Source organism: Nonomuraea sp. NPDC049419 (assembly GCF_040676995.1).
In the GTDB taxonomy this organism is placed as follows: domain Bacteria; phylum Actinomycetota; class Actinomycetes; order Streptosporangiales; family Streptosporangiaceae; genus Nonomuraea; species Nonomuraea salmonea.
Genome location: NZ_JBFAQB010000014.1, coordinates 115,344 through 171,298, shown reverse-complemented (window position 1 = coordinate 171,298; position 55,955 = coordinate 115,344). Strand labels below are relative to the sequence as shown.

Genomic DNA, 55,955 nt, shown 5'->3' with positions numbered 1-55,955 from the left:
TGATCTTCGGCGTCGGCGAGGTGCTGTCGCTGATCAGCCGCACGCTCACGCTCAACCCCGGCGACGTCATCGCCACCGGCACTCCCGACGGCGTCGGCTACGTGCGCACCCCGCCGTGGTTGCTGCAGCCCGGTGACGTGGTGGAGGTCGAGATCGACCGGCTCGGCGTGCTTCGTACCCCCATCACGGCCACCCTTCCCTAACCCCCGCGCCCGGTGTGCGAGGCCGGGCGCGCGGCGGCCGTTTAACCGGTGGGAAACTGTCGGACCCCGGTGATACACATCAGGTCCGCGTACGCTCACCACCGGCCGGGGAGACCATGTCCGTGACCACCAGCTCCGAGTTCGTCGTGACCGGTCCGCGCTTCGACCGGCGCGGGCCGGTGCGCTGGCTCTGGTCCCACCTGCGCCGACATCCGGTGCAGCTCGCCGGGTTCCTCGGCGGCTCGCTCGTGATGATCGTGCTCAACTCCGCCGTCCCGCAGCTCACCGGAGCCGCGTTCGACGCCGTGCTGGGCGGTGGTGGCGGTGCGGCCCGCACGCTGGGGCTGATCGTGGTGGCGCTGCTCGCCATCGTGGTCGCGCGCGGGCTGTTCGACCTGGTGGCCCGCATGTCCAGCGAAATGCTGGCCAAGCGGCTCGAACGCGACGCGCGCGACGAGCTCTACGCCAGCCTGCTCGGCAAGAGCCAGACCTTCCACAACCGGCAGCGGGTCGGCGACCTGATGGCCCGCGCCGCCAACGACATCAGGCAGCTGTCCTTCATGATCTCGCCCGGGGTCGATCTGATCGTCGACTCCGGGCTGCAGGGGCTGGTGCCGCTGTTCTTCATCGCCGCCATCGACCCTCGACTGCTGCTGGTGCCCGGGGTGTTCGGGGTGATCTTCGTGTTCGCGCTCTGGCACTACATGCGCCAGCTCAACCCGGTCGCGACGCAGATGCGGGAGCAGTTCGGCGAGGTCAACGCCGGGCTCAACCAGGCGGTGCGCGGCATCGAGGTGATCAAGGTGATGGCGCAGGAGGGGCAGGAACGCGTACGGTTCCGTGCCAACGCGCGCCGCTACCGGGATCTTTTCGTACGCAACGGGCTCGTCCAGGCTCGCTACCTGCCGACGTTGCTGTTCGCCTGCGCGCTCGCCGGGGCCCTGTGGCATGGGCTCTATCTCCAGGGCATGGGTGCGATCACCGTTGGCGACCTGGTGGCGTTCATGGGGCTGATGGTCATGCTGAGCTTTCCCACCCAGATGTCGATCTTCACCTTTTCGCTGGTGCAGATCGGCATCGCGTCCTCCCGGCGCATCCTCGGCATCATCACCGCCGAGACCGAGCTGCACCAGCCCGCCGACGGGCATGCCGGCCGCATCTCCGGCGAGATCGTCTTCGAGGACGTCACGTTCGGCTACGACGACGGGGAGCCGGCGCTGCGCGGGGTCAGCTTCACCGTCAAGCCCGGCGAGACGGTGGCGATCGTGGGGGAGACCGGGTCGGGCAAGAGCACGCTGACCAAGCTGGTGCCGCGCATCTACGACGTCACGTCCGGGCGCATCCTGGTCGACGGCGTTGACGTACGCGCCTGGGATCTCGACTCGCTGCGGTCCCAGATCTCCACCATCGAGCAGGACATCGTGCTGTTCTCGCGGTCCGTGGCCGAGAACATCGCGTTCAGCATGGGGCAGCGGGCCGATCGGGAGGCCGTGATCAGGGCGGCTGAGGACGCGCAGGCCGCCGAGTTCGTCAGCGAGCTGGAGGATGGCTACGACACGGTGATCGGTGAGCGTGGGGTCACCCTGTCGGGTGGGCAGCGGCAGCGGCTGGCCATCGCGCGGGCGTTGCTGACCGACCCGGCGATCCTCATCCTCGACGACTCCACCAGTGCCATCGACTCCGCCACCGAGGACAAGATCCAGCAGGCGATCGGGCGGGTGCTCGAAGGGCGTACGACGTTGCTGATCACCCATCGGCTCTCGCAGATCCGCTGGGCCGACAAGGTCGTGCTGTTGCGGCGGGGCGAGCTGGTCGACTGCGGGACCCACGACGAGCTGATCGCGCGCAGCCGCCTCTATCGCCGCATCTTCGCCCATTACGACGAGACCGACTACGCCGGGCCAGGCGACGCCACGCGCGAGGGTGACGGGGTCGGGGGTGGCGCGTCCGGGGGTGGCGCGTCTGGGGGTGGCGCGTCCGGGGATGGCGTGTCCGGTGGCGGGGCGCAGGCGCTCGCGCAGGAGCAGGGGGGTGTGCGCTGATGGGGTTCATCATGGACGGCCTCGACGCCGAGGACTACGACCGCACCTACAACGATCGTGACCTGTTGCGCCGCATCCTGGCCTACTTCCGGCCCAAGCTCGGGTCGATGGTGCTGGTCGCGGTGATGATCGTGCTGTCGTCCACCAGCCAGGCGTTCGTGCCGCTGTTGACCAGCCACGTCGTCGACGCCATCGCCGACGGCTCGATCGGGCGGGTCGGGTGGATGTTCGTGCTGGGGCTGCTGGCGGCGGGGGCGCTCGGGTGGGTGTTCAACTTCGTACGCCAGTCGTTCAGCTCGCGCGTCACCGGCGACGTGGTGCTCAAGCTGCGCGAAGACGCCTTCGACGCGGTTCTCGAGCGTGACATGTCCTTCTACGACGAGACGCCGTCGGGGCGCATCGTCAGCCGGGTCACCTCCGACACCGACGACTTCGCCACCGTCTCCACCCTGACGATGGACCTGATCAGCCAGGTGCTGATGGTCGGCATCGTGACGGCGCTGCTGTTCCTGCGCAGTGTCGAGCTGGCGCTGCTGACGTTGCTGGTCGTGCCCGTGGTGGTGGGGCTGGCGCTGCTGTTCAGGCGGCTCGCGCGGGCCAGCACCCGCCAGGCGCAGCGCTCGCTCAGCCGGGTCAACGCCAACCTGCAGGAGACCATGGGCGGCATCGCCGTCGCGAAGAACTTCCGCCAGGAACAGCAGGTCTACGACGAGTTCCGGCCGATCAACCGGCAGAGCTACCAGGTGACGTTGCGGCAGGGGTTCGTCTTCTCGGGCATCTTCCCGGTGCTGTTCCTGGTGGCGGGGCTGGCGACCGTCGCGCTCGTCCAGCTCGGCGGCTCGGCGGTGCTCAGCCGAGGGTTGTCCGCCGGTGACTGGTACCTGTTCCTCCAGGGGGTCGCGCTCTTCTGGATGCCGCTCACGTCCATCGCGGCGTTCTGGTCGCAGTTCCAGCAGGGGTTGTCGGCGTCGGAACGGGTGTTCGCGCTGATCGACGCGCCGCCCCGGGTCGTGCAGACGGACGCGCAGCCGGTCGGGCGGCTGGCCGGGCGCATCGAGTTCCAGGGCGTGACGTTCGGGTACGACCCCGCGCACCCCGTACTGCGCGACTTCGACCTGACCATCGAGGCAGGCGAGAGCGTGGCCCTCGTCGGGCACACCGGGGCCGGCAAGTCCACGCTCAGCAAGCTCATCACCCGGTTCTACGAGTTCCAGGACGGGAAGCTGCTGATCGACGGGCACGACATCCGTACGCTCGACCTCGGCTCCTACCGGCGGCAGATCGGCGCGGTGCCGCAGGCGCCGTTCCTGTTCAGCGGCACCGTCGCCGACAACATCCGCTACCCGCGGCCCGACGCCACCGATGAGGAGGTGCTGGCCGCCGCCTCGGCCGTGGGCGACGGCGACTGGATCGAGGCGCTGCCCGACGGGCTGCGCACCGACGTCGGCGAGCACGGGCGGGCGCTGTCCATGGGGCAGCGTCAGCTCGTCGCCCTGGCCCGGCTGCTCATCCAGGACCCGGCCATCGTCGTGCTCGACGAGGCCACGGCCAGCGTCGATCCGCTGACCGAGGCGCAGATCCAGGAGGGTCTCGACGTGGTGCTCGCCGGCCGCACCTCCATCGTCATCGCCCACCGGCTGTCCACCATCGAGCACATCGATCGCATCATCGTGCTCGACCACGGGCGGATCGTGGAGGAAGGCGACCACGCCTCGCTGCTGGCGCGCGAGGGCCGCTACTGCCAGGTCTACAACACCTACTTCCGCCACCAGTCCCCGAACTACCGCGCCGGCACGGGCTTCGTCCCGGTCAGCGAGGGCCAATTGACCGGCTCGGCATGACCGGCTCGGCATGACCGGCTCCGCCTGGCGGCGGGTTGGTGCCTCCAGGCAGGCAGTGCCGGGATGGCCGGTACCGGGGGAGGCGGCGACGGGTCTGTGGTGGCGGGTGGGTTATGAGGTCGCCTGCTAGCGGGCCTGGACGCCCAGGTTGGGGACGCCGAGTTGCCTTTTGAGGAGTTCGGCCTCGTGGTCGGGGAGTTGCCGGCGGATGGTCATCGCGTTGTCGAGGAGGGGGTTGTCTGTCAGGCGGATCTGGCGGACTCCCTCGGCGAACGCCTCCGGGTCCCAGCCGGCGGCGGCCTCGGCTTCCGCTGCCATCCGAGTGATCGACTCCGTGCTGGGTGGGGCGGCTATGCCGAGGCGGGTGGTGAGGCGGTCTCCTACCAGGAGGCCCGCGAGGTGGCTGCGGCCTGATACCGGGGTGCGGCGGGGGCGGGGGTCGGTGCCGTGGACCCAGGCCGTGACGATTTCCGCGACCAGGCGGGCGGCGGCGTGGCTGGGGCGGTCGGAGAGGCCGAGATCGCCGAGGTCGTACTGGTTGGTGGAGATGACCAGCGCCACGCGGTCCTTGGTCCAGCCTCTCGTGAAGTGGTTCCAGCCCCACAGGTACTCGCCGCCGTGGCCGATGTAGGGGTGCTCGCCGCTGTCGAAGACGTTGAAGACGAAGCCCACCGAGGCGTCCGTGCTGGGACCCATCAGGGTGCCGCCGGATGCCTGGGCGGTGAGCATCTGCTTGGCGCTCTCCGGGGTGAGGATCGAGCCTGAGTCCAGCTCGCCGCCGTTCAGGAGGGCCAGGATGAAGCGGGTGTGGTCGGACGGCGTGGTCAGCGCCGACCCGGCGGGCCAGTCGCCGGGGTAGAGGGGCGGCAGCGTGAGGCGCAGGCCCGGCAGGGTGGCGTAGCCGGTGGAGCGGCGGGCCAGCAGTTCGGCGGGCACATGGTCGGGGTGCTGGGCGGGTGGGAAGACGGTCGAGGTCATCCCCAGCGGGGCGAACACGTGTCGCGCCACCCACTCCGAGAACGTCACGCCGTCGGGGTTGAGCAGCTCGACCAGGTGGCCGACCAGGGCGATGCCGATGTTGCTGTACGTGTAGCGCTCGCCGACGGGCGCGGCCCAGAAGGGGAGCAGGGTGCCTCCGTACGCGTCCGATCGGGCCTCCGTCAGCACCCTGCGGAGGTGGTCGGCCAGCGGCGGGGGTGGGACGTGGTCCCAGTTGCCCATGTTCGTGCCGAGGCCGCTGCGGTGGGTCAGCAGGTCTCGCAAGGTGATGGAACGTTCCCCGAGCGGGTTGCGTACGTGCTCGTCCAGCGGGTCGTCCAGGCCGATCGCGCCGCGTTCGACGAGCTGGAGGGCGGCGACGGCGGTGTACGCCTTGCAGTCGGAGCCCGTGGGGCCGACCGTGCCGGGAGTCATGGGGCGGCCGGTGGCGACGTCCGCCAGGCCGTACGCCCTGGTCAGCGCCACCTCCGTGCCCACGCCGACGGTGAGTGAGAGGCCGGGGGCGCCGCAGTGGCCGAGGATCTCCGGCGTGAGGACGTCCAGCGCCTCCGCCAGCTTCTTGATGTCCATGCGTCAACGATTGCCTTGACGCCTCAAAACTGTCAAGGATTACGTTGACAGCATAATGGGAGAGTGCCCGAGCTACCCGACCTCACCGTCCTGCTGTCGATCGTCGAAGAGCGCAGTGAGGGCACCGACCCCTTGAGCCGCCTCACCGTCGCCGAAGGCGTGCTGTCCGAACTGGAGGGGGTCGGCGACCGGTTGCTCGGCTACCTCGTCGAGCTGGCCAGGGCCGAGGGCTGCTCGTGGTCCGACATCGGCGACCACCTCGGCATCAGCCGCCAGGCCGCCCAGCAGCGGTATGGTCGCCGCTGGTCCAGCCTGACCATGGCCGACCTCGCGCACTCGGGCGCGTTCGACCGCTACACCGGCCGCGCCAAGCAGACCCTGGAACGGGCAGAGGCCCACGCCCGCCGGCGAGGGGCCACCGCCGTCGGGGTCGATCACCTGCTGCTCGGCATCCTCGACGATCCCCAGACGCTGGCCGTACGGGCGATCGCCGCCCAGGGCGCGGACCCCGCCGCGCTCAGGGCCGACCTGGAACAGCAGCTCGCCGAGGGGCCAGGGTCTCCCGCGACGCTCCCCATCGGCGCCGACGCCCGCCGCGCCCTCCAGGCCGCGCTGGTCGAGACGGCCGAGCTGCGGCACAACTACGTCGGCACCGAGCACATGCTGCTCGGCCTCCTGCGCGAGAAGTCGATCGGCCTGCTGCGCGAGCGCGGGGTCATGCTCGAACCGACACGCGCCGCCGTACGGGCGGCGCTGGAGGCGATCCTGCGCGCCCGGGAAAGCTAGCGACGTACAAGACCCAGCCGCAACGCACCGGGCGGGTGTGGGTTTGTGCGGGGGATGACGAGAGGGGCGGTACAGCTAGCGCTACCTTGTGCTGGCCCGTCTACGGGATCGCGACGGCCTGACAGCGCTCAGTAGCGTTTCCAGCATGATCACTCGACGCACCCTCCGCTGGACCGGCGCCTCCGCCCTCGCCCTCGCCGTCCTGGCCGGCCCCGCCGTGACCGCCGCCCACGCCGCCGCCCCCAAGGCGTCTTTCCAGGACGTCCTCGACGGCCTGGTCACCAAGGACAAGTTCCCCGCCGCCATCGCCACCATCCAGGACAAGGACGGCGAGATGACCGACTACACGGCAGGCAAGGGCGAGCCGCCCGCCGACGGGTACGTCCGCATCGGCAGCAACACCAAGACCTTCACGGCGGTGACGATCCTGCAGCTGGCCGGGGAGGGCAAGGTCAGGCTGGACGGCCCGGTCGAGAAGTACCTGCCGGGCCTGCTGCGCGGCAAGGGCGTCGACGGCCGCCGCATCACCGTACGGCAGCTGCTCCAGCACACCAGCGGCCTGCCCGAGTACACCGACTTCCTGGCGAAGGGCGCGCTGCCGTACCAGCACATCTACTTCCAGCCCCGCGACCTGCTGGACATGGCGCTGAAGAAGAAGGCCCAGTTCGCGCCCGGCACGAAGTGGTCGTACACGAACACCAACTTCCTCGTCGCCGGCCTGATCATCGAGAAGGTCACCGGCCGTCCGGCCGCCGAGGAGATCGAGAAGCGGACCGTGAAGAAGCTGGGCCTCCAGCACACGTACTTCCCGAACGTCGGCGACCAGGGCATCCGCGACCCGCACCCGACCGGCTACCACCGCGACGACCCGGCCAAGCCGATGACCGACGTGTCCACCTATGAGCCGTCCGGCGCCTGGACCGCCGGCCAGATGATCTCGACGCCGAGCGACCTCAACCGCTTCTTCACCGCGCTCCTCGACGGCAAGCTGCTCAAGCCCGCGCAGCTCAAGCAGATGCGCACCACCGTCAAGGCGCCTGAGCTGGGCCCCGGCGGCCGGTACGGGCTCGGCATCAGCGCCGTCAAGCTGTCCTGCGGGGGCACGGCTTGGGGTCACGGCGGGGCGATCCCCGGCTTCTACACGGCGAACGCCGCCACCGAGGACGGCCGCGCCGCCGCCATCGCGGTCACCCACCTGCCGACGACCGCGCCCGCCCAGCAGCACGTCGAGGCCGCCCTGGAGGCGGCCCTGTGCGCGCGGTCCTGACCCGGTCCTGAGCCGGTCAGTCGTTGTCCACGAGGCGGGCGGGGAAGCCGCCCGTCGCGATGGGCCCCCAGCGGTCGATGGTGATGCGGATCAGCGACTTGTCCTGGCGGCGCATGGCCTCGCGGTATTCGTCCCAGTCGGGGTGCTCGCCGGCGATGCACCGGTAGTACTCGACCAGCGGCTCCAGCGCCGCCGGCATGTCGAGCACCTCGGCCTGCCCGTCGACCTGCACGTAAGGGCCGTTCCAGTCGTCGGACAGCACGCACATCGACACGCGGGGGTCGCGCCGGGCGTTCACGGCCTTGGCGCGGTCGGGATAGGTGGACACCACGATCCGGCCTGACTCGTCCACGCCGCACGAGACCGGCGACAGCTGCGGGCGGCCGTCGGCGCGGGTGGTGGAGAGCAGGCCGTGGTGGCGGGGACGGAGGAAGTCGAGCAGCTCGGGGAGCTCGACGCGGCGGGCGGTGGCGATGCTCGGTGCCATCTGCAGATGCCTCTCATCACGCAGTCAGTGCAACAAGCCCGATCCTGCCACCCGCCCGGGAGCGATCTTCACAGGGTGGTCAGTCCGACGCCGGCCAGGACGAGGCTCGCCGCGCATGCCACGTTCCTGATCGTGTTCCAGCGGGTCCAGCGCGGCGCGTACTCCTGGTAGGACATGGTGCCGGCGTCCAGGGCGTTGTTCATCGGTACGTTGATCGCCACCGTGACGAGGAACGACCCGACCGCGTTGACCGCCGCCGCGGCGTAGAACCACGGCGAGCCGCCGACGATCCCGGCCGCCAGCGCGGCCAGCGGCGAGCCCATGAAGACGATGTACAGCCACGGGTTGAGGATCTTCCGGTTGATACCGCGCATCGCCGCCTCGGCCTGGGCGGGGTCGATGGCGTTCAGGCCCGGCATGACGGACATGGAGAAGGCGTAGAACAGGCCCGTGAGGGCGCCGTGCAGCAGGAGGGTGATGAGAGCCAGAACCATCATGCCTTCATGGTGACGGCAGCGAGGTGAGACGGGCCATGGTCGTTCCGCTCATACGCATAAGAGAACGTCTCACGAGGGCTGTGACGGTCATCACGTTCGCTGTGTGCATTCGTCCACAGTTGATCCGCGTGGGGCTCCGTAATGTCCCTGTCAACGGATCACACCGACGACGGGGAGGAACCCGAAATGCGTAAGACTCTGGCGATCGCTGCTCTTGCCGGTTCGATGGCTGTCACCGGTCTGGCGATGACCGCGCCGGCTCAGGCTTCGGCGGGGACGTCGTGGGGGAAGGTGTTCTCCAGTGACCACAAGGCGTACACGTTCGGCAAGACGTGGAAGTCGGGTGGCAAGGTGTTCACGAAGTGGTACGGGGTGGACAAGCGGGGCGGGAAGAAGGGCTGGGTCTGGTTCGAGGTGTACCAGAACGGCCACTGGACCAAGTTCAACAAGGCGTGGGACGGCAAGGTCGTCGGCACGTGGAGCGGGCACGGGATCGAGAAGGTCTACACGTTCACCTGCTGGGCCGGGAAGTTCGACAACTGCGGCAAGAAGTACCGCATCTACTAAAACTTGGGGGAGGCCCCACGCGTGTCTCCCCGCGTCGTGACGGGTGATCGGGCGAGGCTTGCCTGGACAGGTTCCGGCCCGACAGGCAGGCTCTCATGCTCGGACGATCCTTCGCCGCCCTCGCCCTGACCACCGCCGTTCTCACGCATCCGGCTCCGGCGCACGCCGTGACGCTGGAGCAGAAGCTGGCCACGCTCGCCGCGTTCACCCAGCCCACCGACGCCAGCTCAGCAGCCTGGCGGGACGCCTGGTCCGACCGGGGCTCGTGGGCCGCGTACGCCTTCGACTGGACCACCGACCAGTGCTCGGCCAGCCCCGACAAGCCGCTCGGCTTCGACTTCAGGATGCCCTGCACGCGGCACGACTTCGGCTACCGCAACTACAAGGCGGTCAGCCGGTTCACGGAGAACAAGGCGCACGTGGACGACGCCTTCCTGCACGACCTGCGCCAGGTGTGCGCCGGTCACGAAGGGGCGCGCAGGAGGGTGTGCGAGCGGCTCGCCTGGTCGTACTACCAGGCGGTGCGGCGGCTCGGCGCGCTGGTGCCGGGGGACAGGCTCGACGAGTTCGCCTGATACCGGGGAACTCCGGGCGATAGTCTGCTCGCGATCATCGTCGTCGCGGGCGGAGGGGGAAGCGGTGCCAGGCCCGACGCGCGACCCGGAGCAGGTGGGACCGTACCGGATCGTGGGGCGGCTCGGCGCCGGCGGGATGGGGGTCGTGTACGCCGGCGTGGACGCGGCCGGTCTGCGCGCGGCCGTGAAGCTCATCCACGACTCGCACGCCGCCGACCAGGAGTTCAGGGCGCGGTTCCGGCGTGAGGTCGCGATGCTGCGCCGGGTGCGGGGCGCCTACTGCGTACGCATCCTGGCCGACGGCGCCGACGCGGCGCAGCCCTGGCTGGCCACCGAGTACATCGCGGGCCGGACCCTGACCGAGCACGTCGCCGAGCACGGCCCGCTGCGCGGCGACGAGCTGTACGGCCTGGCCGCCGGGCTCGCCGAGGCGCTGACCGCCGTGCACGCGGCCGGGGTCGTGCACCGTGACCTGAAGCCGTCCAACCTGATGCTGTCGCCGGACGGGCCCCGGCTGGTGGACTTCGGCATCGCCCGCGCCCTCGACGGCACCGCCCTGACGGCGACCGGCCACGTGGTGGGCTCGCCGGGGTGGGTGAGCCCCGAGGAGTACGCGGGCGGCCCGACCGGTCCTGCCGCCGACGTGTACGGCTGGGCGCTGGTCGTCGTGTACGCGGCTACGGGGCGGCAGCCGTACGGGAGCGAGCGGCCCGAGGTGCTCGCGCTGCGCGTGCTGCGGAACCCGGTGGACACCGCCGCCTTACCGCCCGCGCTCAGAGCCTTGGCCGATCGAGCCCTGTCGAAGGCGCCCGAGCAGCGGCCGGCGATGGGCGAGGTGCTCGCGGCGGTCGCCACCGCGTGGCGCGGGCAGCCGGTCGCCCCGGTGGACGCGGTCGCCGACATCACCGACCGGGTCAAGCGCACCTGGCCGTCCCGGACGAGCGGCGCGACATCCTGGCCGCCTGCCGCGACCGCCCGGCCCGGCGGCGCCTCCGGGCCCTCAGGGCAGCCGGCGACCGTGTCGCCCCGGCGTCGCGTCAAGGTCGTGCCGGTCGCCGCCGTCGCGACGGCCGCCGTGCTCACGGGCGTGATCCTGCTGAACACCCTCCCTGGCGCGACCACCGCCCAAGGACCGAGCGCGACCGAGACCACCGGGCAACGACCGAACGCCACCGAGCCCAGCGAGCAGGAGCCGACCGGCACCACCGGGCGGGGCGCCACCCCGGCGACCGAACCGGCCGGCCCCACGTCGGCACCCGCGCCCCGTACCCAGGCCGACCTGGCCGCCGCCCTCGACCTCGCGCTCAGCGCGACCCCCGCCGCGTCCTTCTCGTACGAGGGCGGCTTCACCCAGAGCGCCGCCACCGCCGTGGCCTCCGGCCGCCTGCACCACGACGACGCCTCCGACTCCGACGCCTTCACCATGCACGTCAATCCCGCCGACGGCTCAGGAGCCGCGGACTACGTCATCGCGGACGACGAGCTGTACGTGGACCGGCCGGGCGCCCGAGCCCTGACCCTGGAGCAGAAGACGGCCGACAAGCCGTGGTTCGCCCTGCTGGTCGCGGGCACCGCGGGACCGTCCGTCATCAGGGACGTCGTCCAGAACAGCACGACCTTCCAGGCCAAGGGCCGCACCTACTCGGGTGGCCTGCCCACCACCACGGTCGCCGGCCGGCTGCGGACCCTGCTCGCCTCCTGGCTGGGCGGCCAGGTGCCGGACGACGACAAGTCCTTCCTCACGTACGAGCTGACCCTCGGCTCCCAGAACCGCCCTGCGAGGTTCGAGCTGGCGTGGAAGGTGCCGATGGGCGTGAACGGCACGTACGAATCGGTCTTCACCACCAAGTACGCCAAATGGCAGGAGTCCGGCGCGATCACCAAACCCTGAACGGCCCGCCACCAGAGGGACGGGCCGTCGGAGACGAAGGGGTCAGCAGGAGAGGTTGCCGCCCGGCGAGACACCGAGGATCTGGGTGAAGCGCTGGTAGCTGTTGATCCGGCTCTGGACCTGGGCCGGGTTGCCGCCGTTGCACTCCACGCGGCCGTTGATGCTCCGGATGGTCTCCCCGAAGCCGCGGCCGTTGACGATCGCGTTGTGGGCGGTCATGGTGCCGGGGCCGTTCTGGGTCATCCAGTACCAGATGGCCGTCTTCCAGGCGACGGAGGCGTCCTGCTGCACCAGCCACGGGTTGGTGAGCAGGGGCAGGCCGAGCGCGTCACCGGCGGCCTTGTAGTTGTAGTTCCAGCTCAGCTGCATGGGGCCGCGGCCGTAGTAGGCGGACTGGCCGGCCGGGCAGCCGAACGACTGGCCGGGGTCGCAATAGTGGGAGTAGTTCGCGGTGTTCTGCTCCACGATGTGGACGAGGCCGCCGGTCTCGTGGCCGACGTTCGCGAGGAAGGCCGCCGCCTCCTGCTTCCTGACGGTGTCGCTGCCGGTCTTGGCGAAGGCGGGGTACGCGCTCAGGGCCGCGACGAGGCCGCTGTAGGTGTAGAAGGAGTTCCGGCCCGGGAACATCTGGTCGAACTGCGCCTGGCTCACCACGAACCCGGACGGGTCGGGCGGCGGGTCGGTGGGGCCGCCGCCGTTGCAGGTGTACGGGTCCCAGTACCAGTGGCTGATCACCGGGTCGTAGCCGGGGTTCTCGTGGACGGCGATGTAGTGGTTGCCGTCGGTGTAGCGGACGATGCTGCCCACGGCGTACCACTGTCCCGCCACCCAGTTCGGGTAGCTGCAGGACGTTTCGCCGCCGCTGCCGCCGGTGCAGGTGCCCTGGTCGGCCCAGACGGCGGCGCTGCCCGGCGTCTCGCCCTGGGTCCACCACTGAGCCCTCCAGTTGCGCCCGTTGTAGGACGCCGTCGCCCCGCCGGTGTAGACCGCCGAGGAGCTCCAGGCGCCGGCGCAGGCGGCGGCGTTCGCCGCACTCGGCACGAGCACCGCGAGCACGCCCGCGGCCAGGCATAACGCCGCCAGGTGGGCCAGGAGTCTACGCACGTGACCACTCCCTCAATCTCTTAGGAAAGTTTCCTAAGGATTAACGGAAGACCTGCCCCTGCGCAAGGCCCAAAGTCAGGGCGCCTCCTCGGTGGCCGTCCGATCGGCGAGGCGCTCGTACCGCTGCCGGGCCGCCTGCGCGGTGCCGAGCCCCAGCCCGAACGCGATCTCCTGCCACGTCATCCCCCGCCCCCGCGCCATCTCCAGCAATCCGGCCTCCAGCGCATCCATCTCACTCCGCACCAGCGGAACAAGGCTCAGCGCGGCGGTGATGTCCGCCTGATCCACGGCAGGCTCCCCGTCATCGACCGAGGCGGCCCCACTGAGCAGGAACGTCACCAGCCTGACAGCCTCATGAGGCCCGAGCATCGACGGATGAACCTGCCGAAGCCGCTGCTCGTCGGTGGCGGCATGCCGCTCGGCGATCCGAAAAAGGGACGCGTGCACCCGTTCGGCCCGCGCCTGCTCGGGGTGCGGCGCGGTGAAGGGGTCGGACTGCTGGGAGTTCTGCATGGGATCACTGTGGCGGAAGCAACCGATACTTGTCAACATACCGTTTTGAACAACCCGTTCAAAGCGGCGGACGTTTTGCCACCTTCGCGGCTCTTGCTGCTGTTTGTGCAGGGCTACAAGAGACACTGTCATTGTGGATCTGGTCAATCTCGATTGTGTAGTTGCAGGTTTCCAGCAATAATCGCTCTCATGATGGACGGCGAAGCAGATCGACGCTCGATGCTTCTGGCGTTCCGGGCAGCGAACATCTACTCGTTCTATGACGAGTTGGATTTTTCGCTGGAAGCGACGGCTCAAGCCGAGGAGGGCGTGCCGAGGGACGTCCACTGGCATCGCAAGGGTGGCCGGCCCCTTAAGGTTCTCCCCGCGGCGGGCGTGTTCGGCGCCAATGCCTCGGGCAAGACGAACCTGCTCAAGGCATTCCATGACCTGCGGGAACATGTGCTGTTCTCGTTTCGGTCCGCCGACCCGTCCGGTGGTGTTCACCGGCATAACTTCCGGCTCGATCCCGAGGCGGCCCAGCAGCCGACCCGATACGAGGTCGATCTCGTGCTCGACGGCGTGCGTCACGAGTACGGCGTCGTCCTGGACAGCCGGCGCGTTCTCCACGAATGGGCATACCGCTATCCGCACGGCCGCGCGGCGCTGCTCTTCGAGCGCAAAGACGGCGAACAGGTGGACATACCCGCAGGTAAACGGACGATCGGGCGGGCGATCGAGCGCATCGTCAGGCCGAACGCCCTGTTTCTGTCGGCCGCGGCTGCGGGCAGCCATCGTGATCTCCTTCCGCTCTACAACTGGTTCGGACGGAACCTGAAGCTGGCAGAGGCCTCCAGCAGGCAGGCCCGATGGGCGTTCACCGCGCAGCTCCTTCGCGAGGATTCGAGCAGGGAACAGGTCCTAGCTCTCCTCCGCGCAGCGGATCTCGGCATCGCCGACGTCAAGATCCGGCCGCCCGACCCCAAGGTGCTCGATCGAGTCCGCCGCGCCATGCTGATCCTGGCCGGGCACGAGGACGACGCCGAAGGATTCCCGGACATCGACCTCACCGAGCTGGGTTTAGTGCTCACCCACCGTGGCACGCGCGACGACGTCGACTTCAACGTGTCAGAGGAGTCGCTGGGCACCCTCGTGTGGCTGGGGATCGTCGGGCCCGTCTTCGAGGCTCTCCAATCGGGGACCGTGCTGCTGGTCGACGAGCTGGAGTCGAGTCTGCACCCCATCCTCACCGAGCGGATCATCGGTCTGTTCCAGGACCCCGAGGCCAACCCCAAGGGGGCGCAGCTCATCTTCAGCTCTCATGCCCCTTCGCTCCTGGGGAACGCGACGCGTCGGCGCTCTCTGGGGCGGGACCAGATCTGGTTCACCGAGAAGCTCGCGGACGGCCGAAGCCGCCTTTACCCCTTGTCGGACCTGTCACCACGCCAGGAGGAGGCCATCGGCAAGCGGTACCTTTCCGGCCGCTACGGTGCGACGCCCATCGTCAGCCACGAGGAGTTCGTCGAAGTCGCTCGCCTCATAACCGGCGGTCATGAATGACCCGTAAACCGCGCAGCCGTACGCAGAGGGCGCCGGCGGCCCTCAGCACCAGGCGAACGCTCTACGTGTTCACCGAGGGCACCAAGACCGAGGTGCTCTACCTGCAGCACTGGTATCGGCTCTTCAGGGACCGGGTCATCGTGACCATCGATGACTTCCACAGCGTTCCGCTCTCCCTCGTCCGTGCGGCCTCCGAGCGCAAGCGAGCAGACCAGCGCGAGGCGAAGAGAGGGCGCGGGCGTGCCTTCGATGAGTACTGGTGCATGTTCGACGTGGACGAGTTCCCGAACCTCCCGGAGGCGTTCCACATCGCCGCTCAGCACGACATCAACATCGCGGTCTCGAACCCTTGTGTCGAGCTGTGGTTCATGCTGCACTTCCAGAATCAGACGGCCGCCCTCGAACGCGGGTTAGCGCAGACGCTGGCCAAGAAGCACCTGGCCTGCGAGAAGGCGCTGACTCCTCGTGCGCTGGATCAACTGGTCGACCGCTACGAGGCCGCCCGCCGGCGTGCGCAGAAGCTGGACGGCAAGCATGAGGGCGACGGCTCTCCGCCGCGGTCCAATCCGAGTTCGGGCGTCTGGCAGCTGATCGAGCGTGTCCGAGGTCAGCGTGAATCCGACGGCTGATCCGTGGTGGCGAGGAGGGCGGCGGCGAGCCAGGTGAAGGGGAGTGGGGGGTCGGGTGGGGTGGCGTTGATGGTGGCCACCAGCGACAGGTATCTGCCGTGGGTCGAGTCGAAGGCCGGGTCCTCGTCCATGGGCTCGCGTTCGATCTCCTCGATCAGGCGGAACTTCGCGGCCAGGTCGGTCGTGAAGGTGGTGTCCGGTTGTCTGCCGGTCAGGTCGGCGGTTGCCGCTGCGAGGCGGGTGGCGGCGGCTTTCACCCTGGGGGCGTCCGGCGGGAGGCCCTCGCGGTGGGCGGCCAGCAGGTCCGCCATGATCTCTGTGCCCGTTATGTGGATGAACTCCTGTACGGGGGTGGTGGTCATCAGGCGGCCTGATGGGGTGTGGTAGGCGTCCTGTAGGTATGTGCGGACTGCTTGGCGGAAGTCTGGGTGTCCTACCAGGTCGCCCAGTTCGATCCAGGCTTCCAGCTGGGTGGCGGTGGGGTCGTCGGGCAAGTGGGGGCGGATGGCGCGGAGGCTGTCGACGAAGATGGGGGAGGCGTCCAGCCCTTCGCTGACTTCCGTCCAGAAGTCGTCGATCAGACGTTCGCGCTCCTCATCGGACATCGACACGAGCCGCTGCATGAGGGCGGCCTGCTCGATGGTGCCGCCCTGGCCGACCAGTGTGCGGAGCACCGCGCGGCGGGCGCGCAACGTGCGTTCCTGGCGTTCGACCAGCTCCAGGTGCAGGACGAACAGGTCGTGCAGGGTGGTCTCGCCGGCCAGGAGGCGGCGGATGTCGTCCAGGCCGGTGTCCAGGTCGCGCAGGGTGCGGACGAGGTCGAGGCGGGCGATGGCGCGCAGGTCGTACCGGCGGGTGCCGGACTCGGCCAGGCGGGTGGGGGCGACGATGCCGGCGTCGGCGTAGAAGCGGATCGCGCTGACGCTCAGGCCGGTGCGGCGGGCGGCGTCCCCGATCGAGTAGAGCTCGTCCATGCCGCCACTATGGGACCTCAACCTGCTTGAGGCGCAACCATCCGCCAGGCGTGGGGCTCGACGGTCCAGGTGCGGGCGGCGTGCGGGCCGGTCAGCTCGCCGTCGGCGTTGATGTGCAGGCCGGGGCCCGACACGTGGACGCGCGTCCCGCGTACGGTGACGACCTCCGGCCGGTCGGTGTGCCGGCCGAGCTTGAGCAGCACCCCGTACAGGAGCCGTTGCATCGGGCCGGTGGCGAACGAGACGACCACGTCCGCGAGCCCGTCGGAGGGGCGGGCGTCGGGGGTGAGGGGCGTGCCGCCGCCGATCGAGGTGCCGTTGCCGATGCCGGCCATGAGGACCCGGCGCCGGCCGTCCGCGACCACCCGGCCGTCCACCTCCACCTTGAGCGGCATCCCCTTGGTACGCGCGCCCGCCACCAGACTCCCCACCGCGTACGCGAAGCGGCGCAGCACCGGCTTGAGCGGCGTGGCGGTGCGGGCCGCCTCGACGCCCACGCCGATGTGCACGGCGTTGACCACGATGCCGCCTTCGTCGTCGCGCAGCAGGTCGAGCGGCACGGGTTCGCCCAGAGCGGCCACACGGGCCGCCTCCCTGGGGTCGAGCGGTATGCCGAGGCCGCGTGCCAGGTCGTTGCCGGTGCCGAGCGGGATCAGGCCGACGGTCCTGGTGGCCAGCTCGTCCCGTTCCGACAGGGTGGCGACCAGGGTGTGCAGCGTGCCGTCGCCGCCGAGCACGACCGGGTCCCGGTCCGGATGCTCGTCCAGCGCCTTGGCGAGCGCGCCGGGGTCGTCGAGACGGGCCTCCGCGGTGTCGGCGTGCTCGTGCAGCACGGTCATGATGTCCGCGACCACGTCGTCGCCGGCGCCGCCCGCCGCCGTGTTCACGATCGCCAGCAACCGGCGCATGGAGCCCTCCCTCGCCGCGCGTCCCCTACGGGGCCGACGCCTACCCCTACGGAAGTCGCCAAACCCGGAGGTGGTTCTCATGAAGTTCTCAGGCGAAGTTTGTAGCACTTTCGCCTGAGATTTATGACTATGGGGCGATGGAGCGTGTGCCGCAGGCAGACCGTGCGGCCACCGACGTCAACGGGGCGCAGGCGGATGAGGCAGCCCAGGAGGCCGGGGCCGGGAAACGTGTCCGGTGGATCGTCGCCGCGGGTGCGGCGCTGCTGGTCGTCGCGGTCCTGGCGTACGTGCTGGGCAGCGTCACGGGCGGAGCCGAGCAGGCCGCGCCGAGCCCCAGCCCGACACCGTCCCCCAGCGCCACCCTGACCGTGCCCGACGTCTTCGAACGCGTCGGCCCGTCGGTGGTGGTCGTCCAGGCGGGCACATCACTCGGTACGGGAGTGATCGCGGCCGACGACGGCACGATTCTGACCGCGCACCACGTCATCAAGGGCGCGAAAGAGGTCACACTCCGCTTCGCGGACGGCACCAAGGCCAAGGCGGCGGTCACGTCGGAGAACCCGAAGCGCGACGTCGCCACGCTCAAGCCCGCGAAGCTGCCCGAGATCCTCGTCCCCGCGACGCTCGGCGGCGGCGTGACCGTCGGCGCGCCCGTGATCGCGATCGGCAACCCGCTCGGCCTGACGTACAGCGTCTCGACCGGCGTCGTCTCCGGCCTGAACCGGACCGCCGACCGCACCTCCGACGACGGCGACCTGAACGGGCTCATCCAGTTCGACGCCTCCGTCAACCCGGGCAGCTCCGGCGGCCCGCTCCTCGACGCGCGCGGCCTGGTGATCGGCATCGTCGTCTCGATCGCCGACCCCGGAGGCGACGAGGCGTTCGCCGGGATCGCGTTCGCGGTGCCCATCGGCGCGGCACTCGGCGGCGACGACGGCGACGGCCCGCCCGGCGAAGGACTGCAGATATGACGCGAAGGGACCCCATGACCCCGATGGAGCCGGGCCGGACCCACCCGCTCGAACAGGTGCTGTTCGAAGTCAAACGGACGATCGTCGGACAGGACGTGCTGCTCGAGCGCATGGCCGTGGCACTGATCGCCGATGGCCACCTGCTGGTCGAGGGCGTGCCGGGACTGGCCAAGACCCTCGCCGTACGCTCGCTCGCCGCCGCCGTCGACGGCAGCTTCCAGCGCGTGCAGTTCACCCCCGACCTGGTGCCCGCCGACCTCATCGGCACCCGCGTCTACCACCAGCATTCCGGCGAGTTCAAGACCGAGCTCGGCCCCGTGTTCGCGAACCTGCTGCTGGCCGACGAGATCAACCGCGCCCCCGCCAAGGTGCAGAGCGCCCTGCTGGAGGTCATGCAGGAGCACCAGGTGACGATCGGGCGCGAGACGTTCCGGGTGCCTGAGCCGTTCCTGGTCATGGCGACGGAGAACCCGATCGAGTCGGAGGGCACGTACCCGTTGCCCGAGGCCCAGGTCGACCGGTTCATGATGAAGGTGATCGTCGACTACCCGGCCCAGGCCGAGGAACAGGCGATCGTCGCTCGGGCGCTGCGCCCGCCCGAGCCGCCGCAGCCCATGCTGACCACCGGCGACCTGATGGCGATGCGGGAACGCGCCCGGCAGGTGTACGTCGACCCGGCGATCGTCGACTACGCGGTCCGCGTGGTCACCGCCACCCGCTCCCCGGCGACGGCCGGGCTCGGCGAGCTGGAACGGTACGTCACCCACGGCGCCAGCCCCCGGGCCTCCATCGCGCTCGTCACCGGGGCCAGGGCACTGGCGTTCCTGCGCGGACGCGACTACGTCCTGCCGCACGACCTCGCCGAACTCGCCCTCGACGTGCTCCGCCACCGCCTCGTCCTGTCGTACGAGGCGCTCGCCGACGACATCGACCCCGACACGATCGTCACCAGAGTGCTCGGAGCCGTCCGCGCGCCCGACGTCGTCCTGCAGAACCGCTGACCCGCCATGGCAACCGCCCCAGAGAAACTCCTGCTCCGCCTGGAGTGGAAGGTCGTCCGCAGGCTCGACGGCCGGCTCCAGGGGGCACACCGCACCACGTACCGGGGCTCCGGGATCGACTTCACGGGGCTGCGGGCGTACATGGAGGGCGACGACGCCCGCCACATCGACTGGAACGTGACCGCGCGGCTGGACGAGCCGCACCTGCGGGTGTTCACCGAGGACCGCGAGCTGACCGTGTGGCTCGTGCTCGACCGGTCGGCCTCGATGGCGGCGGGCCGGCCCGGGCGGGCCAAGCACGACGTGCTCGCCGAGCTGGCGCTGGTCCTCACCCGGCTGTTCGGGCGGGGCGGGAACCGGGTGGGGGCGCTGTTGTACGACACGCGGATGCTGCGCGTCGTGCCACCCGGCACGTCCCGCAGACACGCCCTCCGCATCGCCGCCGAACTGGACCGCACCGCAGAACGCGCCTCCGGCGGACGTCGTGGCGGCGGCGCGACCACTGATCTGGCCGAGATGCTGGACGCGGCCGGACGGCTGGCCCGTCGGCGCGCCCTCATCCTCGTCCTGTCGGACTTCATCGGCGAAGGCGACTGGGAACGCTCACTCCAGCGCCTGGCCCGCCGCCACGAGGTGGTCGCCCTGCGCATCGTGGACACCGCCGACGACGTGCTCCCGGAGGCCGGCCTGATCGTGGTCGAGGACGCCGAGACCGGCGAGCAACTCGTCGTGGACTCCGCCGACCCCCTGCTCCGCGTCCGCTTCCGCGAGGCCGTGGCGACCCGCGACGCCGGCCTCACCGCGGGCATGCGCCGCGCGGGCGTCCCCGTCCACCGCGTGGAGACCGAACGCGACCTGGCCGAGACCCTCGTCGAGGTCGTCGCCAAAACCAGGGACCGGCGCTCATGACCGGCCCCGCGACTCCGGTGGAGGAGGTGTCATGACGCTGTCCTCGCCGTTGTCGCTGGTCGTCGGTCTGCTGGTGACGGTGGCGCTCGGCTGGGCGGTCGTCGTGTCGGGGCGCCGCCGCAAGGCAGCGCTCGCCGCCGCCGGGGTCGCCCTGGCCGGGGGCAGGCGTACGTCGTTCGGCGCCGGGCTGACGATCGCCGGCGTCGCGGTGCTCGCGATCGCCACCGCGGGGCCGACGGCCATGGTGCCGGTGCCGCGTACGGCGGGGACGGTCGTCCTCGCCATCGACGTCTCCAACAGCATGGGCGCCGACGACGTGGCCCCCACCAGGCTGGCGGCGGCGCAACGGGCGGCCCGCGCGTTCGTGGCGGCCCAGCCGGACAGCGTGGACATCGGAGTCGTCGCGTTCGAACGGGGCGCGCTCGCCACGGTCCGCCCCGACGCCGACCACGCCAAGGCGCTCAAGGCCATCGACCGGCTGAAGGTCGCCGGCGGCACCTCGCTGGGCGCGGCCATCACGGTCTCGCTGACGGCGATCAGCGGCAAGCAGGTGACGATCGACAAGGACGGGAACGTGCCGGACATCGGTTACTGGCCGTCGGCGACGATCGTGCTGTTCTCCGACGGCCAGAACCTGGGCCAGGGCCTCGACAAGGCCGCCGAGGTGGCGCAGACGGCCGGCGTCCAGGTGCACACGGTGGGCGTCGGCACCACGGCGGGCGCGACGGTCAAGGTGGACGGCTACAACCTGCAGACCTCGCTGGACGAGGAGACGCTGACCAAGATCGCGCAGACGACCGGCGGCGGCTACCACCCCGCCTCCGACGCCGCCCGGCTCGACGGCATCGCCGACACCATCGACCTGCGGCTCACCGTCTCCGACGAGCCGCTGCCCCTCGCCGGCGGGCTGATCTGGCTCGCCCTCGCGCTGCTCACCGCGGGAGCGGCGCTCACCGTGCTCCGCTCTGGACGGGTGATCTGAATGCTCCTGAACCGGACGTCCTGGCAGGTGGTCTGAGTGACGTTCTCGTGGCCGTGGGCCCTGCTGTTCGCGCTGGTCATCCCGCTCATCTTCGGCGTGCGCTGGTGGGCGCTGCGCCGCCGGCGGCGGGCCGCCGTACGGGTGACGTCGATCGCGCTGCTCCGTACCGCCGTGCCGGGGCGTACGCGGTGGATCAGGAAGATCCCGCCGGCCCTGTTCGTCGCGGGCCTGGCGCTGCTCGCGGTCGGGGCCGCGAGGCCGCAGGCGGAGGTGCCGGTGCCGCAGCGGTCGGCGACGATCCTGCTCGCCCTCGACACCTCGGGCTCCATGTGCTCGACGGACGTGGAGCCCAACCGCCTGACCGCCGCCAAGAAGGCCGCCGCCGAGTTCATCGAGTCGCAGCGCGGCGGGCCGCGCATCGGGCTGGTGACGTTCGCCGGCACCGCGGGTCTGCTCGTCCCGCCGACCGACGACACCGATGCGCTGATCAAGGCGATGGACGACCTCACCACCGCCCGCGGCACCGCCATCGGCCAGGCCATGCTCACCTCGATCGACGCGATCGCCGAGGTGGACCCGTCCGTCGCCCCCACCGGCGCGACCCCGCCCGCCGGCGACGCGGGCTACGCCGCCGCCGCGATCGTCGTGCTCACCGACGGCGCCAACACCCAGGGCGTCGACCCGCAGACCGCCGCCCAGGAGGCGGCCCTGCGGCACGTCCGCGTCTTCCCGATCGGCTTCGGCACCACCACGCCGTCGCCCATGGTGTGCGAGAACTCGCAGTTTGACGGCCGTGGCTTCGGCTCGTGGGGCGGCTGGGGCAGGGGCGGCTTCGACCGGGGACGCAACGTCCGCATGATCGACGAGCCCGCCCTCAAGCAGATCGCCGAGACGACCGGCGGCTCCTACCACCGCGCCGAGAACGCCGACGAGCTGGGGACCGCCCTCGACTCGCTGCCCGGCGCGTTCACCGTCGTCCGCGAGAAGGTGGACACCGCCGCCGGCTTCGCCGCGGGCGGCGCGCTGCTCATCGGCGCCGCCCTGGCCCTCTCCCTGTGGTGGAACCGCCCCAGGGAAAGTGCCAGGGCGGCCCGCTAGTCCCGCCGTCCCAGCAGCTTCTCGATGCTGCGGCGCTCGCGCTTCGTGGGACGGCCCGCGCCCCGCGCGCGTACGGCGACCGTCACGGCCTCCTCGCGCGGCGGCGGGGGAGGGCTCTTGTCGACGTAGCACTCGGCGGCCACCGCGGCGCCCACCCGCTTGCTGATGATCTTGGAGACGACGACGATCCGCTCGCGGCCGTCGTGCCGCAGCCGCACCTCGTCGCCGGGACGGATCGCGTGGGCCGGCTTGACGCGTACGCCGTTGACCCGCACATGACCGCCCCGGCAGGCGTCGGCCGCGACCGACCGGGTCTTGGTCAGCCGCACCGCCCAGATCCAGCTGTCGACCCGCGCGCTCGGCTGCTGTTCACCTGCCATTCCGTCACTTTACTGACATGGCCGCCCCGGTGAGCAGGTCGGCGGCCGCACGGACGTCGGCGTCCAGCGGCCGGTCCGGGTCGATCGGCGGGATCGCCTCGGCCAGCGCGTCGAGCAGCTCCGCGCAGGCCGGGGCGGTCGGCCGGCGCGCGCCGACGTGCGCGGCCTGCCGCAGTCCCACGGCCAGCGAGCCGCACAGCAGCCGCAGCAGGCCCGCCATGTCGTACGCCCGCAACGCCGCCTGCGTCCCGAAGGGCACCACGTCCTGGTTGTGCAGGTTCGTCGGCAGGCTCTGCATGCCGGCCGGCACCGCCGCGCGCCGCAGCTCGGCGACGAACGCCGTCGTCGCGAGCTGCACGCCCTGCATGCCGTGCTGCCGTCCGGGCCCGGCGGCCAGCATCGGCGGCAGCCCGCCGTTGCGCCCCGGATCGACGAGCAGGTCGAGCTGCCGTTCCGCGAGGTTGCCGAGCTGCGCGACGACCATGGCCAGCACGTCGGAGGCGAACGCGGCCGGCTGGCCGAAGAAGTTGCCGCCGTGCACCACGAGGTCGTCGTCGGGGAAGAACAGCGGGTTGTCGCTGACGCTCGACAGGTCGGCCGCGACGACGCCGTCCACGTACCGCAGCGCGTCCTCGGCCGCGCCGAGCAGCTGCGGCGAGCAGCGGATGCTGTACGGCTCCTGCAAGGCCCGCGTCCCCGAGGGGCGTGCCCCGGCCAGGGTCCTGCGCATGCCGTCGGCGACGTCCGCCGCGCCGCGATGCCCGTACGCGTCCAGAAGCCGCGGATCGAGGAACTGGGGGTCGCATCCGAGCAGGTCGGCCAGCAGGCACGTCAGCGTCTGGACGGCCCGGTGCGCGGCCCGCACGCTCTCCAGCGCCAGGGCGGTCGCGGCGGTGGTGAGCGAGGTGCCGTTGACCAGGGCGAGCGCGTCCCTGCCGTCCAGCGCCAGCGGGCTCAGCCCGGTCTCGCGCAGCGCGTCGGCGGCGGGCATGCGCCGGCCCTCCACGTACGCGTGCCCCCGGCCGCGCAGCGCCTGCGTGGCGTAGGCCAGCGGGATCAGGTCGCCGCTCGCGCCGACCGAGCCGTAGCGCGGGACCGCCGGGACGAACGTCGTCCCGAACATCGCCGCCAGCCCGTCCACCACGTGCGCCGACACCCCGGACAGGCCCTGGGCCAGCGACCACACGCGCACCAGCAGCGCCGCCCTGGCCACGTCGGGCGGCAGGTCGGGGCCCTGACCCGCGCCGAGGTGGGCGAGCGTGTTGTCGCACTGGTCGGCCTCGTCCTCCCGCCCGGCGAACCCGACCAGCGCCCCGAACCCGGTCGTCGCCCCGTAAACCGGGCGGTCCTCCTCCTTCAGCACCTCGCGCAGGTGGCCGCGGCCGCGCTCGACCCGGCCCCGTACGCTCGCGTCCACCACGACGGACACGGGACCCGCGGCGCGGCGGAGGTCGGCGGGACAGAGCGGGGCGGTGAGTTCGATGTCGCGCATGTCCCGGACGATAGGGCGGTGATTCTCAGAAACCTCTGAGAATTCGTCCTTAGCTTCCAGATCATGGCGCATGATTACGTGATCATCGGAGCCGGACCGGCCGGGCTACAGCTCGCCGCACAGCTGGAACGCCACGGTCATGACTATGTCGTCCTCGAACGCGGGCCCGGGCCCGGCACGTTCTTCACCCGGTTCCCGCGGCACCGCCAGCTCATCTCCATCAACAAGGTCCACACCGGATACGCCGACCCCGAGCAGCGGCTGCGGATGGACTGGAACTCGCTGCTCAGCGACGACCCCGACCTGCTGTTCACCCGCTACAGCGAGGAGTACTTCCCGCAGGCCGACGACTTCCTCCGCTACCTCGCCGACTTCGCGGCGAAGACCGGCGTGCGGGCACGTTACGGCGTCGACGTCGTCCGCATCGGGCGCGGCGACGACGGCTTCACCGTCACCGACGCCGCGGGACACACCTGGCAGGGCCGCCGCCTCATCATGGCCACGGGCGTCTCCCAGCTCAACGTGCCGCCCATCCCCGGCATCGAGACCGCCGAACGGTACGACACGTTCGACACCGACCCCGCGTCCTTCACCGGTCAGCGGGTGCTCATCATCGGCAAGGGCAACTCGGGCTTCGAGACCGCCGACGCGCTCATGGCCAAGGCCGCCGTCATCCACGTCGCCGGGCCGCACTCGGTCAGGATGGCCTGGCAGTCCCACTACGTCGGCCACCTGCGCGCGGTCAACAACAACTTCCTCGACACCTACCAGCTCAAATCCCAGAACTCCGTGCTCGACGGCACCGTGGAGAGCATCGAACGCCTCGACGACGGCCGCTACCGGGTCGTCTTCCGCTACGCGCGTACCGTGGAGGCGCTGCGCGAGCTGCACTACGACCGGGTGATCGCGTGCACCGGGTTCCGGTTCGACGCCTCGGTGTTCGACGACTCCTGCCGGCCCGCGCTGGTCATCGACGACCGCTTCCCCGAGCAGACCTCCGCGTACGAGTCCGTCAACGTCCCCGGCCTGTACTTCGCCGGCACGCTCACCCAGCAGCGCGACTTCAAGAAGGCGACCAGCGGCTTCATCCACGGCTTCCGGTACGGCGTGCGCGCCCTGCACCGCATCCTCACCAGCCGCTACCACGGCGGCGCCTGGCCCGCTCAGGAGCTGGAGCCCAGCCCGGACGCGATCAGCGACGCCATCATCGAGCGGGTCAACCGGTCGTCGGCGCTGTGGCAGCAGTTCGCCGTGCTCGGGGACGTCGTCACCGTCAACGGCTTCGGGCTGTACCAGGAGGAGGTGCCGGTGGCGTACGTCGCCGACGGCGGCCTCGGCCCGGCCAGGCACCGCTTCGTCGTCACCCTCGAATACGGCGCCGACCACGACACCGTGGACCCGTTCGACATCTCGATCCCGCGCGTCGCCGAGAACGACTACGAGAACGCCCACGACGCCAGCTACCTCCACCCGGTCGTGCGCTACTACCGCGACGGCGCGCTGACGGCCGTCCACCACCTGGCCGAGAACCTGGAGAACGAGTGGGACCTGCCGGTCGTGCACCGGCAGCCGCTGACCGCCTTCGCCAAGGAGTGCCTGGCCGATGCCGGCTGACCCGTACCCGGGCCCCGTCCTGGACCTGCTGGCCGCCGCCGGTGACCGTCCCGTCTTCGAACACGGGGACCGGGCGGTCACCGGCGCGCAACTGCTCAGCCTGGTCCGCCGCTGCGCGGCCGGACTGCGCGCGGCGGGCCTCGGGCCCGGGGACGGGCTGGCGCTGCGGCTCGGCGTCACGCCTGAGGCGTTCGCCGCGATCACGGCGTCGTACGCCGTGGGCGCCCGCGTCGTCGGGGTCCGGCCCGGCCTGCCCGCCGACCAGATCCACCACCTGCTGAGCCAGGACATCACCGCCGTCGTCACCGACGCGAGCCCGCCGCCACCCACACCGGCCCTGTCCACGCTGCCGCTTGGGGAGTTGCTGGACATTCCCGACGACGGCTCGCTGGTGCTGTCCGGCCGCCCTGACGACGTCGCCAGGCTCGTCCACACGAGCGGCAGCACCGGCAGGCCCAAAGCCTGCGCGCAGACGTACGCCGCCATGAACGCCGCCTGGAACGCCCGCCCCTCCGCCTGGCCGCCGGTGATCAGGGAGCTGGCCTCCCGCCTGCAGCGCTACCTCGTCTTCGGCACGCTGAGCAGCCAGGTCATGATGGAGTACGGCATCCTCACCCTGGCCGCCGGCGGCACCATGGTCGCCGCCGACCCGCCGTCACTGCCCGACGCGATCGCCAAGCACCGGGCCACGGCCAGCGTCATCACCGTCCCCCGCCTCTACAAGCTGGTGGCCGCCCAACGCACCACACCGTCCGACCTGAGCACCCTGCGCGCCCTCATGGTCTCAGGCTCCCCGATCCCGGCATCCAGACTGCGGGAGGCCCAGGAGGTGCTCGGCCCGGTCGTCTTCCACGGCTACGGCCAGACCGAGACCGGCATGATCTCCATGGCCACCCCGTACGACCCGCCTCCGTCCGTCGGCATCCCGCCCGACGCCGTCGACATCGAGATCAGGAACGTGTCCGGCGAGGACGGCGAACTGTACGTCCGCACCCCCTCCCAGGCGATCGGCTACTGGGGCGACCCGGAGGAGACGGCGGAGGTGTTCGTGGACGGCTGGATCCGCACCCGCGACCTCGGCCACTTCGACACCGACGGCCGCCTCCATTTGACGGGCCGCACAAGAGAGGTGGTGATCGTCAACGCCGAACTCCACTACATGGGCCCCATCGAACGCACCCTGGCCACCTCACCCGACGTGGCGGAGGCCTACGTGACAGCCGCCCCCGACGAGGAACAGGGCGAGGCCCCCCACGCCTTCATCGTCCCCGCCCCCGGCCGCACCCCCGACCTCGGGGCACTACGTGACCTGGTCCAGGACCGTCTGGGCCCCGCCTGCGTCCCCGTCACGATCACGTTGATCGACGAGGTCCCCACAGCCCCCAGCGGCAAGCCGGACAAACGCCTCCTGAAACCACCGAGTTAGCGCCCCGCGTCAAGCACCGGCTTCACATCGATGACCGGCGTCCCATCCACCGCCTCCAGATCCGACACCCGAACCCGCATCCCCTCAACCGCCATCACCCGCACCCGATGGCGGGCTCGAACTGGTCGTATCAGGAGATGGAGCCCGAGGGGCGAACACCTCGTGCGCACACGGCTCATGCGAACGGTAGCGATCGCCCGGCTCCGAGCCGGACGGCGAACCATCCCGACACCCCATGGCTTGGGCCATCATGGTCTGGCGTGGCCGCCGCCCATCGAAGTGCACGCCTCCTCACACATGACGCGCAGGTGAAGCAGCGAGGAGGCATGCGCTCTCACCCTCCGAACGCCGCTCGATGGTGCTCGCCGGCCTCGCGTGAGGCGTGCTCGTACGTCTCACGCCGGTCGGTGTCATCAGTTGCGGCGGTGTTCGATGGCGGCCAGGTAGGCCTGGCTGAGGCCGACCTGGGGCTCTGGTTCCGCCTCCCAGAGGAGGGTGTCGGGCCACGGGGGGATGCGGTGGTCCATGACCCGGTGGATCTGGACGGGGGTGCGGATCTCCACGGCGTGCGGGGGGATGGCCGCGTCCGAGAACGCGTACGGCGAGGAGGGGCGGTCGGGGCCCAGGCCGCGGGGGTAGGCCTCGGCGGTGTCCACGTGCCACACGCTGGCCCGCAGGGAGAGCGAGTCGACCAGCCAGAGCTCGTAGTCGTCGCGGTGGTCGGCCAGGTGGGCGATGTAGCGCGTCAGTACGGTCTGCGCGACCGTCTCGGCCCGGTCGGCCAGGGTCATCCCATGGGATTGCTCGCTGGGTGCCGGATACCAGCCTTTGGCGTGCCTGTCGGTGTATTCGATGAGATAAGCGAACTCGTCGGTCGTCTCAGGCTGCTCCGACGCGCCGAGTTGTTCGGCCGCGTGGGCCGACAGCCGCGCCCACTCGGCGATGCCGGCGTACAGGGCCGCCTGGTGGTTCTTGTAGGGAGCGCCGTCGTCGTCACGGGTGGCGTTCTCATGGAGACGCGGCATGTTCAGCAGGGCCGCTACCTGGTGAAGCTCGCGGGGCGAGATCAGGCGGTCCCGCGCGTCGGTGAGATCGTTCGTCACGGCCTTCAGTTTGAGGGGTCGGCAAAAGTACGACCCAGCAAAAGCCTAAAAGATCTTCGAAATTCCTCGGCGGGGAGTGGCATTTACCCCGTAGCAGGAAATATCCGTATTTGTGGCTTCAGTGCCGGTCCCCGGACTCCAAGGCGCTCTCAGCGGGCGGCAAGGGCAGCGGCTTCGCGGAGTGCCAGATCGCATCGAACTGCTCCAACCAGTACAAATACCACTGCGGCGCATTTTTCCGCGTCAGCTCCAGATGCATCCGCCCGGACGTCGACGCATTACTCACCCCGTGAATCTCCACGATGATGACCCCGTCCCGCTGCAGCGGATTGAACGCCACCAAACTGAACCCGGGGTTATAACCGAACACCTTGAACTGCCGGCTCCCCGGCGACTGCCACGACGCCATCGCGGCCATCATGCTTTGTGTGGTGCGGATGCTGTCGGCGAGCGGCTGCAGCGGATATTCCAGCCCATTGTCGAGCTGCCGGGTGGCGATGTCCACCGCCGCGGTCGCCTCAGGGTCGAGGACCACCATCTTGACGATTCCGTTGTGCCGCTTCAGCACGGTCCCGCCGATCGCCCGGCAGTTCTCGTCGGACAGGAAGTTGACCCCCGAAGGAGCGAACATCCAGATTTCCCGGCTGCTTCGCAGCCGATCCTTCAAAGGGGCCTGCTCGAAACCGGTCCGGTCTTCAAGGGCTCTGTCCGAAAGCCGGCCCTCACCCCGAGGCAACGTGATCTGGTGCACCAGCACCCCGACCCCGGCCAGCAACACCGCCCACTTGAACTGATCACTTACCTTGTCCCCGACCAACGTCAGGGCGGCGAAGACGATGGAGAGCAGGGAGATGACGTAGGCGTCGATATTCCTGCGCTCGCGTAAATCCTTGAGGACGCGCCGGGCAGATCGGAGCATGACACCTCCCACTTGATACTAAACCGCAGAGATTGCGGGTGGGCGGTGTCATTCTCCAATTACGTCATTGATTGCGCTCGCGCCACAGCGAGCGATGCCGGTCCGCCGCTCCCTCAGCCAGGGCGGCGGCCGCAGCCGGGACGGGTTCGCGTGCCCACTCGTCGAGCCGGCGCGCCATCCGGCTGACGAAGACCTCCCCCTCCTCGGTCAGCGCGCCGCTGTCGAGGAGGGTGCCCGCGACCTGGCGCGCCCCGGAGCGCCACCGGGCGAACTCCGCGTTCGCCCGGATCGCCGACTCGCCGCTCTCCAGGTGCCGCTGGCGTTCCCAGAAGTCGGTGACGCCGACGTAGGCGTACGTGCCCTGGAGGAGACCGGAGGCGGGACGGGGATCGGGACGCCACGGCGCGTAGTAGCGGCGGCCGTTGTCGGGCCTGGTCAGAGGCACGACGTCGAGCAGCGCCGACAGCTTGGCGTGCTGGGTCTCGTGAGTCAGCGTGACGGCCAGCGCGTGGGCGTCGGGCGGGGTCGACATGGCGATGCAGCCGAACGTCTCGCGCGAGGTGGCACTGGCCATCCCCATGCCCTCCTGCGGCGGGGCGAGCGGGGTGAAGACGGTGATCGCCGCCGACACCTGCTTGGCCACCGGCAGGTGGTTGCGTACGAGCAGGCCCCAGCCCTCGTCGAGGAGGTCCTGCCACAGCCGCGCCTCCTGCTCGGTGAGGGGGGCGCGCAGGGCGTCGGAGCCGGGCATGCGGTGCGGGTGGAGGTCGTCGATGAGGACGTCGAGCCGCTCGTCGTCGGCCTGCGCGGACAGGCCGCGCAGTGGCCGCCAGTTCGGCTCGTCGTCGCCGAGCTGGAGGAACAGACCCTCGGCGGAGACCTCCACGCCGTCGGCCGAGCAGTGCAGGGTCGCGGTGGTGACGCTTCGTCCCACGACGAACTGCCCGAGCGAGGGCAGGTTGATCACCCCGTCGATCGCGGTGACGTCGAGGTCGCACGCGACGCCGGCGCGGATGGCCGCGGCCGCCGCCAGCGCGGACATCTGCTCGGGAGCGTCGAGGGTCTTGATGGTGTGACGCGCCCACGCGGCCACGGCGGGGTGGTGCACCACGGCGTTGACCGCTTCGGGATGTGACGCCTGGATGCCGGCGAGCAGGTCGTAGGCCCGGCGTACCTCGGGCCAGCTGCCATGGCGGGCGTTGCGCGTCGTTTCGAGCACTCCCCGCAGCAGGAGAAGGTGCTTGCTGCGCTGGGCGGCCTTGAGCTGCTCGACCGTGGCCGTTCCGCCGGCGCCCGAAGCCAGTTCGTCGAAGGCCGCAGCAGGAATGCGGTGCTCTGCGAGGTTCATCTGTGGTCCTTCTGCAGTGCGTTGTAATCGCGCTGGATCGTGTCTTTGACGTGGGTGATGAGCCGCAGCAAGTCGGCGCAGTAGACCGACGGGTTGAGAAAGCCGCTGCCGGGCCGATAGCGATGAGCGTACTGGCCGCCGCCGCACACCCGGCCGACCGGGCAGGCTTTGCACGTGTCCGACAGCGCGGACCAGCCGATTTGGCGGGCCGCGATGGACGGCAGCCGCAGAACGTCATCGAAGGAATCGCGAAGGACGTGAAATCCGGTGCTGGGCGCGCCCGGGTAGGCGGATTTCAGGAAGTCCGACTGCTCGATCTCGCCGTCCGTCTCGATGACCACCATGGCGGCGGGGGACAGGCCGATCTGTTCGCTGGCCGACCCGCCCCCGAGAAGGAGGTAGATGATTTCGTCGAACAAACGCACCCTGGCTGGTTGAGCAGGCGCGGAATACCACTGATCGAAGATCGCGATCAGCCAGTCGGCGTAGGGCGTGGCGGGGTCGCCGCTGTCGAGCCCGGGAGGGGGTTGTGACCAGGTGCCGTGCGGAAGCAGCAGGTCGACGGCCGGCGGGCCGAACGCCAGCAGCGCCTGGTACGTCTCTAGGGGGTCGTTGCGCAGGTCGATCGTGCAGAGCAGGCCGCGGAACAGGTGATGGAACGGCGGCTCGGCGAGCAGCCGCAGGCCGGCCGCGACCTTGTGGTGGCTGCCGCGGCCGTCGGCGGTGCGGCGGTTGCGGTCGTGGGCCTGCTCGCTGCCGTCGAGGCTGACGCCGACCCCGATCTGGTGCCGCTCGAAGAGCTCCAGGTACGTCCGGTCCAGCCGGGTCCCGTTGGTCTGCACGGTGAAGGCGACGTCGGCGCCGACCGCGCCGCGTACCGTTTCGACCAGCTTGTCGATCTCCTCAGGACGCACGAGCAGGGGCTCGCCGCCGTGCAGGATCACCTCGACCGACGGGAGATCATGGGCGCGTACGTGCTCGGCGATCCGCGCCGCCACCGCGTCGACCACCTCGGGCGCCATGCGCATCGGCCGTGACCGCCAGCTCTGGTCGGCCATCTCGTACATGTAGCAATAGCTGCAGGCGAGATCACATCTGCTGTGAATCTTCAGGATGAACTGCCTGAACGGGGTCGGCTGCCAACCCTTTTCCGCCAGCGCAGCCAGGTCGAGTGTCAGCGGCCATTCGGGCAATGTCTGCCAGCCCGCGGAACGTGCGTCATGGCCGTTGAGCATAATGAATCAGTCCGGTTCGTGAAGCGTTATCCACGCTTGCTGGGCAAGATCTGACGGAAGGCCGTTGATGATCGTTTCGGCGGCCTTGGGCGTGCTCGACCGCTGGAGCGCCTTGGCCAGCGCGATCTGGACGGACACGTCGTTGGGTGCGTAGTCCAGGGCGGTCTTGATGCGCTGGATGGCCTGGACCGAGTCGTTCTGGTCAAGCCAGAGCAGCCCTTCCTTGGTCAGCGCGCGGGCCACGCCGTCGAACCGCTGGTACTCCGAGAAGATTCCGGCCGCCTCCACGCAATACCGCCTGGCGCTGCCGAGGTCGCCGCGGGCGTGCGCCACCCAGGCGAAGACCTCCGCCGCCTCCGCGCGCACCCACGCCTCGTCCACGTCGGCGGCGCGCTCGGCCAGCTCGGCGAGGTGGTGGGCGTGGTCCCAGTCGCGTTCCTCCACCGCCTGACGGGCCTCCTTCAGGTAAGACTCCGGGGCCTCGTACCTGGTGACGGGGGCGATGAGCCGGTCGTGGGTCAGCTCGTACCAGCGGATGCCGAGCCGTTGCTCGGCGCGCAGGAGGTGGCGGTCCTCAAGGGTGCGCGGTATCGCGTTGGGCATGCCCTCGGTCTCGATGAGTCCCTCGTAGACGGCGTTCCTGGTGCCGTGCTCGGTGATGAACGTCTTGCGCATCCACAGGCGCAGCTTGCTCGCCGGCAGGCCGTGTTCGGCGGCCACCTCGGCCATGGTGCGCCGGTAGAAGGCCGACAGGAACTCCTCCACCTGGGCGTACAGGAGGGCGTGCTCCTCCGTGATCTCGACGACCTCCGGCGGCAGCGACTCCCACAGGGCGGAGCACACCACCTGGAGCTGGATGGGCTCCACCGTGTCGACCTTGATGGTGGTGGTCTCACCGGCCTCGTTCTCGAAGTGCACTTCGCGCAGGTCGTCGATGAGCAGCTCGGCGGCCTCCGGCGTCATCGTCCTGCCGGTCTGCGGCAGCGGCCCGTGCACGACCTGCAGGGCCTGCTCGGGGCTGAGCGCCTCGAGGTGGAAGCGGCTGCGCGAGCCCTGCCCGATGCGGCGTTCGTGCGGCAGGACGAGGAAGAGGTACTCCTCGCGCAGTGCCAGCAGGACATGCAGTCCGGGGTGCTTCTTGACGGCTTCCGCCAGCTGGTCGAGGAAGACCCTGCGCTCCTTCTCCAGGATCGGCGAGCCATGGAAGATCTCCTCCGCCTGGTCGATGGCGGCGAGGATCGGTACGGGGTCACCGTAGCGGTCCATCCGCTCCGGCCGGTCGTCCAGGAAACGCGAGATCGTCAGGTCCGCGAGGTCCTGGCGGTCGGTCCAGCACGACAGCAGGGCACGGACGTACGGGTTGCCGCCCCGGGTCGCGGGCGTGCTCATCCGAGGGGCGATGCGTGCCACAGGCAGGACGTCGGCATGTTCGGGATCCAGCAGCGGCAGTACCCCGGCGTGCAGCAGAGACGTCTTGCCCACGCCCGATGCGCCGTAGAGCACGGTGAGGCCGGCGGCCTGCCAGAGCGTCGCGACCTCCTGCGCCTCCCGGCCGCGGCCGTGGAACAGCGCGCTCTCGTCACGCCGATAGGGACGCAGCCCGACGTACGGTTGCACCTGCGGGTCCGTCACTGGCATGCGACCGTCCTCACATCCTGCTCCGCAGTTCTTCGAAGAACTCCTCGGTACTGCCGATGAAAATCGTGATGTTCCAGCCGTCGAGATATCGCTGGAGGTATTCCCGCGCCCGGCCCGCGGCATCCGCGACGGAGGTGTTCAGATCCGGCATGAGTTGCACGCTGACGTGTCGCCGTCGCATGTTCTGCGGCATCGTCTTGAGCAGCCCGTAGAACAGCACCCGGAAATTCCAGTCGCGCAGGCTGTAGCCGACGAAGAGCAGAGGGCTGACGGTCATGGTGTGCAGCACCGTGCTGGGCAGCGGCGAACCGGCGGACGCGTTCACCTCCACGAGGTTCCCCAGGTAGGTGAGGTAGTCGTCCTCCGTGAGGACGAGTGACCGGGGATCGTTCCAGCGGCCGTGCAGGTGGTAGATCAGCGGCTCTGCCTCGGTCGGCTGCTCGATGTACGGCTTCTCCACCCCGACGTCCCACCACGAGCAGATCTGGCTGACCGGCTTCTTGCGTCCCCCGGTCTCCTGGTGCAGGGCGCGCAGCATGAAGTCGTCGTAGTTGGTGGTGAGAAATGTTTTGATGGGGAATTTCGCCAGCATCGCATGGGGGTCGGTGTCGCAGGCGTCGCCGGACGGCGCGTACTGCTGGAGATAGGTGCAGACCTCGTGCTTCAGCTCCACCGTGTCGCCGCTCACCCATGCCGCGTATTGCATGACCCGGGCCAGGTCATGCGAGTCGGCGAACGGATATTGGTAGCGGTCGGCAAAATATTGGGCGAGCTGGCCACCTGTTGGTAATCGTCCGAAACTCGCCCCGGCGCCGAGCAGCGGTGTGCAGTCCCCCCGGCTCAGTTGCTTGATCAGCCGATCCCAGTCCGGCTCCCTCAACACACCCGCCCCGACCGTCACCTCGTCTGCCCAAGTCTTCCGTCACATAATTGTTTTGGTTCAGGCTAGAACGTGTCCGGTGAAAGTCAAAGAGCTGATTGAAATCCTGCCACTGGACCTGAGCCGGCTTCGTCCAGCCGCCGCAGGGCGTATGCCAAGGGGCCGGGAGGCAGGCTGTCAAGGTCGGTCAAGCTCCAGTCGCTCACGTTGATGAGGCCACCGCCGTATTCTGCTTCACTGCTGGTCATGGGCTTTCCTCGGTCCATGAGTCGTGCTAGGTCGGCCTCATCCTCCCACGCTTGTGCGGACGTGGCGAGAGCGGCCCGCCCGTGGGGTTCACCGAGGTCGGTGTGACGTCTAAGCTTGCTTTAAACGCCCGGTCTAGCGGAGGCGGTACTGTGTCGGTTTCGCACCATTCGCCGGATTCTGCGCGCGTGCCTGCCATCTGGGGACGGGTTCCTCAGCGCAACAACAACTTCACCGGCCGCGCCCAATTGTTGCGAAATCTGCACGAAAGCTTGATGTCCAACGTCGCCGCCGTCGTCCCGCATGCCCTCCATGGGCTGGGCGGTGTCGGAAAGACGGTCTTGGCCATCGAATACGCCTATCGCTATCGCAGCGAATACGACCTTGTTTGGTATATCCCCGCTGATCAGCCGATGTTGGTGAAGTCGTCGCTGGCGGGGCTCGCGCGCGAGCTGCGGCTGCCGATCAGCGCCTCGGCGAAGGTCGAGGAGGCGGCGGAGGCGGCGCTCGACGCGCTGCGGCGCGGCGATCCGTACGAGAAGTGGTTGCTGATCTTCGACAACGCCGACGAGGTCGAGGAGATCAACACGATCGCGCCCCGAGGGCCCGGCCACGTGCTGATCACCTCGCGCAACCACAGCTGGCAGGGCGTGGTGCCCACGGTGCCCGTCAACGTCTTCCCGCGTGAGGAGAGCGTCGAGTTCCTCGTCAAGCGGGTCGGCCAGGGCATCACGGAGACCGAGGCCAATCAGCTGGCCGAGGCGCTGGGAGACCTGCCGCTCGCTCTTGAGCAGGCGGGCGCCCTGCAGGTGGAGACCGGCATCTCCGTCGAGGAATATCTGCGGCTGCTGGACGAGGAGACGACCCGGCTGCTCGGCACCAACAAGCCGACCGACTATCCGCTGTCGATGTCGGCGGCCTGGACGCTGTCGGTGCAGCAGCTCACCGCACGCATGCCGAAGGCGGTCGAAGTGCTCCGGTGCTGCGCGTTCCTGGGGCCTGAGCCGATTCCGCGCGACCTCTTCCAGCGGCTGCCCGCCGACTACGCCGCGGGCTCGAAGCTGGCCGAGATCCTCGCCGACCCCATCCTGACCAGCCGCGTCATCCGCGAGCTGGGCCGCTACGCGCTCGTCAAGATCGACTCGGCCAACCGCACGATCCAGGTGCACCGGCTGATCCAGGCGCTGCTGCGTGACGACCTCCCCAAGACGGAGCACGCCGCCATGCGGGGTGAGGCGCACCTCCTCCTGGCCGCCGCGGTGGCGTCGTTCGAGCCGGACGACAACGCGGCGTGGCCTCGCTACGCCGCCCTGCTCGGACACGTCTCACCGGCCGGCGTCCATCACTCCCGCGATTCGCGGACCCGGCGGTTCGCGCTCAGCATCGTCCGCTATCTCTACTCCTCGGGGGACTTCAAGTCGGCCCAGACGCTGGTCGAGCTGTTCATCGCGCAATGGCAGGCCGACAGCGGCCCCGACGACTACAGCGTCCTGGCCGCCCAACGCCACCAGGCGATCATCATCAGAGAGCTGGGGGACATCGCGGGGTCCTTCGAGCTCAACCAGCAACTGATGATCCGCATGCGCGACGTGCTCGGCGAAGATCACGAAGAGACGCTGCTGCTGCGTAACAGCCATGGCGCCGACCTGCGGTTCCGCGGCGACTTCGGGGAGGCGCTGCAACACGACCTCGACTCGCTGGGCCGCCACGAGACCGTCTTCGGGCCTGAGCACCGGCGCACGCTGCGGGCGATGAACAACCTCGCTCTCGACTACCTGCTGCTCGGCGAGTACGACAAGGCCAGCGAGCTGCAGACCACGACCTTCGAGCGGCAGCGCGCGAGCGCGGGCGTCAGCAGCCTGAACGTCCTGTCGTCCTGGAACGGCCTGGCCCGCATCACCCGCTTGCAGGGCCAATATCGTGAGGCCTGCGACCTCGGCGAGGACGCGTACGAGTTCGGCGTCGAGCAACTCGGCCCCGAGCACCCGTGGACCCTCCGCGTCGCCAAAGACCTGTCCATCGCCAAGCGGCGTGACGGCAAGGTCGAGGAGTCGCTGGATCTCGCCCGCCGCACCTTCGACACGCAGGTGCGCAACACCGGCATGGACCACCCCGACGCCCTGGCCGCCGGCCTCTGCCTGGCCAACGCGCAACGGGCCTTCGGCGATGTGGTCGAGGCGCTGGAGCTGCTGGAGGACCTGACGCCGCGCTTCAAGAAGATGTACGGCGACGACCACCCGTTCAAGTACGGCTGCGACACCAACCTCGCGCTGCTGCTGCGGATCAACGGGCGCACGGAAGAAGCGGTCGACCTCGATCGGGCGGCCCGCGAGGGCCTCGACAGGAGGCTGGCACGCGATCACCACTTCACCCTCACGTGCGCGATCAACCTCGCCAGCGACCTCGCCGCGATGAACGAGCACGAGCAGGCCATCCGACTGGGCGAGAGCACGCTCGGCAAGCTGCGCACCCGGTTCGGCCTGGATCACCCGCTCACTCTGGCCGGGGCCGCGAACCTTGTCGTCGACCTCCTGCAGCTCGGCGCGCAGCAGGAGGCGGACGAGCTGAAAGCCGACACCCTGCAGCGCTACAGGCGGGTCCTCGGGCGCGGCCACCCCGATGTGATCGTGGCGGAGCAGAACAGGCGGCTCGACTTCGACTTCGACCCGCCCGTGCTCTAAGCGGACTAAAGGCGCCGGCCCCCGCGTTGTACCCACCGCTTACATGATTACGGGCGGTGGGAGGGAATCATGAGTCTGCGCCAGTACGAGTACGCCTTGGCCGTTGCCGAGGAGGGATCGGTGACGGCGGCGGCCGAGGTGCTGCGGGTCGCGCAGCCGTCCGTCTCCCAGCAGATCCGCACCCTCGAACGCGAGCTCGGCGTCGCCCTCTTCACCCGCATGCCGACCGGCCTGGTCCCCACCGTGGCGGGGCGGGCGTTCCTGCGGGAGGCGCAGGTGGCGGTGACCGCGGCGCGGCGGGCGCGGGCGATGGCGAGGGCCGGGGCGGACGAGCAGCTGGCCGGTGAGCTGCTGGTCGCGGCGCAGATGGGGCTCGGCGCGCGGCAGCTGCCGAGTGCGCTGGCCAAGCTGCGCCGCCGGTTCCCCCGCCTGGAGGTCACCGTCTTCGAGGAGCCGAACCCGGCCGAGCTCGAACGGCTGGGCCGCCGCGGCGTGCTCGACCTCGTGCTGGTGGCCTCGACGTGCGACGAGGGCGGCGCCGACGCCTACCACCTCGGGGACGAGGAGTTCGTGGTGGTGCTGGGCGCCGGTCACCGCCTGCTCGCCGCGGACCGGGTCGAGCTGCGTGAGCTGGAGGGGGAGCCGTGGATCCGGTTCGACCGGGAGAGCGCGCTCGACGCCGTGCTGCGCGACGTGCTGCGGGACAACAGGATGGCGCCGAGCACGGTCGCGCGTGTCACGCAGACGGCGACGGCCGTGCGCTGGGCCGCCCACGGGCTGGGCGTGACGCTCGTCCCGGCCTCCGCCGTTCCGCACGGGTATGAGCAGCTCGCGCGGCCGGTGTCCCCGGTCGTGTCGCAGCCGGTCATCGCCGGTCTCAGGCTCGGCGCGGGCCCGGCGGAGACGGCCTTGCTGGAGCTGCTGCAGCAGGAGAGCTGGTCGCGTACGAGCTCTCTGGTCTAGAAGGGTCTAGAAGGTCGCGAAGGGTCTAGAAGACGCCGCCGCCCAGGTCCACGAAGAACGTGGTGCCGTTGACGAAGCCGGCACGCGGTGAGGCGAGGAAGTAGATGGCCTCGGCCAGCTCCTCCGGCCTGGCCGTCCGGGGGATGCCGAGGCCGCGGGCCACCGGCTCGTTGCCCTCCTCCCCGTACGCGGCCACCACCCCTTCGGTACGAACGGGGCCGGGCGAGACGGCGTTGACCCGGACGCCTCCGTCCCCGAACTCCTTGGCCCACGCTCGGGTCAGCGCCTCCAGCGCGGCCTTGGACGCGCCGTAGACCGACGCGCCCGCGAACCCCCGATGCGCCGCGAGCGTGCTGATGTTGACGATGCTGCCCTCGCCCTTCGCGAGCATGTGCGGCACGAGCGCGGCGACCAGGAAGAAGGGGCCGCGCACGTTCGTGGCGAAGATCTCCTCGTACCCCTCCGGCGTCTGGTCGAGGGTGGCGGCGGTGGGGAAGATGCCGGCGTTGTTGACGAGGATGTCCACCGGCCCGCTCTGCCTGGCCAGCTCGGCGACCGAGCCCAGGTCCGCCATGTCCGCCGGGACGTAACGGATGCTGCCGTCCTCCTGCGCCGCCCGTTCGGCGTCCTTGCCGCGCCGGCCGTCGCGGCCGCTGATGACGACCTCCGCGCCCTCGCGGGCCAGCCGCCGGGCGGTGGCGAGGCCGATGCCTGACGTGCCGCCGGTGACGAGCGCGATTTTGCCCTGCAATTCCATGTCGTTTTTAACCTTTCAGCCCATCGGGAATTCGCCGCCGTCGATGATGAGATTGCGGCCGATCAGATAACCCGCCCGCTCGGAAATGAGGAACAGCACCGCGTTCGCGATGTCGTCGGGCAGGCCGTCGCGCCCCACCGGCGTGGCGGCGTGGGCGGTGTCGTTCTGGGCCGGGGCGCCGGCCATGCGCGCGGCCACCTCCGCCCACTGCGCCCGGGTCTGCTCGCCGCCGGGCGTGGCGACCCGGCCGGGCGAGACGGTGTTGACCCTGATGCCGTGCGGGGCCAGCTCCAGCGCCAGCCCCCTGCTGTAGCTCTCCAGCGCCGCCTTCGCCGCCGCGTAGTGCAGGAACGACGGCGCCTCCGGGGCGAGGGTCGCGGCCGACGAGACGTGCACGATCGCGCCCCAGCCCCGCTCGCGCATGCCGGGCACGAGCAGCGCGTCCAGCCGTACGGAGGCCAGGTAGTTCAGGTCGAGCGCGTCCTGCCACACCTCGTCGGGGATGGCGGCGCTCCCCTCGTACGGCTGCGCCCCGCCCGCGTTGTGCACCACGATGTCCACGCCGCCCAGCACGTCGTGCGCGGCGGCCGCGATGCTCTCGGCCCCCGCCCTGGTCCGAACGTCGGCCTGGACGAAACCGGCCCCCTCGGGCGCCGTGCTCGCCGCGGACCGCGCGGTGGTGAGCACTCGGGCGCCGGCGTCCAGGAGCTGCCGTACGACGGCCGCCCCGATCCCGCGCGTTCCCCCGGTCACCACGGCCCGCTTTCCCGCAAGTTCCATCATGTCGTCCTTTCCGTATTAACCGATTGAACGCTACGTCCGGAAAAGAACGAGAAGCAAAGAGGAAATGTCGTTGGCCCCTATAGGCGGTTCCTATAGCGCGTGGGGGGCAACGAAATGTCCGGTCGATGGCCGGTCGGTGCCCTGGTTCGGCCGGGGGGCGACTTCCAGAATCGTGCCGTGAACCTCCAGCGATTAATCCGGCTATTACCCATCACAGCCCTCGCGCTCGCACTCTGCGCCGTCGCGACGCCGGCCCACGCGGTGCGGGGCGGCGAACAGCCCTCCGGCGGCGCGTGGGGCTTCGTCGCGAAGGTCGAGGTCGGCGAGCTGCACTCCTGCAGCGGTGCCCTGATCAGCCCGCACTGGGTGCTCACCGCGGCCACGTGCTTCACACCCGAGAGCGGGTCCGTCAGGACCGGCGCGCCGCCCCTGCCGACGACGGTGACGCTCGGCGGCACGGGCCTCACCGGTACGGGCGCGCGGGTGCTGCCCGCGACCTGGGTCCATCCCCACGACAGCCTCGACCTCGTGCTGGTCAGGCTCGCGTTGCGGGTGGTCGACGTGCCGCCCGTCGCGATCGGCTCCGCCCCCGTCGCGGGGGACGTGCTGCAGCTCGCCGGCTACGGGCGGACCGACGGGGAGTGGGCGCCCGACCGGATGCACACCGCGCCCGTCGCGATCGGAGCCGTGGAGGCGGAGTCGTTCGGCTGGAGCGGGGCGAACGGCGCCGACGTGAGCGCCTGCCAGGGCGACGCGGGCGCGCCGATGATCAGGACGGGCGGGAGCGGCCCTGAGCTCGTCGGCCTCGCCATCGGCGCCGGGCAGGGCGGCTGCCTGGGCGCGGCCGCCGACGGGGGACGCGGCGGCGAGGCGCAGCGGGCGGACGGCCTGGCGAACTGGGTGCGGACGACCGCGCGGGAGCCCACGGAGACGATGCGGGCGTTCGAGCACGGGTCGGAGGGGTTCGCCGGCTACACCTTCAATGACGCCAGGGACCAGGCGGTGGCCTTCGACTACGACCATTCGGGCAAGCAGGACCACCTGCTGTTCTACCGGCCGGGGGCGCAGCTGGTCACGATCGTCAAGCGGGGCGCGGAGGGCGCCTGGGCGCCGGTCTTCACCTCCACGACGGGCATCGGCGGCTACGACCTGAAGAACGCGGCCGACCGGATCGTCCCCTTCGACTACGAGGGCACGGGGAAGCTGGACCATCTCGTGGTGTACCGGCCAGGCGTCGGCACGATCCACATACTCAAGCACGGCAGCGGCACCACGTTCGCGCCGGTCTTCACCTCGACCCACGACGGCATCGGCGGGTTCACCCTGAAGGACGCCCGCGACCAGGTGGTGGCCTTCGACTACGAGGGGACGGGCAAGCAGGACCACCTGCTGCTGTACCGGCCGGGGGCGCAGCTGGTCACGATCGTCAAGCGGGGCGCGGGCGGCGCTTTCACGCCGGTCTTCACCTCCACCACGGGGATCGGCGGCTACGACCTGAGGGACGACCGCGACCGGATCATCGCCTTCGACTACGACCATTCGGGCAAGCTCGACCACCTGGTGCTCCATCGCCCGGGTGTGGAGATCGCGTGGATCCTGGAGCGCGGCTCGGGGGCCTCGTTCAGGGCCGTGTTCCACAGCTCGACCGGCATCGGCGGCTACGACCTCAAGAGCTCGGCCGACCGGATCATCGCCTACGACTACGACGGCTCGGGCAAGCTGGACCACCTGCTGCTCTACCGCCCTGGCTCGCGTACGGCCTGGATCCTCGCGCACGAAGCGGGCAGCTCGTTCAGAGCCGTCTTCCACAGCTCGGCGGGCATCGGCGGGTACGCGCTGGAGAGCCCCGTGGACCGGATCGTCGCCTTCGACGGCCTCGGCTGGGGCACGCAGAACCGGCTCTTCCTCTACCGGCCGGCCAGCAGGATCGCCTGGATCGTCGGCCGCAGCAACGGCAACCTGATACCGCGCAACATCGTCGTGTACCCCGTGCACCGCCCCGACTCCATCCTGGAGCGTTTCGCCTACCCGGCGACCTTCCGTCACGACTACGCCGGCACGTCAGGCCAGGCCGACTGGGGCACGGCCGCGGCCGAGGCGAAGAACTTCGAGCTGCTGTCGGGCAACGGCGGGATCATCTGGGTCTCGTGCAGCACCCCGTCGGAGGACGGGGTCGGCACGCTCAAGGTCTTCCCGGGCCTGATCAACGGCGAGGGCCAGGTCGGCGAGCCGTATCTCGGCGTGATGGCGGTCTGCTTCAAGATCCTCTCACCGAGCGGGTACGTGAAGCTGCGCATCCCGAACGTCCAGGAGGTCCAGGGCGACAGCCGCGCACCAGGAGCCGGCCACGACGTGGACGCGACCGTGCGGCACCTGGCGACCGGCACGGAGCGCACCAAGCGCGTCGAGGCGGACGAGAGCGAGCAGTTCGGTCGTACGGACCCCCTTTGCGACGAGAGCCACCCGGACTTCCCGGACAACTGCCGCGAGACCCTCCTCGAACTGCGGGTCGTTCGCTGAGCACCCGGCCGGCCGGACCAGGGCGTCCGGCCGGCCCTCTTTTCAAGGAGACGGCGATGAATGCGTTATGCAGAAGATTCTTAGGACGGACGGCCCTGGTCACCGGTCTGGTGCTCACGTCGGTCGCCCCGATCGGGCAGGCCGCCGCCACTGCGGCGGCTCCTGCGGCGGCTCCTGTGGCGGACCCGCCGCAGGAGCCGGTCTGCGAGCGGCAGGTGGTGCTGGAGGCCTGGGTGACGGGCGGGCTGAACGTCCGCCCGAAGGCGGAGCAGGCGCTGCTCGGCGACAGGGCGGCCGTCTGCGCCTTCCTCGCCGAGCTGCCCAGGCTCGCCGCCTTCGACGATCGCGAGCAGGTCGGCCGCATCAAGGCGCTCGGCGGCCCCGAGGTGGCCGCCGCCGCCAACGCCGCCCTGCGCTCGGAGCAGCCGGGCGCGGTGGCGGCGTTCCTCGACGGCGGATGGGAGCTGGCCCGCGAGATCGACCTGCGGGCCAGCGTGAACAAGATGAAGGCGGTGGGCGGTCCTGAGGTCAAGGCCGCCGCGAACGCGGTGCTGCGCAACGGCTCGCGCGGCGCGATGGGGGAGTTCATCGAGACGGGGTGGCGGCTGCCGTACCGGATCGATCTGCGGGCCGTCGTCAACCGCGCCATGGCCGAGGGCGGCCCCGAGGTGCAGGCGGCGGCGAACCGGGCGCTGCAGGACGGCAGCCTGGAGATGCAGGAACGGTTCGTCCAGATCGACTGGGGCGTGGCCCAGGCCAGGGACGACGAGAACCAGACGCTGGACGACCTGCGCACCAGCGCCACGGAGGCGACCAGGCGGGCCTCGTTCGAGGCGGTCTCCGCGGTGGCGCAGGCCGAGCGCGCCAAGGCCGAGTCGGCGGCCGCCAAGGCCGAGGCGGAGGAAGCCGAGCGGCTCGCCTCGCTGGCCGGACAGGAGTCGGCCGAGGCGAGGAAGCAGGCGCGGCGGGCCGCCGACGCCGCCGATCGTGCCGCCGCGGCCTCGCGCGTCGCCGTCCAGGCCGCGCGGTCGGCGGCGGAAGCGGCCCGCATGGCGGCCGGTGCGGCGGGACGCGCGGCGACCGCGGCGGCGCGGGCGCACACCAAGTCCGACGAGGCGTGGGCGGCCGCCGCCAGGGCGGAGCTGGACGCGAAGGCCGCAGCCGACGCGGAGGCGTACAACCGGGCGATGCAGCAGGTCGGCCCGGCGCTCACGGACTGGATGTCGCCCATCGACCAGATCGTCGCCGTCACCCAGCAGGCGCACGCCGCGGTCGCCGCCGCGAACTCGGCGCGGGCCAACACCGAGGCGGCCGGCCGCGCGGCCGAGGCCGCCGCCCAGTACGCGGGGGTGTCCAGCGCCGAGGCGAAGGCCGCGCTCGCGGCGGCGTCCCGGGCCAGGGCCGACGCGGAGCGGGCGAAGGCCGCCACCGCCGAGACCGTACGCCACGCGAACGTCGCCCAGGACGCGGCGGGCAAGGCACGGGACGCGGCGACCCGGGCGGTGTCGTACGCGGAGCAGTCGGCGCGCGCCGCCGCGAGCGCGGCGGGCCACGCGGGCTCCGCCGTCAACGCCGCCGAGCTGGCGACCGAGCACGCCAACAACGCCTTCAAGGCGGCCGAGGACGCGCTGGACGCCGCCGAGACGGCCCAGGACGTCTACAAGGCGGCGCGCGAGGCGGACGAGGAACGCATCAGGAGCGAGTACGAGCTGGAGCTGTCCTTCGCCCGGCACGTCACCGAGCAGGCGTCCAAGGCCAGGCTGCAGGACGCCCGCGGCTTCGACGTACCGATGAAGCGCTATCACACGCCGGAGATCGACGCGCTGATCGCGCAAGCGACGGCGGAGGGCGCCGACCTCGCGGTGGCGGCCGGCAAGGCGCGGCAGGTGGCCCGCTATTTCGCGACGGTGCCGGGCTCGTGGACCAGCTCCGCCGCCATGGCCGCGCTCGGTGAGGACGACGACGCCCGCGTCGTCGAGTTCGTCAAGAGCGGGCTCGCCGCCGCCGAGGAGCAGGACGACCGTACGACGCTGACCGGCCTCTCGGTCACGCGCAGCCCCGCCATGAGGGCGGCCGCCGAGCGGGCACTCGGCGGCGGGTGGCGTGACGTCGTCGCGTTCCTGGAGGACCCGGACTATCCCGAGCGCGCCGCCGAGGACCGGGTGCGGGTCGGCCGGATCCGCGGGGAAGCCGTCGAGGCCGGCGACACGGACACCGCGGAGGCGGCGAACACCGCCCTGCGCTCCGAGGACCCGGATGCGCTACGCACGTTCCTGGACGTGACGTACAACACCGCGCACGCGATCGACGTCCGCGCCAAGGTCGCCTCCATCGCAGGCGACGACGCCAACGGCACCGAGGTCCGCAACGGCGCCAGGGTGGCGCTGGCCGGCACGACCGCGATGCAGGTCGAGTTCCTGGAGGTGGAGCGGCACCGCGCGGCGCAGCGCGACCACGCGACCGCGACCCACAACTTCGTGGCCACCTCCCTGATGATCGAGACCTCGAAGATCGCGGAGCAGGCGGTCGACTTCGCGCGCACCGCGCAGGCCGCCGCCGCGCAGGCGCGCGGGGCGGCGGAAGAGGCCATCGGCTACTCGACCGCCGCGACCCAGGCGGCCGGCCGGGCACGCGAACACGCGACCAACGCCGTGGCCGCCGCGCAGGACGCCGCCCGGTCGGCGGAACGCGCCGCGCAGGCCGTCCGCACCGCCGCCGCCGCGACCAAGCAGGCGCAGGAGTCGGCCGGGCGGGCCTCGCTCTCCGCCCGCTGGGCGCGCGCCTCGGCCGTCTCGGCGGCGCAGGACGCGACCAGGGCGTTCGCCGCGTACGACACCGCGTACGACGCGCAGATCCGGGCGGGCAACAGCGCCTCGGAGGCGGCCCGCATCGCCGCCGAGGTGTTCGAGCACTACCGGGACGAGGCCAAGGAGAAGCTCGACACGATCAAGGCCGAGTGGTACGGGCACTGCAAGTGGGGGCCAGAGAACGGCCTGCCCACGTACAACGACTGCAACCAGTACGTGGAGGACCTGCTCGACGACCCCAAGGGGCCGCTCAACGACCCGGCCGGCTACGCCGGTGAGCGCGCCGACGCCTGCAGGAAGCAGTTCGTCGGCAAGGCGCTCGACGCGTGCCTGTCGGTCGTCATGAGCCCGCTGTTCTCGTGGGCGAAGCGCGGGATCTCCGACCGGGAGAGCGAGACCCACCGGCTCGCCGAGGAGTACATGGGCCTGACCGCGCTGGACCTGCTCAACGCCATGTCCCAGTGGAGCATCGTGGGCAAGTGCAAGAAGGCGCCCAAGAGCAGCCTCGGCGGCGCGACGAAGAAGTTCAGGGACTGCATCGCCGGAGCCATGGACCTGACCGAGGACCCCAACTGGAACGAGTACTCGAGCCAGTGGAAGGGGACCTTCGTCGAGTCGATGGTCGACCCGGACCTGCGCTTCGCCGAGTACAACTCGATCCTGGGCACCATGTACCTGCAGGAGAACATCCTCGACCGCGCGGTCATCTCGGCGATCTACGAGACCGACCTCGCGATGTCGCTGCTGCGCATCCTGCCCGTCGGCTGCGTCAGGGACGGCGGTGACTGCCCGTACGCGGAGACCGCCGAGCAGCTCAAGGACGTGAGCCGGACGATCAAGCAGCTCAACAACCAGGGCTACATCGTCGACTCGTCGGGACGCGTGCTCGACGCCGACGGCCTGCCCATCGCGGCCCTGCCCCCGGCCGACGACCTCGGCGCGTGGGCGAACTACACCGTCGAGAGCGGGCTCCACGACGACCTGAGAGCCCTGGAACAGCGGCTCGACCTGCTGTACCGGCGGGAGTTCGGCGTGCCCGTCCCGCCGCCCGCCCTGCATCTGGAGACGCGGCTCGCGTACCGGGTCGCCACCAAGGGGGTGGCGCTGCAGGACAACACGCTGCGGCTGGTGATGAACAACCCCGGCGGGGTGTGCGACGCGGTCCCGATCGAGGGCACGGGACCGGACGCGCGGCGGCAGGAGGTTGCCGGCTGCATCCAGGCCGTCAAACTGCTGCTCCCGGCGGGCACCACCATGGTCATCTACTACCCGAACCCGGACAACCCATCAGAACTCCTGGAAGTCACGGTCCACGGCGCCGGCCGCTGGCTCGACTGACCGTCATCTCGGCCCCTGCTCACGGCCCCGCCGGCTCATCACCCGGCGGGGCCGTCAGCCGGACGATGCCTCCTCGCCCTCATCGGCGGCAGCCGGCTCGGTGACCCGGCTGCGGGTCTCTCCCCGAGCCATGTCCGAAACGTAGGGACGAACCCGCGACTTGGCGAAGCTGCTGTCCACGAAGTCGTGGTGCCCGTGCCGCAGCTTCTTCTGTGCCGTCGGAAGGCCGAACGTCGTGGCGGCCAGAGCTCCAGGCGTGGCCCTGTGCATCGCCTCCTTCGCCTCCTTCGCCTCCCGCAGCTGCGACTCGCACGTGTCCCGCAACCCGCGAAACTCCTCCCGCAGCGCCTCCAACCGGCCCTTGAGGATCTCCACCTCGGCCCGCAGGCTCGTCGCGTCGCCGTCCTGATCGTCCCGCCTGGCCGTCTCCAGGCGCTTGACCAGATCACGCCAGGCGGCCCACTGCTCACGCGGAACGTCCAGTGCGTAAAGAATGCCGATGAGATGACAGGTCTTGGGCTGCCGCTCAGCCGCGAATATCCTCTGCAGCGTGGCCCGGCTGACGACGCTGGCCGCGGGAAGCTTATCCTTCTGGTTTCCCCGGACCATTTTGTCGTGCAACTCGCGCAGGCTCTGCCGGGGTTTCGTCGCCCGTATCGCCTTCAGCTGGGCAATGGCGTCCGCCCATGTGCTGATGGAGCTTAAGTCATCGCTCGCTTCTTCATTTCCACACATGGCACGAGCACAGCTCCTTCCCTGGAAGTGCGTCATGGCATGGGCCTCGATCGTAGCGACCGGCGGCCGGTGAACGAGTCTCCGCGCCCCTGGGCCAGGTGTCCCAATTGGTCTCAGCTTGACTCCCGACCTGAGGATACTGCGTCCCGAAACGTCCCCACCGGAGTTCTCCACGACCCCGCATGTCCCGCTGCGGCGAGCGCGTGGCTTAAGCCGTCCCAACCACGCTCGAAGCCTGGCCCCGCCCCGCCGTCGCGGTTTCACTGAGATCCCCGAAGGACCCGCTCCTTCTTGTCCGACCTTCTATGAGAAAGGTGAGCATTGCCATGAGTGGAGATTTCCGCAGAACCTTGGCCGTGCTTCTCCTGGCCGCCGGAGCCGTGTTGGTGGCTCTCGCTTTCGTCAACCCCACGATGGTCATTGTCACGGGCTCACTCGCCGCCGTGGCCGCTGCCATCGTCGCCATATACCGCGCTTTGTGGGAAGGAGACGACGACAACAAGGCGTGAACCGACAGGGGCTTCGGGGCCGCACCGCCCCGGGGCCCCGTCTGGCAAGGTCGCATCTCCGTACGTTGCAGGTGTGTGGCGCCGATCACATTCGTTGTGTGCATTCGTCCACAGTTGATCTGTGGGGGTCTCCGTAATGTCCCTGTCAACGGATCACACCGACGACGGGGAGGAACCCGAGATGCGTAAGACTCTGGCGATCGCTGCTCTTGCCGGTTCGATGGCTGTCACCGGTCTGGCGATGACCGCGCCGGCTCAGGCTTCGGCGGGGACGTCGTGGGGGAAGGTGTTCTCCAGTGACCACAAGGCGTACACGTTCGGCAAGACGTGGAAGTCGGGTGGCAAGGTGTTCACGAAGTGGTACGGGGTGGACAAGCGGGGCGGGAAGAAGGGCTGGGTCTGGTTCGAGGTGTACCAGAACGGTCGCTGGACCAAGTTCAACAAGGCGTGGGACGGCAAGGTCGTCGGCACGTGGAGCGGGCACGGGATCGAGAAGGTCTACACGTTCACCTGCTGGGCCGGGAAGTTCGACAACTGCGGCAAGAAGTACCGCATCTACTGAACACACTTCACGACGTCGTCCCGCAACCCGAGGCGGCTCTCGTACACGCCGACCTTGTGAATGATCAGCTTGAGGCACTCGTCCAGCTCGTGCATCCGCGCGAGCACCCGTTCCCGATGCCGGCGGAGCACCTCCAGCCGCTCCGCCTCGTTGCCCTGGCCCGCCCTGACCAGCTCGGTGTAGCGCCGGATGTCGGTCAGGGGCATGCCGGAGGCCCGCAGCCTGATGCAGACGCCCAGCCAGTCGACGTCGTCCTCGCTGTAGACGCGGTGCCCGGCGCTGCCCCGCCGTACCGGCTGGGCCAGCAGTCCCTCACGCTCGTAGAAGCGCAACGTGTGGGTGCTGAGACCGGTGCGCTCGGCGACCTGGCCGATGCTCAGACCTGACATCCCGCCAGTTTGACTTAGAGCCGGCTCTAAGATCTACGGTCGCGAAGTATGAGATATCGCATTCTCGGCGGCACCGGCATGGAGGTCAGTGCCTACTGCCTCGGCACGATGATGTTCGGCGCGGCCGGCAACCCCGACCACGACGACAGCATCCGCATCATTCATGAAGCGCTCGACCACGGCATCAACTTCGTCGACACCGCCGACATGTACTCGGCGGGCGAGTCCGAGGAGATCGTGGGCAAGGCGCTGCGCGGCCGGCGGGACGACGTGGTGCTGGCGACGAAGGTGCACTTCCCGATGGGTGAGGGGCCCAACAGGGGCGGCAACTCGCGGCGGTGGATCGTCCGCGAGGTGGAGGCGAGCCTGCGGCGGCTCGGCACGGACTGGATCGACCTGTACCAGATCCACCGTCCCGACCACAGGACGGACATCGAGGAGACCCTGGCCGCGCTGACCGACCTCGTACGCCAGGGCAAGATCCGCGCCTTCGGCAGCTCGGCCTTCCCCGCGCACGAGACGGTCGAGGCGTACCACGTGGCCAGGCAGCGCGGGCTGTACCGGTTCCGCACCGAGCAGCCGCCGTACAACATCCTGGCCCGCGGCATCGAGGGGGACGTGCTGCCGACGGCGCAGCGGCTCGGCATGGGCGTGCTCACCTACAGCCCGCTGGGCTGGGGTTTCCTGACCGGCCGCTACCGCAAGGGGCAGGAGATCGACCTGTCGCGGGGCCGCGCCGCGCAGGCGCCGCAGCGGTTCGACCCGTCCATCCCGGTCAACGCGGCCAAGCTGGAGGTCGTCGAAGAGCTGGTGAAGCTGGCGGACGAGCTCGGCCGCACGCTGCCCGAGCTGGCGATCGCCTTCGCCGCCGCGCACCCGGCGGTCACCTCGGTCATCCTCGGGCCGCGCACGATGGAGCAGCTGGAGGGCCTGCTGAAGGGCGCCTCGCTGGTGCTCGACGACGCCGTGCTCGACCGGATCGACGAGCTGGTGCCGCCCGGCACGAACGTCTACCACCCGGTCGGTCTCTGGAGCCCCGCCCCGCTGACCGACCCCGCCCTGCGCCGCCGCCCGGTCGGGGACCGCGCGGCCGGCTGATCTCCTTCAAGATCGCCGCCTGGTGCCTCCGGTGGTTAGGCTTTCGTGCGTACCGGATCGGCGGGAGCGAGGTGGCACGGGTGACGCAGGCGACGCCCCTGCTGATGGTCGGCGCCGGCCAGGTACGCTCCGACGCCCCCTGGCTGCCCGCCCAGGCCGACTCCGTCGCCGACCTCGTCCTCGTCGAAGCCCTGCCCGCACGGTGACCTGATCTGGATGGAGGCCCCATGGCAGCCGACGACCGCGTGATCACCGCCGTCATCGTGGACGACCACGCGGCCATCGCCGTGGGGGTGGGCGTCTGGTGCGCCGCCGCCGTGCCGCCGATCCGGCTCATCGACGCGGGCGACCGGCTCGCCGAGGTCTGGACCGGGCCAGGAGCCGACGCCGACGTCGTGATCTTCGATCTCGAGCTGGTGCCCGGCATGCCCGACTTCGGGGAGCTGCGCCGGCTGGTGGACAGCGGCCGGCGGGTGGTCGTGTACTCCCAGCACATCGAGGACAGCATCGCCATCAAGTGCGTCGATCTGGGCGCGCTGGCGTACCTGACCAAGCGGGAGGGGCCCGAGCACCTGGTGCCGGCCATCCAGGCGGCCGCGCGCGGCGAGGCGTACACGACGCCGTCGCTGTCCGGGGCGTTCATCGCCGACACCTCCGCCGAGCGGCCGCGGCTGTCGCAGCGCGAGGCGGAGGTGCTGCGGGCGTGGTTCGTCTCGTCCTCGAAGGAGCTGGTCGCGGCCAAGCTCAACATCGGCGTGAAGACCGTCGACACCTACATCACGCGGGTCCGCGTCAAGTACGCGAACGTGGGGCGCGCCGCCCGTACGAAGAGTGACCTGGTCAGCCGGGCACTCGACGACGGGCTCATCACGCTCGCCGAGCTGAACGACAAGGTGTAGGGCGTTCGCCGGACAGTACCCCGCCCGATACGTCCCTAAGGTGGTGGCCGTGCGGGTCGCCGCTGCACGGGGGAGCGGCGGTCCGGACCTGTGCGGTCATGCGCGCGCTTCCCCCTGGCACACAGAGATCCACACCTTCCCTCCAGGACGAACAGGGGGCTCTGATGGGGCTGGAGATCAACGTTTTAGGGCCGTGGGAGGTCTTGGCCGACGGCGAGCCCGCCGTACTGACCGGCAAGCGGCGGGTCGCCGTGCTGGCGAAACTGGCGCTGAACGCCGGGCATACCGTTTCGGCCGAGCGTCTGCGGGGGCAGATCTGGGGCGACAGCGCGGCGACGACGGCCGGGAAGCAGCTGCACATCGTGGTGTCCAAGCTGCGGGAGGCGCTGCCGCCCGAGATCATCGTGACCGTGCCCGGCGGCTACCGGCTCGACCTGCCGCGCGAGTCCATCGACGCCCACCGCTTCACGCAGCTGACCCGCCAGGCGCGCGCCGCCCACCGGCGCGACGACCTCGCCGCCGCCGACCGGCTCTACCACCAGGCGCTGGGCCTGTGGCGGGGGGACGCGCTGGCCGGCATGACCGACGCCTGGGCGCAGGCCGAGTCCGCCCGCCTGGAGACGGAGCATCTGGCCGCGCTGGAGGAGCACGCCGACGTACGGCTGGCGGCGGGGCAGCACCACGAGGTCGTGCCCGCGCTCACCGCCCACGTCGAGGCCCATCCGCTGCGCGAACGGCCGCGCGCCCAGCTCATGCTGGCGCTGTACCGCGCCTCGCGGACGTCCGAGGCGCTGGAGGTCTACCGGGAGACCCGCCGGGTGCTGGCCGACGAGCTCGGCATCGAACCGGGTCCCGCGCTGCGCCGCCTGCACCAGGCCGTACTCCACCGGGACCCGGCGCTGGACCTGCCACGCCGGCGAGTGCCGCCGGCCGGACCCGCCGTACCCCGGCCGGCGGCCGGGGTGCCCGGACACCCGTCCGGTCGCGTGGTTCCCGCCGAACTGCCGCCGGATGTCCGCACCTTCATCGGGCGCACCGCCGAGGTCGCCTGCCTGCGCGACACCCTCACCTTCACCCAGCCGGGGCTGCCGGCCGTCGCGGCGGTGCACGGGCCGCGCGGCGTGGGCAAGTCCACCCTGGCGATCCACGTGGCGCACGCGGTGGCCGACCGGTTCACGGACGGCGTCATCTACGTCGACCTCCGCGCCACCACCCGGTCAGTGGGGCCGTACGAGGTCCTGTGCCGGTTGCTGCGCTCGCTCGGGCTGGACGGCGCAGCCGTGCCGCCGGCGCTGGAGGAGGCCGCGGCCCGCTACCGCTCGCTGACCTCGGCGCGCAACCTGCTGGTCGTCCTCGACAACGCGCTCGACGCCGACCAGGTACGGCCGCTCATCCCCGCGGGCACACGCTGCGCGGTGATCGTCACCAGCCGCCGGATGCCGGCCACCCTTGACAGCGCGGGCCACCTGCGGCTGACCGCCCTCGACACGGGCGCCCGCGAGCCCGCCAGGGACACCGGCTGGTGCGCGGTGAAGCGCCTGGCCTGCCGCCACGCGGACATCCTGACACCTCAGCGGGTGTGACCGGGCCGGATGGTCCGGCGAAAGCAGTGAAGGAGGCGGCCCGCCGTGCGCGGGCCGCCTCCCCCGTACGAGGTCAGCCGATGGCCGTGATCCGCCAGTTGACGCCGATCTGGTAGCGGGCGCCGAAGCGGCCGTCGTCCCTGCCGGGATAGACCCACAGCGTGCCCTTGCCGTCGACGGCGACCAGGTCGGTCCTGCCGTCACCGCTCAGGTCCATGGCCACGGGCCTGTAGCTGCTCCACCCGGTGCCGGACTGGCTGCGGGCGTCGAGGGTGACGCCGTTCGGGCTGGTGTCGGCGTAGAACCAGAGCTCGCCCTCGCCGTCGATGGCCATGACGTCGGCGCGGCCGTCCCCGGTGAAGTCGGCGGGGAAGAGGTGGCCCCGTTGAGGTGGTCAGATCCAGCCTTGCTGCTTGGCGAGGAGGGCGCCCTGGAAGCGGTTCGCGGCGCCCAGGCGCTCCAATAGCGCGGCCACGTGCCGCCGGTACGTCCGCAGGCTCACCCCCATCTCCCTGGCCGCCACCTCGTCCTTGCGGGTGCTGGCCAGCAGGTACAGCACCCGCCGCTCCCGGGGGGTGAGCCCGGGGGCGGGGCAGGGTTCGAGGTCCTGGGCGTGCGACCAGACGCGTTCGAACAGGTCCGCCATCGCCGCCACCACGCCCGCCTGCGAGATGAGCAAGGCGCTGTCACCGCCGGGCTCGCTGGGGACGAAGACCACCGCCCGGTCGACGATCACCAGCTGCTGACCGTCGTCGTCCACCAGCCGGTGGTGGTCGCCCGAGCGGTGCAGGGCGCGGCAGCGGTCCAGGACCGCCTGATCCAGCACGCTCTTCCTGGAGACGATCGTGCGGCGGCGGGTGGTCTCGCCGAGCCCGTGCAGGTCGACGGACCGGTGCATGGCCAGCACCTCCTGGGCGTCGACCGCCAGGGAGCGGATGCGCTCGGCGACCCGGTCCGCGCCGTCGATCTGCTCCATCGTCACCGTACGACCCCGCCCGCGCTGCCGCGCGCTCAGCACGTGCACCGCCTCCCACGCCGCCGAGATGCGCCGCTGCTGCGCGTGCGTCTCCAGGAGCCGGCGCCGGATCAGCCGGCTGACCCCGATCTCCGGCTCGACGGCGACGGGGTGGCCGGCCGCGTCGAAGCGCACGAGGCCGAGGGCCGCGAGCCGCTGCAGCGCGGCGGGCACGCCGTCCGATGTCGTCTCGTGGCCGCTCAGGAGGTCCCGGTACACGCACTCCTCGAAATCGGTCAGTCCGAGACTGCTGAGGCTCATGTGGCTCCCGATGGACGAGTGACAACAAGCTGCCGGGCACGGCAGGTTGCTGTCGGCCCTGACCGCTTATGTCAGTTGATCATCCGTGGTTATTGTCCAGGTGTCGGCGCTGATCACCCAAATCGCGTACGTCGGCGCGCACTACAAGGAGGACCCCTGTGTTCCGTGCACTCAACGAGCTGAGCGACCGCCTGCTCAGCAGGTTCCTGCCCACCACCTCCGCCGAGGCCGAGCCCTGCTGGTGGACCGACACCGGCATGCGCTGCTGCATCTACGCCGGCAAGACCTACTGCCGCTAGGAAGACCGGATCGGCAGCATGGAGTACGTCGCGCTGGCCGCCCGCTGCACGCTGGGGATCGTCTTCCTGGTGGCGGTGGCGGGCAAGGTGCGCGGGCGTGCGGCCTTCGAGGCGTTCCGGCGATCGGTGCCGGCGCTCGTCCCGCTGCCGCGGGGCCGGGTGCCGGCCGCCCTGCCCGCGACGGTGGTCGCCCTCGAAGCCGCGACGGTGCTGCTGCTGACGACGGAGTTCACGGCGCCGGCCGGGCTGGCCCTGGCCGGCGCCGTGCTCCTGGCCTTCTCCCTCGGGATCCGGCACGCGCTCCGCGCGGGCTCCCGGGCGTCCTGCAACTGCTTCGGCGCCTCGTCGGCGCCGCTGGGCCGCAGGCACCTCGTACGCAACCTCGCCCTGATCGCCGTGGCCTGCACCGGCCTCGCGACCTCGTACGCCGGCCCGCAGCCGCAGCTCGCGGGAGCCGTGCTGGCGATCGCCGCCGGCGGCCTGATCGCGCTGTTCGCCGTCTTCACCGACGACCTCGCCGACCTGTTCACGGCGAAATGACGCTCCTCACCGCAAAGGGTCGCCGATGTCCTTCCTCGTGGCCGCCGTCGTCTTCGTCGGCGTGCTGAGCGCCGTCAACCTGTTCCTGCTCCTGGCCGTGATCCGCCGCCTTCGCGCGCACGCGAACGTCCTGAAGCACGTCACCGCGCCACCCGCCTTCACCCCGCCGGGCACCAAGCTGGCGGGCTTCACCGCGCCCGTCACGTTCACATCAGCGGCGACCGTCGTCGGCATGTTCTCCACCGACTGCTCCGCCTGCGACGAACACCTGCCCGTGTTCGCCGAACGGGTCCGCCACCTGGGCCGCGACCGCGTCGTGGCGCTGGTCGTCGGCGGCGGCCCGAAGGAGCAGACCTTCACCGCCGCACTTGAGGACGTGGCGACGGTGGTGACCGAGGAGCGCGACGGCTCCCTGTACGCCGCCTTCGGCCGCCCCCCGTTCCCCGGCTTCTACCTCGTGGACGCCGAGGGCACCGTGACGGCCTCCGCGCACTCCACGGACGAGCTCCCCATCCCCGCGAACGTCTGATCCGGCATGGCGAACCCCCTGCTCGGACGCATCCGCGTCGCCGCCGCCCTCGCCTGGACCGCCCACCCGGCGGCCGCCGCGGGCGCGGCCGTGCTCGGCGTGCTCACCGGCGTGGCCCCGGTCGCGACCGCCTGGCTGACCAAGCTGGTCCTCGACGGGCTGGTCAGGGGCGACGGGTTCGCCGCGCTGGCCCCGACGGCCGCCGGGCTCGCCGTCGCCGGGCTGGCCGTCATCGTGCTGCCGCACCTTGCCGACTACGCCAAGGCGCAGCTGCGCAGGTCGCTGCGGGTGCTCATCTACGACCGGCTGTTCCGCGCGGTCAACCGCCATCCTGGGCTGAGCCGCTTCGAGACGCCGGCCTTCCACGACACGCTCAGGCTGGCGTACGACGCGAGCCACAACGCCCCCGACCGCCTGGTCATCGGCGCGCTGGCGATCGGCCAGGCGATCATCACGCTCGCCGGCTTCGCCGCCAGCCTGGCGGCCGTCAACCCCCTCATGATCGTCGTCATCGTGGTCGCCGCGCTGCCCTCGGCCCGCATCGAGCTCATGCTGAGCCGCAGGCGCGCCGAGGTCATGTACGACATCACGCCCGCCATGCGGCGCCAGGTCTTCTTCGGCGACCTGCTCACCCGGCCCGAGGCGGCCAAGGAGGTGCGGCTGTTCGGGCTGGGCGACTACCTGCGTACCAGGATGCTCGACGAGGTGCGCGGCATCAACCGGGCCGAACGCGACGTCGACCGCCGCGCCCTGCGCAGCCAGGGCGCGATGGCGCTGCTCGGCAGCGTCGTGGCGGCCGGCGGCCTGCTCTGGGCGATCATCAGCGCCGCCGCCGGGAGCATCAGCGTGGGCGACGTGACGGTCTTCGTCGCGGCGGTCGCGGGCGTTCAGGCGGCGCTGAACGCGATCGTCAGCCATTGGGCGGACGTGCACAACGCGCTGCTGATGTTCGGCCACTACACGGACGTGGTCGCGGCCGACCCCGACCTGCCGGTGCCGCGCGAGCCCGCCGCGCTGCCCGCGCTGCGCCAGGGCATCGAGCTGCGCGACGTG

The 55,955-nt window shown here is 70.6% G+C and carries 53 protein-coding genes and 1 pseudogene (2 of these 54 cut by a window edge); 31 read left to right on the top strand and 23 right to left on the bottom strand.

The annotated features are described in order from the left end of the window. The 3 genes from AB0K12_RS33095 to AB0K12_RS33085 form a co-directional block, all read left to right on the top strand. Positions 1-203 carry the 3' portion of a fumarylacetoacetate hydrolase family protein gene (locus AB0K12_RS33095; protein ID WP_364570071.1) on the top strand. The gene continues 655 nt to the left of window position 1, outside the view, so the window shows 203 of its 858 coding nt (coding positions 656-858); the start codon falls outside the window, past its left edge; its stop codon occupies positions 201-203. A gap of 122 nt (positions 204-325) precedes the next feature. After that, entirely contained in the window at positions 326-2,245 is a 1,920-nt protein-coding gene (locus tag AB0K12_RS33090) for an ABC transporter ATP-binding protein (RefSeq protein WP_364570067.1), read from the top strand. Next, positions 2,245-4,086: an ABC transporter ATP-binding protein gene (locus AB0K12_RS33085; protein WP_364570064.1), complete on the top strand. Its 1,842-nt coding sequence runs from the start codon at positions 2,245-2,247 to the stop codon at positions 4,084-4,086. Before AB0K12_RS33090 ends, AB0K12_RS33085 begins: the two co-directional genes overlap by 1 nt. A gap of 126 nt (positions 4,087-4,212) precedes the next feature. On the opposite strand, the gene AB0K12_RS33080 is transcribed toward AB0K12_RS33085, so the two are convergent. After that, positions 4,213-5,655 carry a serine hydrolase domain-containing protein gene (locus AB0K12_RS33080; RefSeq protein WP_364570061.1) on the bottom strand — a complete coding sequence of 481 codons (1,443 nt, stop codon included), beginning with the start codon at positions 5,653-5,655 and terminating at the stop codon, positions 4,213-4,215. Positions 5,656-5,718: 63 nt separating this feature from the next. On the opposite strand from AB0K12_RS33080, the gene AB0K12_RS33075 reads away from it, so the two are divergent. Further along, on the top strand, positions 5,719-6,441 hold the full coding sequence (locus AB0K12_RS33075; RefSeq protein ID WP_364570058.1) for a Clp protease N-terminal domain-containing protein: 723 nt from the start codon (positions 5,719-5,721) through the stop codon (positions 6,439-6,441). A 145-nt stretch (positions 6,442-6,586) separates the two neighbouring features. After that, entirely contained in the window at positions 6,587-7,708 is a 1,122-nt protein-coding gene (locus AB0K12_RS33070; RefSeq protein ID WP_364570055.1) for a serine hydrolase domain-containing protein, read from the top strand. Between the two features lie 16 nt (positions 7,709-7,724). Here AB0K12_RS33070 and AB0K12_RS33065 read toward each other — a convergent pair whose 3' ends face one another. Both AB0K12_RS33065 and AB0K12_RS33060 read right to left on the bottom strand, forming a co-directional pair. After that, on the bottom strand, positions 7,725-8,195 hold the full coding sequence (locus AB0K12_RS33065) for a PPOX class F420-dependent oxidoreductase (protein WP_364570052.1): 471 nt from the start codon (positions 8,193-8,195) through the stop codon (positions 7,725-7,727). Between the two features lie 68 nt (positions 8,196-8,263). Beyond that, positions 8,264-8,692, bottom strand: a complete 429-nt coding sequence (locus tag AB0K12_RS33060; RefSeq protein WP_364570049.1) for an anthrone oxygenase family protein — start codon at positions 8,690-8,692, stop codon at positions 8,264-8,266. Between the two features lie 186 nt (positions 8,693-8,878). Between AB0K12_RS33060 and AB0K12_RS33055 the strand changes: the two genes are divergently transcribed. From AB0K12_RS33055 to AB0K12_RS33045, 3 genes are all read left to right on the top strand, one after another. Next, complete coding sequence (locus AB0K12_RS33055) at positions 8,879-9,259, top strand: hypothetical protein (RefSeq protein ID WP_364570046.1); 381 nt, start codon at positions 8,879-8,881, stop codon at positions 9,257-9,259. Between the two features lie 95 nt (positions 9,260-9,354). Then, positions 9,355-9,834 (top strand): phospholipase, encoded by a 480-nt coding sequence (locus AB0K12_RS33050; protein WP_364570043.1) that lies wholly within the window; start codon positions 9,355-9,357, stop codon positions 9,832-9,834. Between the two features lie 64 nt (positions 9,835-9,898). Beyond that, the gene (locus AB0K12_RS33045) at positions 9,899-11,725 is read left to right on the top strand and encodes a protein kinase (protein ID WP_364570041.1); all 1,827 of its coding nucleotides are present in this window, start codon (positions 9,899-9,901) and stop codon (positions 11,723-11,725) included. A 42-nt stretch (positions 11,726-11,767) separates the two neighbouring features. Here AB0K12_RS33045 and AB0K12_RS33040 read toward each other — a convergent pair whose 3' ends face one another. Beyond that, positions 11,768-12,829, bottom strand: coding sequence for a glycoside hydrolase family 19 protein (locus AB0K12_RS33040; RefSeq protein WP_364570038.1), 1,062 nt, complete (start codon positions 12,827-12,829; stop codon positions 11,768-11,770). A gap of 75 nt (positions 12,830-12,904) precedes the next feature. Next, positions 12,905-13,342 (bottom strand): DNA-binding protein, encoded by a 438-nt coding sequence (locus AB0K12_RS33035; RefSeq protein ID WP_364570034.1) that lies wholly within the window; start codon positions 13,340-13,342, stop codon positions 12,905-12,907. A 189-nt stretch (positions 13,343-13,531) separates the two neighbouring features. On the opposite strand from AB0K12_RS33035, the gene AB0K12_RS33030 reads away from it, so the two are divergent. Beyond that, positions 13,532-14,881: an ATP-binding protein gene (locus AB0K12_RS33030; protein WP_364570031.1), complete on the top strand. Its 1,350-nt coding sequence runs from the start codon at positions 13,532-13,534 to the stop codon at positions 14,879-14,881. A gap of 65 nt (positions 14,882-14,946) precedes the next feature. Further along, positions 14,947-15,510 carry an RloB family protein gene (locus tag AB0K12_RS33025; RefSeq protein ID WP_364570028.1) on the top strand — a complete coding sequence of 188 codons (564 nt, stop codon included), beginning with the start codon at positions 14,947-14,949 and terminating at the stop codon, positions 15,508-15,510. On the opposite strand, the gene AB0K12_RS33020 is transcribed toward AB0K12_RS33025, so the two are convergent. Both AB0K12_RS33020 and AB0K12_RS33015 read right to left on the bottom strand, forming a co-directional pair. Further along, on the bottom strand, positions 15,489-16,484 hold the full coding sequence (locus tag AB0K12_RS33020) for a MerR family transcriptional regulator (RefSeq protein WP_364570025.1): 996 nt from the start codon (positions 16,482-16,484) through the stop codon (positions 15,489-15,491). The two genes, AB0K12_RS33025 and AB0K12_RS33020, sit on opposite strands and share 22 nt — an antisense overlap. 17 nt (positions 16,485-16,501) lie before the next feature. After that, the gene (locus AB0K12_RS33015; protein ID WP_364570022.1) at positions 16,502-17,392 is read right to left on the bottom strand and encodes a diacylglycerol kinase family protein; all 891 of its coding nucleotides are present in this window, start codon (positions 17,390-17,392) and stop codon (positions 16,502-16,504) included. A gap of 137 nt (positions 17,393-17,529) precedes the next feature. Between AB0K12_RS33015 and AB0K12_RS33010 the strand changes: the two genes are divergently transcribed. The 5 genes from AB0K12_RS33010 to AB0K12_RS32990 are packed head-to-tail and all read left to right on the top strand — an operon-like array spanning position 17,530 to position 22,353. After that, positions 17,530-18,363, top strand: a complete 834-nt coding sequence (locus AB0K12_RS33010; RefSeq protein ID WP_364570019.1) for a trypsin-like peptidase domain-containing protein — start codon at positions 17,530-17,532, stop codon at positions 18,361-18,363. After that, positions 18,360-19,364, top strand: coding sequence for a MoxR family ATPase (locus AB0K12_RS33005; protein WP_364570016.1), 1,005 nt, complete (start codon positions 18,360-18,362; stop codon positions 19,362-19,364). Before AB0K12_RS33010 ends, AB0K12_RS33005 begins: the two co-directional genes overlap by 4 nt. A 6-nt stretch (positions 19,365-19,370) precedes the next feature. Continuing rightward, positions 19,371-20,273, top strand: a complete 903-nt coding sequence (locus tag AB0K12_RS33000; protein ID WP_364570013.1) for a DUF58 domain-containing protein — start codon at positions 19,371-19,373, stop codon at positions 20,271-20,273. 31 nt (positions 20,274-20,304) lie between these two features. Then, a complete protein-coding gene (locus tag AB0K12_RS32995; RefSeq protein ID WP_364570010.1) occupies positions 20,305-21,255 on the top strand; it encodes a VWA domain-containing protein in 951 nt (316 codons plus the stop codon). Between the two features lie 36 nt (positions 21,256-21,291). Then, positions 21,292-22,353, top strand: coding sequence for a VWA domain-containing protein (locus AB0K12_RS32990; RefSeq protein ID WP_364570007.1), 1,062 nt, complete (start codon positions 21,292-21,294; stop codon positions 22,351-22,353). Here AB0K12_RS32990 and AB0K12_RS32985 read toward each other — a convergent pair. Both AB0K12_RS32985 and AB0K12_RS32980 read right to left on the bottom strand, forming a co-directional pair. Continuing rightward, positions 22,350-22,733 (bottom strand): RNA-binding S4 domain-containing protein, encoded by a 384-nt coding sequence (locus AB0K12_RS32985; RefSeq protein ID WP_364570004.1) that lies wholly within the window; start codon positions 22,731-22,733, stop codon positions 22,350-22,352. The genes AB0K12_RS32990 and AB0K12_RS32985 overlap by 4 nt on opposite strands. 4 nt (positions 22,734-22,737) lie before the next feature. Then, positions 22,738-24,225, bottom strand: coding sequence for an aromatic amino acid ammonia-lyase (locus AB0K12_RS32980; protein WP_364570002.1), 1,488 nt, complete (start codon positions 24,223-24,225; stop codon positions 22,738-22,740). A 63-nt stretch (positions 24,226-24,288) separates the two neighbouring features. Here AB0K12_RS32980 and AB0K12_RS32975 point away from each other — a divergent pair, with 63 nt between their 5' ends. Both AB0K12_RS32975 and AB0K12_RS32970 read left to right on the top strand, forming a co-directional pair. Next, positions 24,289-25,839 (top strand): NAD(P)-binding domain-containing protein, encoded by a 1,551-nt coding sequence (locus AB0K12_RS32975; protein ID WP_364569999.1) that lies wholly within the window; start codon positions 24,289-24,291, stop codon positions 25,837-25,839. After that, positions 25,829-27,265 carry a fatty acid--CoA ligase family protein gene (locus tag AB0K12_RS32970; RefSeq protein WP_364569996.1) on the top strand — a complete coding sequence of 479 codons (1,437 nt, stop codon included), beginning with the start codon at positions 25,829-25,831 and terminating at the stop codon, positions 27,263-27,265. Before AB0K12_RS32975 ends, AB0K12_RS32970 begins: the two co-directional genes overlap by 11 nt. Here the strand turns inward: AB0K12_RS32970 and AB0K12_RS32965 are convergent. The 8 genes from AB0K12_RS32965 to AB0K12_RS32930 form a co-directional block, all read right to left on the bottom strand. Then, entirely contained in the window at positions 27,262-27,360 is a 99-nt protein-coding gene (locus AB0K12_RS32965; RefSeq protein WP_364569993.1) for a hypothetical protein, read from the bottom strand. The two genes, AB0K12_RS32970 and AB0K12_RS32965, sit on opposite strands and share 4 nt — an antisense overlap. A gap of 318 nt (positions 27,361-27,678) precedes the next feature. Further along, positions 27,679-28,368 (bottom strand): hypothetical protein, encoded by a 690-nt coding sequence (locus tag AB0K12_RS32960; protein ID WP_364569990.1) that lies wholly within the window; start codon positions 28,366-28,368, stop codon positions 27,679-27,681. A 118-nt stretch (positions 28,369-28,486) separates the two neighbouring features. After that, a complete protein-coding gene (locus AB0K12_RS32955; RefSeq protein ID WP_364569987.1) occupies positions 28,487-29,287 on the bottom strand; it encodes a hypothetical protein in 801 nt (266 codons plus the stop codon). A 64-nt stretch (positions 29,288-29,351) separates the two neighbouring features. Next, complete coding sequence (locus AB0K12_RS32950; RefSeq protein WP_364569984.1) at positions 29,352-30,635, bottom strand: HEXXH motif domain-containing protein; 1,284 nt, start codon at positions 30,633-30,635, stop codon at positions 29,352-29,354. Next, a complete protein-coding gene (locus AB0K12_RS32945; protein WP_364569981.1) occupies positions 30,632-31,870 on the bottom strand; it encodes an FxsB family cyclophane-forming radical SAM/SPASM peptide maturase in 1,239 nt (412 codons plus the stop codon). The genes AB0K12_RS32950 and AB0K12_RS32945 overlap by 4 nt, the downstream gene beginning before the upstream one ends. Before the next feature lie 6 nt (positions 31,871-31,876). After that, complete coding sequence (locus tag AB0K12_RS32940) at positions 31,877-33,508, bottom strand: tetratricopeptide repeat protein (protein ID WP_364569978.1); 1,632 nt, start codon at positions 33,506-33,508, stop codon at positions 31,877-31,879. A 10-nt stretch (positions 33,509-33,518) separates the two neighbouring features. Further along, entirely contained in the window at positions 33,519-34,409 is an 891-nt protein-coding gene (locus tag AB0K12_RS32935; protein WP_364569975.1) for an SIR2 family protein, read from the bottom strand. A 65-nt stretch (positions 34,410-34,474) separates the two neighbouring features. Continuing rightward, positions 34,475-34,636 (bottom strand): hypothetical protein, encoded by a 162-nt coding sequence (locus AB0K12_RS32930; protein ID WP_364569972.1) that lies wholly within the window; start codon positions 34,634-34,636, stop codon positions 34,475-34,477. A 102-nt stretch (positions 34,637-34,738) separates the two neighbouring features. Between AB0K12_RS32930 and fxsT the strand changes: the two genes are divergently transcribed. Both fxsT and AB0K12_RS32920 read left to right on the top strand, forming a co-directional pair. After that, entirely contained in the window at positions 34,739-37,315 is a 2,577-nt protein-coding gene (fxsT, locus tag AB0K12_RS32925; RefSeq protein ID WP_364570275.1) for an FxSxx-COOH system tetratricopeptide repeat protein, read from the top strand. A 69-nt stretch (positions 37,316-37,384) separates the two neighbouring features. Next, positions 37,385-38,278 carry a LysR family transcriptional regulator gene (locus tag AB0K12_RS32920; RefSeq protein ID WP_364569969.1) on the top strand — a complete coding sequence of 298 codons (894 nt, stop codon included), beginning with the start codon at positions 37,385-37,387 and terminating at the stop codon, positions 38,276-38,278. 25 nt (positions 38,279-38,303) lie between these two features. On the opposite strand, the gene AB0K12_RS32915 is transcribed toward AB0K12_RS32920, so the two are convergent. Further along, on the bottom strand, positions 38,304-39,035 hold the full coding sequence (locus AB0K12_RS32915; protein ID WP_364569966.1) for an SDR family oxidoreductase: 732 nt from the start codon (positions 39,033-39,035) through the stop codon (positions 38,304-38,306). A 15-nt stretch (positions 39,036-39,050) separates the two neighbouring features. Next, a complete protein-coding gene (locus AB0K12_RS32910) occupies positions 39,051-39,818 on the bottom strand; it encodes an oxidoreductase (RefSeq protein ID WP_364569963.1) in 768 nt (255 codons plus the stop codon). 177 nt (positions 39,819-39,995) lie between these two features. On the opposite strand from AB0K12_RS32910, the gene AB0K12_RS32905 reads away from it, so the two are divergent. Together AB0K12_RS32905 and AB0K12_RS32900 are read left to right on the top strand one after the other, a co-directional pair. Beyond that, positions 39,996-42,338: a S1 family peptidase gene (locus AB0K12_RS32905; RefSeq protein ID WP_364569960.1), complete on the top strand. Its 2,343-nt coding sequence runs from the start codon at positions 39,996-39,998 to the stop codon at positions 42,336-42,338. 56 nt (positions 42,339-42,394) lie between these two features. Then, positions 42,395-46,483, top strand: coding sequence for a hypothetical protein (locus tag AB0K12_RS32900; RefSeq protein WP_364569958.1), 4,089 nt, complete (start codon positions 42,395-42,397; stop codon positions 46,481-46,483). 54 nt (positions 46,484-46,537) lie between these two features. Here the strand turns inward: AB0K12_RS32900 and AB0K12_RS32895 are convergent, their stop codons facing one another. Beyond that, positions 46,538-47,254: a hypothetical protein gene (locus AB0K12_RS32895; RefSeq protein ID WP_364569955.1), complete on the bottom strand. Its 717-nt coding sequence runs from the start codon at positions 47,252-47,254 to the stop codon at positions 46,538-46,540. A 278-nt stretch (positions 47,255-47,532) separates the two neighbouring features. On the opposite strand from AB0K12_RS32895, the gene AB0K12_RS32890 reads away from it, so the two are divergent. Next, positions 47,533-47,727, top strand: coding sequence for a hypothetical protein (locus tag AB0K12_RS32890; protein ID WP_364569952.1), 195 nt, complete (start codon positions 47,533-47,535; stop codon positions 47,725-47,727). Positions 47,728-47,908: 181 nt separating this feature from the next. Continuing rightward, positions 47,909-48,289: a hypothetical protein gene (locus tag AB0K12_RS32885; protein WP_364569949.1), complete on the top strand. Its 381-nt coding sequence runs from the start codon at positions 47,909-47,911 to the stop codon at positions 48,287-48,289. Here the strand turns inward: AB0K12_RS32885 and AB0K12_RS32880 are convergent. After that, the gene (locus AB0K12_RS32880; RefSeq protein WP_364569946.1) at positions 48,283-48,678 is read right to left on the bottom strand and encodes a MerR family transcriptional regulator; all 396 of its coding nucleotides are present in this window, start codon (positions 48,676-48,678) and stop codon (positions 48,283-48,285) included. The two genes, AB0K12_RS32885 and AB0K12_RS32880, sit on opposite strands and share 7 nt — an antisense overlap. 48 nt (positions 48,679-48,726) lie before the next feature. Between AB0K12_RS32880 and AB0K12_RS32875 the strand changes: the two genes are divergently transcribed. The 4 genes from AB0K12_RS32875 (at position 48,727) to AB0K12_RS32860 (ending at position 52,258) form a co-directional block, all read left to right on the top strand. Then, positions 48,727-49,776: an aldo/keto reductase gene (locus tag AB0K12_RS32875; RefSeq protein WP_364569943.1), complete on the top strand. Its 1,050-nt coding sequence runs from the start codon at positions 48,727-48,729 to the stop codon at positions 49,774-49,776. Positions 49,777-49,856: 80 nt separating this feature from the next. Then, a complete protein-coding gene (locus AB0K12_RS32870) occupies positions 49,857-49,982 on the top strand; it encodes a hypothetical protein (RefSeq protein WP_364569940.1) in 126 nt (41 codons plus the stop codon). A 21-nt stretch (positions 49,983-50,003) separates the two neighbouring features. Further along, the gene (locus AB0K12_RS32865; RefSeq protein WP_364569937.1) at positions 50,004-50,675 is read left to right on the top strand and encodes a response regulator transcription factor; all 672 of its coding nucleotides are present in this window, start codon (positions 50,004-50,006) and stop codon (positions 50,673-50,675) included. Positions 50,676-50,839: 164 nt separating this feature from the next. Continuing rightward, positions 50,840-52,258: a BTAD domain-containing putative transcriptional regulator gene (locus AB0K12_RS32860; RefSeq protein WP_364569934.1), complete on the top strand. Its 1,419-nt coding sequence runs from the start codon at positions 50,840-50,842 to the stop codon at positions 52,256-52,258. A 73-nt stretch (positions 52,259-52,331) separates the two neighbouring features. Here AB0K12_RS32860 and AB0K12_RS32855 read toward each other — a convergent pair. Both AB0K12_RS32855 and AB0K12_RS32850 read right to left on the bottom strand, forming a co-directional pair. After that, a pseudogene (locus tag AB0K12_RS32855) lies at positions 52,332-52,610 on the bottom strand (FG-GAP-like repeat-containing protein); the annotation flags it as partial. 42 nt (positions 52,611-52,652) lie between these two features. Continuing rightward, the gene (locus AB0K12_RS32850; RefSeq protein ID WP_364569931.1) at positions 52,653-53,534 is read right to left on the bottom strand and encodes a LuxR C-terminal-related transcriptional regulator; all 882 of its coding nucleotides are present in this window, start codon (positions 53,532-53,534) and stop codon (positions 52,653-52,655) included. 158 nt (positions 53,535-53,692) lie between these two features. Here AB0K12_RS32850 and AB0K12_RS32845 point away from each other — a divergent pair, with 158 nt between their 5' ends. The 4 genes in view from AB0K12_RS32845 to AB0K12_RS32830 are tightly spaced (at most 25 nt apart) and all read left to right on the top strand, a layout consistent with a single transcriptional unit that may run on beyond the window. Further along, a complete protein-coding gene (locus AB0K12_RS32845) occupies positions 53,693-53,833 on the top strand; it encodes a hypothetical protein (RefSeq protein WP_364569928.1) in 141 nt (46 codons plus the stop codon). Between the two features lie 18 nt (positions 53,834-53,851). Then, positions 53,852-54,373 (top strand): MauE/DoxX family redox-associated membrane protein, encoded by a 522-nt coding sequence (locus AB0K12_RS32840; RefSeq protein WP_364569925.1) that lies wholly within the window; start codon positions 53,852-53,854, stop codon positions 54,371-54,373. 25 nt (positions 54,374-54,398) lie between these two features. Next, positions 54,399-54,902: a hypothetical protein gene (locus AB0K12_RS32835; RefSeq protein WP_364569922.1), complete on the top strand. Its 504-nt coding sequence runs from the start codon at positions 54,399-54,401 to the stop codon at positions 54,900-54,902. A 6-nt stretch (positions 54,903-54,908) separates the two neighbouring features. Further along, positions 54,909-55,955, top strand: partial view of an ABC transporter ATP-binding protein gene (locus AB0K12_RS32830; RefSeq protein ID WP_364569919.1) — the 5' portion only. It continues 837 nt past the right edge of the window; the window shows 1,047 of its 1,884 coding nt (coding positions 1-1,047); its start codon is at positions 54,909-54,911; its stop codon lies off the right edge, out of view.

What these genes read in the sequence shown, in the direction of transcription:
- AB0K12_RS33085 (WP_364570064.1), top strand. Translation starts at nt 2,245, where the DNA reads ATGGGGTTCATCATGGACGGCCTCGACGCCGAGGACTACGACCGCACC.
- AB0K12_RS33080 (WP_364570061.1), bottom strand. Translation starts at nt 5,655, where the DNA reads ATGGACATCAAGAAGCTGGCGGAGGCGCTGGACGTCCTCACGCCGGAG.
- AB0K12_RS33070 (WP_364570055.1), top strand. Translation starts at nt 6,587, where the DNA reads ATGATCACTCGACGCACCCTCCGCTGGACCGGCGCCTCCGCCCTCGCC.
- AB0K12_RS33065 (WP_364570052.1), bottom strand. Translation starts at nt 8,195, where the DNA reads ATGGCACCGAGCATCGCCACCGCCCGCCGCGTCGAGCTCCCCGAGCTG.
- AB0K12_RS33060 (WP_364570049.1), bottom strand. Translation starts at nt 8,692, where the DNA reads ATGATGGTTCTGGCTCTCATCACCCTCCTGCTGCACGGCGCCCTCACG.
- AB0K12_RS33055 (WP_364570046.1), top strand. Translation starts at nt 8,879, where the DNA reads ATGCGTAAGACTCTGGCGATCGCTGCTCTTGCCGGTTCGATGGCTGTC.
- AB0K12_RS33050 (WP_364570043.1), top strand. Translation starts at nt 9,355, where the DNA reads ATGCTCGGACGATCCTTCGCCGCCCTCGCCCTGACCACCGCCGTTCTC.
- AB0K12_RS33035 (WP_364570034.1), bottom strand. Translation starts at nt 13,342, where the DNA reads ATGCAGAACTCCCAGCAGTCCGACCCCTTCACCGCGCCGCACCCCGAG.
- AB0K12_RS33030 (WP_364570031.1), top strand. Translation starts at nt 13,532, where the DNA reads ATGATGGACGGCGAAGCAGATCGACGCTCGATGCTTCTGGCGTTCCGG.
- AB0K12_RS33020 (WP_364570025.1), bottom strand. Translation starts at nt 16,484, where the DNA reads ATGGACGAGCTCTACTCGATCGGGGACGCCGCCCGCCGCACCGGCCTG.
- AB0K12_RS33015 (WP_364570022.1), bottom strand. Translation starts at nt 17,392, where the DNA reads ATGCGCCGGTTGCTGGCGATCGTGAACACGGCGGCGGGCGGCGCCGGC.
- AB0K12_RS33010 (WP_364570019.1), top strand. Translation starts at nt 17,530, where the DNA reads ATGGAGCGTGTGCCGCAGGCAGACCGTGCGGCCACCGACGTCAACGGG.
- AB0K12_RS33005 (WP_364570016.1), top strand. Translation starts at nt 18,360, where the DNA reads ATGACGCGAAGGGACCCCATGACCCCGATGGAGCCGGGCCGGACCCAC.
- AB0K12_RS33000 (WP_364570013.1), top strand. Translation starts at nt 19,371, where the DNA reads ATGGCAACCGCCCCAGAGAAACTCCTGCTCCGCCTGGAGTGGAAGGTC.
- AB0K12_RS32995 (WP_364570010.1), top strand. Translation starts at nt 20,305, where the DNA reads ATGACGCTGTCCTCGCCGTTGTCGCTGGTCGTCGGTCTGCTGGTGACG.
- AB0K12_RS32985 (WP_364570004.1), bottom strand. Translation starts at nt 22,733, where the DNA reads ATGGCAGGTGAACAGCAGCCGAGCGCGCGGGTCGACAGCTGGATCTGG.
- AB0K12_RS32980 (WP_364570002.1), bottom strand. Translation starts at nt 24,225, where the DNA reads ATGCGCGACATCGAACTCACCGCCCCGCTCTGTCCCGCCGACCTCCGC.
- AB0K12_RS32975 (WP_364569999.1), top strand. Translation starts at nt 24,289, where the DNA reads ATGGCGCATGATTACGTGATCATCGGAGCCGGACCGGCCGGGCTACAG.
- AB0K12_RS32970 (WP_364569996.1), top strand. Translation starts at nt 25,829, where the DNA reads ATGCCGGCTGACCCGTACCCGGGCCCCGTCCTGGACCTGCTGGCCGCC.
- AB0K12_RS32965 (WP_364569993.1), bottom strand. Translation starts at nt 27,360, where the DNA reads ATGGCGGTTGAGGGGATGCGGGTTCGGGTGTCGGATCTGGAGGCGGTG.
- AB0K12_RS32955 (WP_364569987.1), bottom strand. Translation starts at nt 29,287, where the DNA reads ATGCTCCGATCTGCCCGGCGCGTCCTCAAGGATTTACGCGAGCGCAGG.
- AB0K12_RS32950 (WP_364569984.1), bottom strand. Translation starts at nt 30,635, where the DNA reads ATGAACCTCGCAGAGCACCGCATTCCTGCTGCGGCCTTCGACGAACTG.
- AB0K12_RS32945 (WP_364569981.1), bottom strand. Translation starts at nt 31,870, where the DNA reads ATGCTCAACGGCCATGACGCACGTTCCGCGGGCTGGCAGACATTGCCC.
- AB0K12_RS32940 (WP_364569978.1), bottom strand. Translation starts at nt 33,508, where the DNA reads ATGCCAGTGACGGACCCGCAGGTGCAACCGTACGTCGGGCTGCGTCCC.
- AB0K12_RS32930 (WP_364569972.1), bottom strand. Translation starts at nt 34,636, where the DNA reads ATGACCAGCAGTGAAGCAGAATACGGCGGTGGCCTCATCAACGTGAGC.
- AB0K12_RS32920 (WP_364569969.1), top strand. Translation starts at nt 37,385, where the DNA reads ATGAGTCTGCGCCAGTACGAGTACGCCTTGGCCGTTGCCGAGGAGGGA.
- AB0K12_RS32915 (WP_364569966.1), bottom strand. Translation starts at nt 39,035, where the DNA reads ATGGAATTGCAGGGCAAAATCGCGCTCGTCACCGGCGGCACGTCAGGC.
- AB0K12_RS32910 (WP_364569963.1), bottom strand. Translation starts at nt 39,818, where the DNA reads ATGATGGAACTTGCGGGAAAGCGGGCCGTGGTGACCGGGGGAACGCGC.
- AB0K12_RS32900 (WP_364569958.1), top strand. Translation starts at nt 42,395, where the DNA reads ATGAATGCGTTATGCAGAAGATTCTTAGGACGGACGGCCCTGGTCACC.
- AB0K12_RS32895 (WP_364569955.1), bottom strand. Translation starts at nt 47,254, where the DNA reads ATGACGCACTTCCAGGGAAGGAGCTGTGCTCGTGCCATGTGTGGAAAT.
- AB0K12_RS32885 (WP_364569949.1), top strand. Translation starts at nt 47,909, where the DNA reads ATGCGTAAGACTCTGGCGATCGCTGCTCTTGCCGGTTCGATGGCTGTC.
- AB0K12_RS32880 (WP_364569946.1), bottom strand. Translation starts at nt 48,678, where the DNA reads ATGTCAGGTCTGAGCATCGGCCAGGTCGCCGAGCGCACCGGTCTCAGC.
- AB0K12_RS32875 (WP_364569943.1), top strand. Translation starts at nt 48,727, where the DNA reads ATGAGATATCGCATTCTCGGCGGCACCGGCATGGAGGTCAGTGCCTAC.
- AB0K12_RS32865 (WP_364569937.1), top strand. Translation starts at nt 50,004, where the DNA reads ATGGCAGCCGACGACCGCGTGATCACCGCCGTCATCGTGGACGACCAC.
- AB0K12_RS32860 (WP_364569934.1), top strand. Translation starts at nt 50,840, where the DNA reads ATGGGGCTGGAGATCAACGTTTTAGGGCCGTGGGAGGTCTTGGCCGAC.
- AB0K12_RS32850 (WP_364569931.1), bottom strand. Translation starts at nt 53,534, where the DNA reads ATGAGCCTCAGCAGTCTCGGACTGACCGATTTCGAGGAGTGCGTGTAC.
- AB0K12_RS32840 (WP_364569925.1), top strand. Translation starts at nt 53,852, where the DNA reads ATGGAGTACGTCGCGCTGGCCGCCCGCTGCACGCTGGGGATCGTCTTC.
- AB0K12_RS32835 (WP_364569922.1), top strand. Translation starts at nt 54,399, where the DNA reads ATGTCCTTCCTCGTGGCCGCCGTCGTCTTCGTCGGCGTGCTGAGCGCC.